The 46,084-nt window shown below is 71.4% G+C and carries 41 protein-coding genes and 2 tRNA genes (1 of these 43 cut by a window edge); 24 read left to right on the forward strand and 19 right to left on the reverse strand.

What is annotated here, in order from left to right:
* Together ABEA24_RS49780 and ABEA24_RS49785 are read left to right on the forward strand one after the other, a co-directional pair.
* Window positions 1–512: the final stretch of a UxaA family hydrolase gene (locus ABEA24_RS49780; RefSeq protein WP_345442945.1), read on the forward strand. It extends 670 nt beyond the left edge of the window; 512 of the gene's 1,182 nt are visible here — the last part of the coding sequence; the start codon falls outside the window, past its left edge; its stop codon occupies window positions 510–512.
* Window positions 509–1,870 (forward strand): mannitol dehydrogenase family protein, encoded by a 1,362-nt coding sequence (locus tag ABEA24_RS49785; RefSeq protein WP_345442947.1) that lies wholly within the window; start codon window positions 509–511, stop codon window positions 1,868–1,870. The genes ABEA24_RS49780 and ABEA24_RS49785 overlap by 4 nt, the downstream gene beginning before the upstream one ends.
* A gap of 16 nt (window positions 1,871–1,886) precedes the next feature.
* Here ABEA24_RS49785 and ABEA24_RS49790 read toward each other — a convergent pair whose 3' ends face one another.
* The 5 genes from ABEA24_RS49790 to ABEA24_RS49810 all read right to left on the reverse strand — a co-directional run bounded on the left by ABEA24_RS49790 (window position 1,887) and on the right by ABEA24_RS49810 (window position 7,143).
* The gene (locus ABEA24_RS49790) at window positions 1,887–3,092 is read right to left on the reverse strand and encodes a JmjC domain-containing protein (protein ID WP_345442949.1); all 1,206 of its coding nucleotides are present in this window, start codon (window positions 3,090–3,092) and stop codon (window positions 1,887–1,889) included.
* Window positions 3,086–4,249 carry a hypothetical protein gene (locus tag ABEA24_RS49795; RefSeq protein WP_345442951.1) on the reverse strand — a complete coding sequence of 388 codons (1,164 nt, stop codon included), beginning with the start codon at window positions 4,247–4,249 and terminating at the stop codon, window positions 3,086–3,088. Before ABEA24_RS49795 ends, ABEA24_RS49790 begins: the two co-directional genes overlap by 7 nt.
* Window positions 4,246–6,732 (reverse strand): DUF6624 domain-containing protein, encoded by a 2,487-nt coding sequence (locus ABEA24_RS49800; protein WP_345442953.1) that lies wholly within the window; start codon window positions 6,730–6,732, stop codon window positions 4,246–4,248. The genes ABEA24_RS49795 and ABEA24_RS49800 overlap by 4 nt, the downstream gene beginning before the upstream one ends.
* 121 nt (window positions 6,733–6,853) lie before the next feature.
* Window positions 6,854–6,976, reverse strand: a complete 123-nt coding sequence (locus tag ABEA24_RS49805) for a hypothetical protein (protein ID WP_345442955.1) — start codon at window positions 6,974–6,976, stop codon at window positions 6,854–6,856.
* Between the two features lie 35 nt (window positions 6,977–7,011).
* Window positions 7,012–7,143 (reverse strand): hypothetical protein, encoded by a 132-nt coding sequence (locus ABEA24_RS49810; RefSeq protein WP_345442957.1) that lies wholly within the window; start codon window positions 7,141–7,143, stop codon window positions 7,012–7,014.
* A 305-nt stretch (window positions 7,144–7,448) separates the two neighbouring features.
* On the opposite strand from ABEA24_RS49810, the gene ABEA24_RS49815 reads away from it, so the two are divergent.
* Window positions 7,449–8,129: a helix-turn-helix transcriptional regulator gene (locus tag ABEA24_RS49815; RefSeq protein ID WP_345442959.1), complete on the forward strand. Its 681-nt coding sequence runs from the start codon at window positions 7,449–7,451 to the stop codon at window positions 8,127–8,129.
* Between the two features lie 65 nt (window positions 8,130–8,194).
* On the opposite strand, the gene ABEA24_RS49820 is transcribed toward ABEA24_RS49815, so the two are convergent.
* From ABEA24_RS49820 to ABEA24_RS49830, 3 genes are all read right to left on the reverse strand, one after another.
* Window positions 8,195–8,701, reverse strand: a complete 507-nt coding sequence (locus ABEA24_RS49820; protein WP_345442961.1) for a hypothetical protein — start codon at window positions 8,699–8,701, stop codon at window positions 8,195–8,197.
* A gap of 67 nt (window positions 8,702–8,768) precedes the next feature.
* Complete coding sequence (locus ABEA24_RS49825; protein WP_345442963.1) at window positions 8,769–10,316, reverse strand: FAD-dependent monooxygenase; 1,548 nt, start codon at window positions 10,314–10,316, stop codon at window positions 8,769–8,771.
* 91 nt (window positions 10,317–10,407) lie between these two features.
* Window positions 10,408–11,049: a TetR/AcrR family transcriptional regulator gene (locus ABEA24_RS49830; RefSeq protein ID WP_345442965.1), complete on the reverse strand. Its 642-nt coding sequence runs from the start codon at window positions 11,047–11,049 to the stop codon at window positions 10,408–10,410.
* Window positions 11,050–11,163: 114 nt separating this feature from the next.
* Here ABEA24_RS49830 and ABEA24_RS49835 point away from each other — a divergent pair, with 114 nt between their 5' ends.
* The 5 genes from ABEA24_RS49835 to ABEA24_RS49855 all read left to right on the forward strand — a co-directional run bounded on the left by ABEA24_RS49835 (window position 11,164) and on the right by ABEA24_RS49855 (window position 15,292).
* Window positions 11,164–11,943 carry an SDR family oxidoreductase gene (locus ABEA24_RS49835; RefSeq protein ID WP_345442967.1) on the forward strand — a complete coding sequence of 260 codons (780 nt, stop codon included), beginning with the start codon at window positions 11,164–11,166 and terminating at the stop codon, window positions 11,941–11,943.
* A 16-nt stretch (window positions 11,944–11,959) separates the two neighbouring features.
* Window positions 11,960–13,012: an NAD(P)H-dependent amine dehydrogenase family protein gene (locus ABEA24_RS49840; RefSeq protein ID WP_345442969.1), complete on the forward strand. Its 1,053-nt coding sequence runs from the start codon at window positions 11,960–11,962 to the stop codon at window positions 13,010–13,012.
* A gap of 494 nt (window positions 13,013–13,506) precedes the next feature.
* The gene (locus tag ABEA24_RS49845) at window positions 13,507–13,830 is read left to right on the forward strand and encodes a hypothetical protein (RefSeq protein WP_345442971.1); all 324 of its coding nucleotides are present in this window, start codon (window positions 13,507–13,509) and stop codon (window positions 13,828–13,830) included.
* Window positions 13,827–14,762, forward strand: a complete 936-nt coding sequence (locus ABEA24_RS49850) for a hypothetical protein (RefSeq protein WP_345442973.1) — start codon at window positions 13,827–13,829, stop codon at window positions 14,760–14,762. The genes ABEA24_RS49845 and ABEA24_RS49850 overlap by 4 nt, the downstream gene beginning before the upstream one ends.
* Window positions 14,759–15,292, forward strand: a complete 534-nt coding sequence (locus tag ABEA24_RS49855) for a hypothetical protein (RefSeq protein ID WP_345442975.1) — start codon at window positions 14,759–14,761, stop codon at window positions 15,290–15,292. Before ABEA24_RS49850 ends, ABEA24_RS49855 begins: the two co-directional genes overlap by 4 nt.
* Here ABEA24_RS49855 and ABEA24_RS49860 read toward each other — a convergent pair.
* Window positions 15,258–15,617 (reverse strand): YbaB/EbfC family nucleoid-associated protein, encoded by a 360-nt coding sequence (locus ABEA24_RS49860; RefSeq protein WP_345442977.1) that lies wholly within the window; start codon window positions 15,615–15,617, stop codon window positions 15,258–15,260. The genes ABEA24_RS49855 and ABEA24_RS49860 overlap by 35 nt on opposite strands.
* A 174-nt stretch (window positions 15,618–15,791) precedes the next feature.
* Here ABEA24_RS49860 and ABEA24_RS49865 point away from each other — a divergent pair, with 174 nt between their 5' ends.
* Complete coding sequence (locus ABEA24_RS49865) at window positions 15,792–16,955, forward strand: FAD-dependent oxidoreductase (RefSeq protein WP_345442979.1); 1,164 nt, start codon at window positions 15,792–15,794, stop codon at window positions 16,953–16,955.
* 10 nt (window positions 16,956–16,965) lie between these two features.
* Here the strand turns inward: ABEA24_RS49865 and ABEA24_RS49870 are convergent, their stop codons facing one another.
* Complete coding sequence (locus ABEA24_RS49870; RefSeq protein WP_345442981.1) at window positions 16,966–18,483, reverse strand: P-loop ATPase, Sll1717 family; 1,518 nt, start codon at window positions 18,481–18,483, stop codon at window positions 16,966–16,968.
* A 67-nt stretch (window positions 18,484–18,550) separates the two neighbouring features.
* On the opposite strand from ABEA24_RS49870, the gene ABEA24_RS49875 reads away from it, so the two are divergent.
* Entirely contained in the window at window positions 18,551–19,180 is a 630-nt protein-coding gene (locus tag ABEA24_RS49875) for a GAP family protein (RefSeq protein WP_345442983.1), read from the forward strand.
* Here the strand turns inward: ABEA24_RS49875 and ABEA24_RS49880 are convergent.
* Both ABEA24_RS49880 and ABEA24_RS49885 read right to left on the reverse strand, forming a co-directional pair.
* Window positions 19,173–19,712: an NUDIX hydrolase gene (locus ABEA24_RS49880; RefSeq protein WP_345442985.1), complete on the reverse strand. Its 540-nt coding sequence runs from the start codon at window positions 19,710–19,712 to the stop codon at window positions 19,173–19,175. The two genes, ABEA24_RS49875 and ABEA24_RS49880, sit on opposite strands and share 8 nt — an antisense overlap.
* A 108-nt stretch (window positions 19,713–19,820) precedes the next feature.
* A complete protein-coding gene (locus ABEA24_RS49885; RefSeq protein ID WP_345442987.1) occupies window positions 19,821–21,137 on the reverse strand; it encodes a zinc-dependent metalloprotease in 1,317 nt (438 codons plus the stop codon).
* 89 nt (window positions 21,138–21,226) lie between these two features.
* Here ABEA24_RS49885 and ABEA24_RS49890 point away from each other — a divergent pair, with 89 nt between their 5' ends.
* The 4 genes from ABEA24_RS49890 to ABEA24_RS49905 all read left to right on the forward strand — a co-directional run bounded on the left by ABEA24_RS49890 (window position 21,227) and on the right by ABEA24_RS49905 (window position 24,207).
* Window positions 21,227–22,312, forward strand: a complete 1,086-nt coding sequence (locus ABEA24_RS49890; protein WP_345442989.1) for an NAD-dependent epimerase/dehydratase family protein — start codon at window positions 21,227–21,229, stop codon at window positions 22,310–22,312.
* Between the two features lie 148 nt (window positions 22,313–22,460).
* A complete protein-coding gene (locus tag ABEA24_RS49895; RefSeq protein ID WP_345442991.1) occupies window positions 22,461–22,883 on the forward strand; it encodes a molybdenum cofactor biosynthesis protein MoaE in 423 nt (140 codons plus the stop codon).
* 58 nt (window positions 22,884–22,941) lie between these two features.
* Window positions 22,942–23,133, forward strand: a complete 192-nt coding sequence (locus ABEA24_RS49900; protein ID WP_345442992.1) for a hypothetical protein — start codon at window positions 22,942–22,944, stop codon at window positions 23,131–23,133.
* A 9-nt stretch (window positions 23,134–23,142) separates the two neighbouring features.
* A complete protein-coding gene (locus ABEA24_RS49905; protein WP_345442993.1) occupies window positions 23,143–24,207 on the forward strand; it encodes a YlbL family protein in 1,065 nt (354 codons plus the stop codon).
* Window positions 24,208–24,228: 21 nt separating this feature from the next.
* On the opposite strand, the gene ABEA24_RS49910 is transcribed toward ABEA24_RS49905, so the two are convergent.
* A complete protein-coding gene (locus ABEA24_RS49910; protein ID WP_345442995.1) occupies window positions 24,229–24,729 on the reverse strand; it encodes a PPA1309 family protein in 501 nt (166 codons plus the stop codon).
* A 156-nt stretch (window positions 24,730–24,885) separates the two neighbouring features.
* Between ABEA24_RS49910 and ABEA24_RS49915 the strand changes: the two genes are divergently transcribed.
* From ABEA24_RS49915 to ABEA24_RS49925, 3 genes are all read left to right on the forward strand, one after another.
* Complete coding sequence (locus tag ABEA24_RS49915; protein WP_345442997.1) at window positions 24,886–27,759, forward strand: UPF0182 family membrane protein; 2,874 nt, start codon at window positions 24,886–24,888, stop codon at window positions 27,757–27,759.
* An 87-nt stretch (window positions 27,760–27,846) separates the two neighbouring features.
* Window positions 27,847–27,923 (forward strand) — tRNA-Met (locus ABEA24_RS49920).
* 110 nt (window positions 27,924–28,033) lie between these two features.
* Window positions 28,034–28,675, forward strand: a complete 642-nt coding sequence (locus ABEA24_RS49925) for a hypothetical protein (protein WP_345442999.1) — start codon at window positions 28,034–28,036, stop codon at window positions 28,673–28,675.
* Window positions 28,676–28,680: 5 nt separating this feature from the next.
* Here ABEA24_RS49925 and ABEA24_RS49930 read toward each other — a convergent pair whose 3' ends face one another.
* On the reverse strand, window positions 28,681–29,181 hold the full coding sequence (locus tag ABEA24_RS49930) for a hypothetical protein (RefSeq protein WP_345443001.1): 501 nt from the start codon (window positions 29,179–29,181) through the stop codon (window positions 28,681–28,683).
* Between the two features lie 335 nt (window positions 29,182–29,516).
* Here ABEA24_RS49930 and ABEA24_RS49935 point away from each other — a divergent pair.
* From ABEA24_RS49935 to ABEA24_RS49950, 4 genes are all read left to right on the forward strand, one after another.
* A tRNA-Met gene (locus ABEA24_RS49935) sits at window positions 29,517–29,593 on the forward strand.
* Window positions 29,594–29,961: 368 nt separating this feature from the next.
* The gene (locus tag ABEA24_RS49940) at window positions 29,962–30,807 is read left to right on the forward strand and encodes a class I SAM-dependent methyltransferase (protein ID WP_345443003.1); all 846 of its coding nucleotides are present in this window, start codon (window positions 29,962–29,964) and stop codon (window positions 30,805–30,807) included.
* 38 nt (window positions 30,808–30,845) lie between these two features.
* Complete coding sequence (locus tag ABEA24_RS49945) at window positions 30,846–31,202, forward strand: DUF488 domain-containing protein (RefSeq protein WP_345443005.1); 357 nt, start codon at window positions 30,846–30,848, stop codon at window positions 31,200–31,202.
* Between the two features lie 59 nt (window positions 31,203–31,261).
* Window positions 31,262–32,317, forward strand: coding sequence for a tetratricopeptide repeat protein (locus ABEA24_RS49950; RefSeq protein WP_345443007.1), 1,056 nt, complete (start codon window positions 31,262–31,264; stop codon window positions 32,315–32,317).
* A gap of 121 nt (window positions 32,318–32,438) precedes the next feature.
* On the opposite strand, the gene ABEA24_RS49955 is transcribed toward ABEA24_RS49950, so the two are convergent.
* A complete protein-coding gene (locus ABEA24_RS49955) occupies window positions 32,439–33,860 on the reverse strand; it encodes a glycoside hydrolase family 28 protein (RefSeq protein ID WP_345443009.1) in 1,422 nt (473 codons plus the stop codon).
* A gap of 19 nt (window positions 33,861–33,879) precedes the next feature.
* The gene (locus tag ABEA24_RS49960) at window positions 33,880–36,363 is read right to left on the reverse strand and encodes a glycoside hydrolase family 31 protein (RefSeq protein WP_345443011.1); all 2,484 of its coding nucleotides are present in this window, start codon (window positions 36,361–36,363) and stop codon (window positions 33,880–33,882) included.
* A 331-nt stretch (window positions 36,364–36,694) separates the two neighbouring features.
* Here ABEA24_RS49960 and ABEA24_RS49965 point away from each other — a divergent pair, with 331 nt between their 5' ends.
* Window positions 36,695–38,206, forward strand: coding sequence for an alpha-L-fucosidase (locus ABEA24_RS49965; protein ID WP_345443013.1), 1,512 nt, complete (start codon window positions 36,695–36,697; stop codon window positions 38,204–38,206).
* Window positions 38,207–38,358: 152 nt separating this feature from the next.
* Here ABEA24_RS49965 and ABEA24_RS49970 read toward each other — a convergent pair whose 3' ends face one another.
* From ABEA24_RS49970 to ABEA24_RS49980, 3 genes are read right to left on the reverse strand one after another with little or no spacing between them, the layout of a single operon-like run.
* Window positions 38,359–40,143 (reverse strand): pectinesterase family protein, encoded by a 1,785-nt coding sequence (locus ABEA24_RS49970; RefSeq protein WP_345443014.1) that lies wholly within the window; start codon window positions 40,141–40,143, stop codon window positions 38,359–38,361.
* Window positions 40,140–41,207, reverse strand: a complete 1,068-nt coding sequence (locus ABEA24_RS49975) for a GDSL-type esterase/lipase family protein (RefSeq protein WP_345443016.1) — start codon at window positions 41,205–41,207, stop codon at window positions 40,140–40,142. Before ABEA24_RS49975 ends, ABEA24_RS49970 begins: the two co-directional genes overlap by 4 nt.
* Window positions 41,208–41,215: 8 nt before the next feature.
* On the reverse strand, window positions 41,216–42,448 hold the full coding sequence (locus tag ABEA24_RS49980; RefSeq protein WP_345443018.1) for an SGNH/GDSL hydrolase family protein: 1,233 nt from the start codon (window positions 42,446–42,448) through the stop codon (window positions 41,216–41,218).
* 326 nt (window positions 42,449–42,774) lie between these two features.
* Between ABEA24_RS49980 and ABEA24_RS49985 the strand changes: the two genes are divergently transcribed.
* Together ABEA24_RS49985 and ABEA24_RS49990 are read left to right on the forward strand one after the other, a co-directional pair.
* Complete coding sequence (locus ABEA24_RS49985; RefSeq protein ID WP_345443020.1) at window positions 42,775–43,830, forward strand: LacI family DNA-binding transcriptional regulator; 1,056 nt, start codon at window positions 42,775–42,777, stop codon at window positions 43,828–43,830.
* Between the two features lie 124 nt (window positions 43,831–43,954).
* Entirely contained in the window at window positions 43,955–45,457 is a 1,503-nt protein-coding gene (locus tag ABEA24_RS49990) for a glycoside hydrolase family 28 protein (protein WP_345443022.1), read from the forward strand.
* The last annotated feature ends 627 nt before the right edge of the window (window positions 45,458–46,084 follow it).

The raw sequence follows: 46,084 nt of genomic DNA on the forward strand, positions 1-46,084 counted from the left end.
ACCTCCTGGCGTGCCGCGCCGCCGCGCCGGCGGTGGCCGAACGGCTGGCCGGCCGGATCCACTGGTGGGAGAGGCACGTCGGCCTGCCGTCGCCGGACACGCCGGAGCGGGCGGTGGCCAAGGGCGGCACGTCGCCGCTGACCGCGGTCCACGAGTACGCCGAGCCCGTGACCGAGCGCGGGCTCGTCTTCATGGACACTCCCGGGCAGGCCGCCGTGTCCGCGACCGGGCAGATCGCGGGCGGCGCGACCGTCATGTGCGTCACGACCGGCGGCGGCCCGGCGGACGGCCGCCGGCCGGTGCCCGGCCTGAACCTGGCCGCGACGCGGGAGGCCTACCGCGCGATGGCCGAGGACATGGACCTTGACGTCTCGGCCGGGGAGGCCGCGATGATGGGCGAGCGGATCTTCCGGCTGGTGCTGGAGGTCGCCTCGGGCCGCCGGACGGCGGGCGAGGAGCTCGGCCCCGGCGACGAAGAGTTCGCGCCCTGGCAGATCGGGGCGGTCATGTGAGTACCGATCAACTGGAGGACACCATGCGGCTGTCACTGACGAGCCGGCCGCGGCAAGTGCCGTCGTCGGTGGGGATCGTGCACCTGGGAATCGGCGCGTTCCACCGGGCGCACCAGGCGGTCTACACCGAGGACGCCGGCGACGGCTGGGGGATCTGCGGCATCACCCAGCGCAGCGCGGCGGTCGTCGATCAGCTCGCCCCGCAGGACGGGCTGTACAGCGTGCTCGAACGCGGCCCCGAGGGCGTGTCGGCGAGGATCATCGGTTCGGTCCGGGAGGTGCTCACCGGCGACGCGACCGCCGACCGCATCGCCGACCCGGAGGTGCGGGTCGTCTCGCTGACCGTGACGGAGAAGGGCTACCGGCATGACCCGGCGACCGGGCGGCTCCGCCTCGACGACCCGGAGATCTGCCTGGACATCACCGGCCGCGAGCCGCGCACGGTCATCGGCCGGCTCGTCCGCGGCCTGGCCCGGCGGGACGCGCCGGTGACCATCCTGTGCTGCGACAACCTCACCTCCAACGGGGCGACGCTGCGCGGACTGGTCGAGGAGTACGCCGAGCGGGCGGGCGTGAAGATCACCTGTGACACGGCGTTCCCGGCCACGATGGTGGACCGGATCGTCCCCGCGACCACGGCCGAGGACCTGGACGAGGCCGAGCGCCTCCTCGGTGTCCGCGACCAGGGCGTGGTGGTGACCGAGCCGTTCACGCAGTGGGTGATCGAGGACTCCTTCGCGGCGGGCCGCCCCGCCTGGGAGAAGGCCGGAGCGATCTTCACCGAGGACGTCGCGCCGTACGAACTGATGAAGCTGCGGCTGCTCAACGGCACGCACTCGATGCTGGCCTACCTCGGCGCGCGGTTCGAGTACGTCTCCGACGCGGTCGGCGTGCTCGGCGACGCCCTGCGCCTCTACATGGACGAGGACGCGACCCCGACGCTCACCGTCCCGACCGGCTTCGACCTGGAGGAGTACAAGGCGTCGTTGCTGACGCGCTTCGCCAACCCGGCGCTGAAGCACCGTACGGCGCAGATCGCGATGGACGGCTCGCAGAAGCTCCCGCAGCGCCTGCTCGGCGTCGTCCGCGACCGCCTCGCGGCCGGGGCGGAGCCGCGCTGGGCGGCGCTGGCCGTCGCGGCCTGGATGCGGCACGTCTGGACCGCCAAGAACCTCGACGACCCGCTCGCCGACCACCTGCGCATGGCGGTCTCCCGCGCGGTACGGCCCTCCGAGGTCGTCGACGCCCTGTTGTCCATCACGGAGGTGTTCGGGCCGGACCTGCGCGAATCCGCGGTGTTCCGCGACCTGCTGGTCGAGCACCTGGCCTGGCTGACCTCCGGAGCGTCCCCCTACTGAGGTCGCCCGGGGCCGGTCACCCGACGCGCGTGATACCGCGGAAACCCTCCAAGGCCATGAGCAGTCGTCTTGTCTCGTCGCCGCCGGGCAGGTCGGCCACGCGCACCGGGTCACCGGAGGACAGCGGTGACAGGATCGTCCGCAGCTCGCGCGGCGAGAACGGCGTGCGGACCGTGTGCCCGTTGACGGCGCACCTGCCGCTGTCGTCCCACAGCACGGGGAACCGCGCGTCCCCGCGCACGACCGTGTCGTCGTGGACCGTACGGTGCGGGGCCGGTGCCGGGACGGGCTCGAACCCGCAGGCCGTCCAGCGGCGGAGCGACACCTCACCGACCCGGTCCGGGGGAACCGCCGGGACGGCGTGCCGCAGCGCCGGAGGGAGGCCCGGCGCGAGCCGGCCGGTGTCATCCGGGCCGGGAGCGGTCAGCGCGGCGTCCACCGGCGGCAGCCGGCGGGCGGCTCGCGCGCCGTCCCGGTCGCCCATGAGCGCCGCGTCGACGTCGACGAGGACGTCCTGCAGGTCGTAGTCGGCATGGTGCTCCTCACGGGGCACCCCGACGTTCACGCTGGTGGCGGGTCCGCTCCCGGCGCTCTCCCCGACGTGGTAGTAGCGCGACGGCCAGTACAGCAGGTCCCCGGGCTCGACCTCGGCCGCGAAGGACTCCGGAACGTACGGCTGGTAGTCCAGGACCGTGGTCACCGGCTCGGTCCACGGCCGGTCCGGCCAGAAACGCATGCGCTTCCGTCCCCGGAGCCCGAACATGAAGGTCGCGAAGCGGTCCTTGTGCACGCCGACCGGGCTGTGCTCGTACGTGCCGTGGAACAACGTGGTGATCGCCCCGGTCAGCGGCAGGCCGACCTGTTCCCACAGCCCCGCGTAGAACGCGCGCTCGCGCGCCCACAGTCCGGGATCGAAGGAGTGGAAGCCGTTGATGATCAGCGCGTAGCGGCGGCCGTCCAGCCGGGAGGTCAACCGCGCGTCGTATCCGTCGAAGGAACCGTCACCGTCGACCGGCAGGAGATCGCCGGGCTCCGGCTGCTGCAACCTCTCGACGGTGAACTGCGTCGTCGTATCGGAGGGCACCGACGCGCGTACGGCGGCGCGGAACACCTCTGCCTCGACGAAGGGCGCCGACACGACGGCCTTGAAGAGGACGGGCCGCCGGTCCCAGTACCGGGCGGCGAACGTCGCCCAGTCGAAGCCGTTCTCGATCGTCAGCATGAGCCCTCCAGCACCTCGATGCCGCGCAGGGCGGACAGCCTGTGAAGAAGCGGGAGGAGACCGTCGCCGCCGGCCGTCAGCTCACCGACGGTGACCGGCGTCCTCAGCCGGTCGAGGAGGCCGTCGGCCGATGTCCCGCGCACGGTGAACACGTGACCGTTCACCGCCCAGAGCGTGGCTCCTGGTTCGTCCGGCATGCGGACGACCTCGCCGGTGAGCCGGACCAGGTGATCCGGCGTCAGCGCGGCGGGCGTGCCCGGCTCGGGGACCGGTTCGAGCCCGCAGGCGCTGACCCGCCGCGCCCACTGGATGCGCAGGATGCGGTTCAGTTCGGGGTCGCCGGCCGCGCCGCTCAGCTCCTCGCCGACGGAGACCAGCGGCGCGATCGGCGGGACCGCGCCGTCGGAGCCGCGTGGCGGTGGGAACGGCAGGTACGGGACCCGCCCGCCGTCGGCGCGCCGCGCCTGCAGAAGGTCGGCGATCAGGCCGGTCACCGCCGCGGACGGCAGCCGCGGATCCATCGGGATCCGTAGATGGAGCGCGAGACAGCCGTTCTCGTGGCTCTCCCGGGACCGGAGGCCGGCCGGCCGATAGAGCAGGTCTCCCGGCCCGGCCCGCAGCGTGTCCCCGGGCCGGTCGCGCAGGTCGCCTGTCCGTACCTCCAGGCGTCCGCGGAGCACCCAGGTCAGAACCGCGTGCGTGGACGCGCCGGCGTCGTCACGGCCGTAGTCGTCGCCGATCGTCAGCTCCGCCACGACGGGCAGGACGGGGAACCCCACCCGCTGCCACAACGGCCGGATCAGATCGCGTACCCGGGACCAGAGGACGGCGTCCAGCATCAGCGGCTGCTCGACGCCGAGCAGGCCCGGTTCGCCGTCGAGGCGCTTCAGGTAGTGGTCCACCGTCGGGTCGTCCGGGCCGGGAAGCCGGTCGCCGGGAGCGCGGATCCGGCCGGCGGCGGTGAAGAACCGCACGTCCGGCAGCGCGCGGAACCTCGTGCCGGCGCGGAAGGGCGCGGCGGCGGCGACGACCACGTCGAAGGCGCGGTCCACGGCCACCGGGGGTTCCTCCTCCCGCCCGCGCAGGACGACGGGGGTCCTGTCCCAGTGACGGTCCGCGAGGGTGTCCCAGTCCACGGCGCTGTCATCGGTGGTCACGAGGCCCTGCCTTCCTGTGCCCGGGTACCGTCGGCGTGCGGGAACCGCCGCCGCAGGCGTGCCGCGTAACGGTTCAGCGGTTCCATGCCCATGCGCCTGCGGCGCTCGTCGACCTGTTCGTGGCGTTCGATGGGAAAGGGCACGAGCCTGCCCTCGACCGCGCGGAACTTGGTGCCGAAGAGCTGCGGCCGGCCGTCACGGACGCACAGCGCGTCCGTCACGTACGCGACCTGCCGCCAGGGCACGTCGCCGGCCGTCGCGGCACGGCGGATGAGGGCGAGGCAGTGCTCCTGGAAGTCGGGTGGCCCGTCGGCGTGCTGGACGAGACGGCAGGCCGCCGCGGCCGCGGAGCGCCCCACGAGCGTCTCGCCGGGCCAGCCGTACCGCGCCACGACGTCACGCAGCCAGGTCATGGCCGCGCCGGTGAGCGCGGACAACCGTTCGTCGAGCGCGGGATCGGTGAATCCCTCGTCGGCCCACCGGCTCCGCAACGACGCGTCGACACGGTCGAGCCGCAGCAACCGGCGGCGGATCTCCTCCGCGGCGCCTGAGGGCATGGCCGGTACGGTCGCCGAGGCCTTTAGGGGATCGAGCCGCAGCCGGACCTTCGCCCGATCCCAGGTGTAGGTGACCCGGCGGCCGGCCTGCCGCCAGTCGAATCCGACCTCGCCGGCGTCCGGTCCGGACAGGCGCAGCCGGACGCCGTACCGGGAGTCGGAGACGGTGTGTTCGACGACGTCGCCGAAGACGTGCTCGACGGCGTCCCGGAGGGCGACGCCGAGGCCGATGAGGTCGAGGTTCTCGCCACGGCGTACCGCTGCCGCCGGTGGCCAGAGCTCGTCGATCGTGGACTCCACCTCGTGGAAGGAGAACGGCGGCTCCATGACGAGCAACGGCCCGCCGTCGACCGCGCGAAAGAAGTAGGGGACGTCCAGCCGGGCCAGTTGCTCCAGTTCCCGATGGCCGAAGACGGTGGCGTCGAGATGTTCGCCGGCCAGCGACCAGGAGTTCAGCGCCTCGGCGTACATAGCGGTCTGTCTGGTGAGGACCCGGACGAAGCGCCCGCCGCAGGCGTCCGCGAGGAGCCGCTGGATCCGGTCGCGGTGCACGCACATCAGGGTCCAGGCGTCGAACATGCCGCGCAGGAACGCGGGCAGGTACCGGCCGTATCCGGTGTTCCCCGCCCGGTCGGCGACGACCGAACGCACCCGTGCCCGCGCGAACGCTTCACGGGGAAGGACCAGCCGCAGGCCGCCTCCGGGCGCCGGGAGGAAGCAGGCCGGTGGGCCGTCCACGCCGCACCAGCGGGCCACGTTCTCCAGCCCCGCATGGTGGGTGCCGTCGTGGAGGGTGTCCGGCACCAGGCCGGTGTCGTGCAGCCGCTCGACGGGCGCGAAGAAGACCTCCAGATCGACCGGGTAGAGCAGCGGCTCATCGTCGGTGGCGCGTGCACCGGCCAGGATGTTGCCCTCACCGAGGTCGCCGATCCCGAAGCCGAAGCAGGCCGAGGTCAGCGAACCGGCACGATGCCAGAAACGCGGCGCTTCGGCCGGATCCAGGAGCGTCCCTTCGAGCCGGAGGTCCTCGGACCGGCGGATCGTGCCCCACTGTGCGGGCGGTTCGATCCACTCCTGCCAGCAATGAGTAGGGTCGCCGTCGCCGTCGCCGTCGCCGTCGCCGTCGCCGTCGCCGTCGCTTCGGCAGCGCAGGACCGGCAGACGGATCTCCCCGGACGCGGCCGGTAGCTCGTTCAGCAGAGCGAACACCGATGCGGGCGGGCCTTCGGGGAAGCCTCCCTCGCCGGTCCGGCTCTGGGCCAGGAACAGCGCCTCGCCGCCCGTCGGCCGCGCTTTATAAGCGACGCGCCCGCCGCCCTCCATCTGCAGGCGGAGCACGCGCGCCCCTCCGTTGTGCGTCTCCGCGTCGTGCGCCTGCAACGCGGTGACCGGCGGCGCGAACTCCGGCTCGTCAAACCATGACCGGCGCAGATCCCGCTGGAGCCGGTCGCCGAACAGGTCCAGGAACGCCGCGAACCGCGCCCACCGCGCGGGAACGACGTCGGTCGCCCGCCCGGCCGCGCAGATCACGAACGCCTCGGAGACGACAGGGCCGAACAGTTCGGCGTTGGTCACGCTCAGCACGTCCGGCGCGATGACCGCGGCGAGGCGGCCGGCCGCCGCCCGGCACCAGGCGTCGATGCGGTCGAGCAGGTCGAGCAAGGGGGCGAACCGTGCCTCGCCGAAGGCGCACATGAGGAGCCGTGCGTCGGCGTCACCGGCCAGGTACCGGTCGATCGCGATGACGCCCTCGGGGTGCCTCCGGGCCACGGGAGGGAAGATGCCGCCCGCCGTGCCGGCGCGTACGGCGGCGATGACCTGTCGTACGGCGGGGGAGAGACCGAGTGTCTCCGGGTCGACACCCGGCTCCGTGGCCTCCGCCGACGCCACGGGCGGGCCGGCCGTCTCCCACAGGACGTCGGTCATTCTCGCGCAACCCTCTGGTGACGGGATCCGGTGAATCTGGTCATGACGCGGGCGTCGCGCCGCTGTTCCGCTGCGCGGGCAGCACCACGCCCGGCGCCATCAGGACGGCTCTCGAGCCGGATCAGATGCAGTAGATGCGGTGGCAGGAGCTGACCGCGGCGGACTCGCCGGCGGGAATGTCCTTCTCGAGGTCGCCGACGACGAGGTCGAGTGCTTGGCCGCTGCCGACGGTGTCGTGCTGCATGACGAAATCCCTTCAGGGCAGGTGGTCGTGCCGGCTCAGATGCAGTAGATGGTGCGGAAGCAGCTGCTGGTCACGGCGGAGTCGCGGGCGGGGATGTCCTTCTCCAGGTCGCCGACGATGAGGTCGAGTGCCTGGTCGCTGCCGGCGAGGATTGTGTCGTGCTGCATGACGAAACCTCCCTTGGACGATTCGCGGAGGCGTCCCGGTGGGGAGCAGCCGCAGCCGCCATCAGGGGTGTCCGGTGGCGGCCCTGCCGATGCTAGGTTTCGCCGTCCGTTGTGAACATGGCCCAAAAGTGGAATCCGGTCGCCGTCAAGGCGGTCTGCCGGCGCTCGTAACGTCGCGGGCGGGGGAGCGGGGGCATGGGTAAAAGAGATCGTCAAGTTTCTCGCCATACCCGTGGATGTGGGTTACGTTGGTTCTTGATCAACTTGACCGTTGGCCTGTTCTTCGGTGCACCTTCGGTGGCGAGATGACTACACTGCTGGCTTGCGATGACGGTCTGAACCTCGGCGATTTCCGCCGGATATTGCGCGTCCTGGACAGCGTGGTCGAAGCGACCACCGGCCCGGACCTCTGCGATCGTCTCGTGGACTCCCTGGCGCACCATTTCGACTGGCCGTACGCGTTTGTCGTCGAGCGGCCGGACCGCTCCGCAGCAGGCCACGGGGTATCGGGTGGTCGGCAACGCGACCGTTTCCCGCGTGCCTTCGTCGAGGAATTCATCGCCCGATGGCACACGAAGAACGCCTTCCCTCCACCTTCCGGCGACTCCGGTGCGGGGCTGGGAGGAGGCCGTGAAATGGTGAGAGTCCTCATCCCGGCGATCCCGATCGATCACGCGACGCTGACCATTGCGTTCGCGGACGGTCGATATGCGGGACTCCGGGAAAGGCTGATCTCATACCAACTCGGGCGATTGCTCATCCCATCGCTCCGGCAATACTTCTCGAACGATTCCCGCGCCGTGGGCCTGGAGTCCCTCACCCAGCGTGAACTGCAGATCGCCGACCTCGTCGCCACCGGGTTGACCAACCAGGAGATCGCCGAGCATCTCCACGTGACGGTGGACACCGTCAAGAAACACATAAGCCGCGCGCTCAGGAAGACGAGTTGCACGAGCCGGACGCAACTCGCCGTGCTCTGGCGATGATCCCACCCCGGGCCTGCCCCCGGCGCGGAGCGGGAGCCCCCGCCCGGCGAGGGCTCCCGTACCGGTCAGTCGTTGATGATCCAGGCGTCATCGTTGTGCATGAACTGCAGGTCGTCCGGCGTGTAGTCCGGACGGCCGTTGACGTCCACCATGCCCGGGCCGTAGAAGGTGCCGTAGCCGTTGTAGACGCCGGTCTTGCGGTTCCACGGGCTGCGCACGTAGTGCCAGTCGGAGTCCTTGGACAGGTCGACGGTCGCCGACGTGACGCTGCCGTCCTCCCCGCCCGTGACGAGGGTGGTGACCTGGACGGGAGCCGGCGTGCCCTCCTCGCGGCGGAGACGGACGACTGAGGAGATCTTGTATCCCTGGTCGTCCTTCTCGATGTCGTAGCAGGCCCAGTACTCCACCTCGCCGCCCGTGACGCCACGGTAGGTGGCTCCGCTGACCCAGCAGTTCTGGATGCCGAGCGCCGGCGCGTCCGACGCGAACGCCGGGGTCGCCATGCCCGACCCGGCGAGAGCCAGCGCGCCGATCGCCACCGCCGTCACGCGCCCTGCGATTGAAAGTCCCATTACGGGCCTCCTCGAAGAAGATCATCTTCGGACGGCGCCAGAGTAAGAGGCGCTTCTCAGAGGCTTCTCAGAGTCCGAACCAACGCCGCGCGGCGGTACGCAGGTCGTCCAACTCGGTGCCGTCAGGGTGGGGAGAGGCCGTGGCCCAGGCGACGTAACCGTCCGGCCGGAGCAGCAGCGCGGTGGCCGGCGGTTCCGGATCGTGCGGGCGCCCGGCGACGAGGTCGAGCCGGTCACCCCACGTGGACAGGGCCCGTACGAGGGCCGCGTCCTCCGTCAGGTCCAGCAGGATCGGCCGCGCGGCCCGGGCCTGCTCCGCCAGGCGGACCGTCCCCGTCTCGGTGCGCAGCGCCAGATCCGGCGCCCACCGCCCGACGAGGGGATGCGCGTCCCGTATCCCCATGTCGTACCGGATGTCCGCGCCCGCCATGAGGTCGGCGATGCGCTGCACGGTGTTCCGGTCACGGAGCAGCTCGGTGAACAGCTCGCGCAGCGCGGTCACCTCGCCGCCCGGGGCGATGAGCGCGGACTGGGCCTGCGTGTGCATGACCACGCGCTCGGCCACGGGCCGCCGCTCGGTCTCGTACGTGTCGAGCAGTCCGGGCGGGGCGTGCCCGAGAATTTCGGCAGCCAGCTTCCAGCCGAGGTTGACGGTGTCCTGCAGGCCGAGGTTGAGCCCGGGCCCGCCGATCGCGGAGTGCACGTGAGCGGCGTCGCCGACCAGGAAGACCCGCCGGTCGCGGAACCGCTCGGCCAGCCGCGTGTTGCCGCCCGTCAACCGCCGCAGCAGGTGGGGCCCGTCGCCGTTCGGCGGGCTGAGCGGCATGTCGACACCGAGGACCCGGCGGATGCTCTCCCGCATCTCCTCCAGGCTCATCGGCCGGTCGCCGTCTTCCGATCCGCCCCACTCCATGGTGGTGACCAGCGGCTCCCGGCCCGGGAACGGCGCGAAGGCGAACACGCCGCACTCGGTGCGGTGGTGCATGATCGCTGGAATGACCCCATAGCCGGGGACGTCGAGCGTCCCTGTCGCGGGATCCACCCAGGCGGCCGGCGGGTAGGCGTGCACGGTACGGGAGATGGTGTCGTCCCTGGTGATGCCCGGGAAGTCGATGCCGGACCGCTTTCGCGTCACACTGTGCCCGCCGTCCGCGCCGACGAGGTGGCGAGCCCTGATCCGGTAAGAGCCGTCCGGGCCCTCGACGGTGGCGGTGACCGCCTCATCGTCCTGTTCCAGGTCGATGAGCTCGTGACCGTGCCGGATCTCCACCCCGAGCTCGACGGCGCGCTCGGCCAGGACCTGGGTGATGCGGGCCTGCGGCACCGGCAGTATGAAGACCGGGTTGTCCTCCAGCATCGCCAGGTCCAGGCGTAGCGCGCCGAAGATGTACCCGGGGATCGGCCGCGGCGGCTCCTTGCTCCCGCTGAGCCGCTCGTACAGGCCCCGGCGGTCGAGCATGCGCACGACCTGGCCGACCAGGCCGTTGGCGCGTGGCTCCGCGCTCGGCTCCGGCAGTCGCTCCAGGACGATCGGGTGTACTCCGGCGAGACTGAGCTCGCAGGCCAGCATGAGCCCGTTGGGTCCGGCGCCGGCGATGACGACATCGTTGATCATTGGGTGTTCCTCCTGGTGAGGGGCGGTAAGAAGGCATGACGGGGTGGCCCGGCGGCTTCCGGAGCGCGCGGGGCTGGTGCGAGGGCTGGGATCAGGGGACGGGCAGTCCGGCCCAGAGCCGGTCGAGCGCGTCGTTCAGGAGAACGTCGACCGGGACCGTCGGGTCGTCGGAGCGCAGCCAGTGGTCCATGGCGGCCGTGGTGGCCGCGCCGGTCGCGGCGGCGACGAGGGTGGGATAGAGGTCCCGGGTCGCGTCCGTGCCGGTGCGCTCGGCGATCGCCCCGGCCAGCTCCCGTTGGACGATCAGGTTGGCCTTGAGGAACTCGCCCTGCACGTCCGGCTCGGTGAGCATGAGGCGGATTCCCTTGACCCACTGGTCGAGGAACTCCCGGCTGCGCGGTGCCCGGTCGGCTCCCGGCGCGGGCGCGAAGCGTGCCCGCAGCGCGTGGGTGATCGCCTCGGGCAGGGGCTCGTCGGCCGGGCGGGCGCGCAGGTCGTCCGCGACGTGCAGCATGCGGTCCAGGTGCCACGCGACGAACGCCTCGGCCTTGCTGGAGAAGTAGTTGCGGAAGGTGCGGACGGACACGTTCGCCTCCGCGGCGATGTCCTCCACCGTCACGCCGTCCCAGCCACGCTCGACGCTCAGGCGGATCGTCGCCCAGCTCAGTGCCGCGCGCGTCTCCTGCTTCTTTCGCTCCCGTAGCCCGAGGGGAGCCCCGTCACCGGCGGTCATGGGATCACCGTACCCGATCTTGCCGTGCTGGAAAAGATGCCGAGTCGGCAAGTTTTCCGTTCCGGCAACATAAGAGGTATTGAAACGTGTTCTAGTTCTGCTTAGGCTCGCGTCGTGATCCTGGACCGTTTTCGCCTGACCGACCGGGCCGCGATCGTCACGGGTGCCGGGCGCGGGATCGGGGCCGCGACCGCGGTCGCCCTCGCCCAGGCCGGTGCCGACGTGCTCATCTCGGCCCGCAGCGAGGACCAGCTCCGCGAGGTCGCGCGCGAGATCGAGGACGCGGGGCGGCGGGCCGTGGTCGTCCCCGGCGACCTGACCGACCTGACGGCCGCCGCCGGGCTGGCCGCCGCGGCGGTGGACGCCTTCGGCCGGATCGACGTGGTGGTCAACAACGTCGGCGGCACGATGCCCCGCGCCTTCCTCGACACGACGGACGCGTTCCTGGCCGAGGCCTTCCACTTCAACGTCGGGATCGCGCACGCCCTGACCCGCGCGGCCGTGCCGCACATGACCGAGGGCTCGGTCGTCAACATCTCCTCCGTGATGGGCCGCATCACCGGCCGCGGCTTCCTGGCCTACGGCACGACCAAGGCGGCCCTCGCGCACTACACCCGGCTGGCGGCGCTCGACCTCGCGCCGCGTGTCCGCGTCAACGCCATCGCCGCCGGCTCGGTCGCCACCTCCGCCCTGGAGATCGTGACGAGCGACGACGGCCTGCGGACGACCATGGAGAACAACACCCCGCTGCGGCGCATCGGCGACCCGGAGGAGATCGCCGCGACCGTGCTCTATCTCGCCTCGCCCGCGGGCGCGTTCGTCACCGGGCGCGTCCTCGAGGTCGACGGCGGCACCGACCAGCCGACCCTGGATCTCGGCCTCCCCGACCTGTGACCTGAGGAGTACGTGGATGACCTGTCGCGTGGTGCTGTGGGGCACCGGGAACGTCGGCCGCAACGCCCTGATCGGCATCACCGCGCGTCCCGACCTCGAACTCGCCGGCGTGTGGGTCTCCAACCCGGCAAAGGTCGGCCGCGACGCCGGGGAGCTCGCCGGCCTCGAGCCGCTCGGTGTCACCGCCACGAACGACGCCGACGCCGTCCTCGCGCTCCGCCCCGACTGTGTCGTCTACACCTCCATGGCCGACGTACGGCTCGCCGAGGCCCTCGACGACCTGCAGCGCATGCTCCGCGCGGGCGTGAACGTCGTCTCCAGCAGCCCGGTCTTCCTGCAGTTCCCCGACGAGGCGATGGGCTCGCCGATCCGGCAGGCCGCCCTCGACGGCGGCGCGTCGATCTGGGTGAACGGCGTCGACCCCGGCTTCGCCAACGACTGGCTCCCGCTGACCGTCACGAGCATCAGCGAGCGCATCACCGAGGTCCGCTGCCTGGAGATCCTCAACTACGCGACGTACGACCAGGCCACGGTGCTGTTCGACATCATGGGCTTCGGCGGTCCGATGGACGACCCGCCGATGCTGCTCCAGCCGGGCGTGTTGTCCCTCGCCTGGGGCAGCGTCGTACGCCAGCTCGCCGCCGGGCTCGACGTCGAGCTGGACGGCCTGGAGGAGTGGCACACGCGCCTGCCCGCTCCGGAGGCGTTCGACGTCGACGCGGGCCGGATCGAGAAGGGCACCGCCGCCGCGCTGCGCTTCGAGGTCCGCGGCATGCGCGGGGGCCGTCCGGTCATCGTGCTGGAGCACGTCACCCGCCTGCGCGACGACCTCGCCCCCGACTGGCCGCAGCCGGCTGGCAAGGGCTGTTACCGCGTCGAGGTGCGCGGCGAGCCGAACTACACCGTCGACCTCCAGCTCCTCGGCACGGACGGCGACCACAACACCGCCGGTCTGAAGGCCACCGCCATGCGCCTGGTGAACGCCGTCCCCACCGTCGTCGAGGCCCGTCCGGGCCTGCTGACCGCCCTCGACCTGCCTCTCATCACCGGCAGAGGGCTGGTGGTCTGAGACACCGTATTCGTCGCTTCTGGATCGATTAACATCACGGAAACACACTTAAAACAACGACGAAACGGTCGGCTTCCGTCATCACTCTGGAAAGCCTGGATAATGGCCGGATGTCCACGTCACCGACCGAGAGTCCGGGGCCGGTTCCCACGCCCACGGAGTCCGCGACACCGACCCCGACTCCGACCGGTACGCCCTCACCCACCGGATCGCCCACGACTCCGCCCACGACTCCGCCCACGACTCCGCCCACGACTCCGCCCACGACTCCGCCCACGACTCCGCCACCGAGCACGACTCCGCCCGCGAGTCCGTCGCCGTCCCCGACCGGATCGCCCACTCCGTCACCCACCTCCACCCCGACGCCGTCACCCACGCGGCCGGCGCCGCCGACGTACGGCCCACCGGCTCCGATTCCGTCCCCGAGCGCCCCGCCGACCCGTCCGGCGCCGCCGATGTCTCCCCCGCCCGGCCCGCGGCCGTCCGGGCCGGACATGGGCATCCATTCCGCTGACCTGAAGCGGCAGGCCGGAAAGATCGCCAAGGAGGGTACCGACCTGGCGACCGACCTCCTCGGCCTCGTACGGGCCCTGGAGGGCGTGGGGAACTTCTGGGGCGACGATGACGCCGGCCGGACCTTCTACGAGGGGGCCGACGGCAAGCCGGGATACCGCGTCCGTCACGACGCCGCGCTGACCGACGCGCTCGCCGTCATGACGGCCTACGAGGAGATCGCCGGGCGTCTGACGCAGATGGCCGACAACGTCGACGCCGGTGAGTGGAACATCATCATCTCCCTCCCCAAGGTGCCGAAATGACCGTCGAAGAGATCCTGTGGTGGATCGGCGGCGTCGAAATGCCGAAAGGGGATTCCGGAAAGGCGCGGCAGGCCGCTGCCATCTGGGGGCAGATCGCCGATCGTCTCGAGGCGAGCATCAGAACCAGCGATCCGATGGCCTCGGACATCTGGTCGCACAATTCCGGACGCGGAATCGACGAGTTCACGAAATTCTGGACCAAGGAGTTCGCGCCGTATCCGCACGAGCTCGCCGCGTACTGCCGCCGCGTCCAGGCGGTGTGCAACGGCTATGCCGACGCCGTGGACAAGATGCGGCTCGTGCTCACCATCCTGGCCATCCAGACCTACATCAACATCCTGTTCACGATCGCCTACGGGTGGATCACCGGGTGGATGGGCACGCTGGCAGAGCTGGCGGTCATCCGCGACCGGGCGGCGATTCAGGCGATGGCGCAGCGGACGCTGTTCCAGAAGATCATGATCAAGCTCCTCGAGTACCTGTTCGACAGCATCGGTTACGCGGCGGGACAGCAACTGCTGCAGTTGGGTGTCTTCGGCGTGGCGGACCTTTTCACGGACTACGACGACGACGCCAAGAAGATCATCGGGTACGACCCGTACTCCCTGAAGGACAACGGCGTGCAGTTCGTGCAGGCCGTGGGTGCGAACTTCGCCTTCGACGGCGCCGCCGACCTGACCGCCGGCGCCGTCGGCAAGACCCCGCTGGGACGGTTCACGTCGAGCGGCGCGGGGCGCAGGCTGCTGGGGTTCGGCGCCCGGATGGTCGGCTCGAACGTCTACACGGTGGTCAACAACATGGAAGTGGGCAAGTCGCCGGATCAGTGGCTGCCGACGTGGCAGCAGGAGGTGGACAAGCTCATCATCCACGGCACCCGCATCGCGAAGAACCCCGCGAAGGGACCGATCGGATCCGGCGGGACCGGGCCGTGAGCCGTCCGGCGGATCGGAGCGATGGCGAGCCCGACGCGGGGCCGGACCAGGTCCGTCCCGTCCCCCGGCTGCTTGGCGGTGCCGCCCTGGCCGGCGGCATCGCCCTGCTGGCGGCGGCGGTGTGGTTCGGCGTCTGGACGGTACGCACGACGGCCGGTCCGTGGGGGAGTCCCGGCAGGGCGGGGACGCTGACCATCGCGCGGTGCGGGACCTCGCACCCGTCCGGTGGGGACCGGCCCACGATGACGTGCGCGGGGACGTTCGTCCCCGATGCCGGTGGATCTCCCGTCCCCGGCGTGTCGCTGCGGCTGGACTCGGTGCGCGGCTGGGCGGCCGGCGAACGGATCCCAGTGCGGCTGCGGCCGAACGCGCGAACGGCCTACCGCCTCGGAGGCCACGACTGGATCTCGAACGCGTTCGCCTTCCTCGTGCTGATCTTCTTCGCGGTGGTGGCGATCCACGTCGGCCGTGGATCGTTCCACCGCTCCGGAGCCGTCAGCGAGCGTCGGGAGGGGCGTTCATCCGCGTGAAGTCCGCCATGATCTCGTCCACGGGGAAGTCCGGCATCAGCGACTGAACCTGCCGGGCCTGCTCCTCCTTGAGGATGTCGGAGGCGTTGTTGACCATCTCCACGATCCGCTCGGCGAGCGTCTCAAGGTCGAGCCGTTTGGCTCGCGGATCGAACCGCAGTCCCCGTATGTGGCCGGGCGGTCCCACGGTCATGCTGATGAGTCCGTCCTCGCTCTCCACCTGAACCGAGAGGTCCTGCAGGGCCTCCTGGGTGCGGGACGCGTCACGGACACGTGACCGCAGGTCACGCATCGTTTCCTCGAACAGCTGCCGCTCGAACTCCATGTGAAGATTCTATGGATATTAGGCATCATGCCCGAAATGCGTAACCGCTAATTAACCTGCGCGGCCCGGCCGGCCGAATATCCCGATGCCGGGAGCGCCTGCGGGGGCCCTGCCCGACGCGGTTCGATGAGCGATCATGGAAGCGTACGTGTCGGGCGGGGACGGGATACGGGGATGACATCGGTTCTGGTCGTCGGCGGGGGCATCGGCGGACTGGCGACGGCACTCGCGCTCGACAAGGCCGGGTTCGAGGTCACCGTGTACGAGGCGCACCCGCACGCCGACGCGGACATCGGCGCGTTCCTCACGCTCGCGAGCAACGGCATGATCGCGCTCGCCCAGGTCGACGCGGCCCGCCCGGTGGCGGAGGCCGGGTTCTCGCTCACCACGTTGCGCCTGGTCGACGACGCGGGAGCCGAGGTCGCCGTCCGGCCGATGGGGGAGCACGACGACCCGCTGACCCGGTACCGCTGCCTGCGCCGCGCGGAGCTCTGCACGGCGCTTCGGTCGGAGACGTCGCGCAGGGGGATCGAGATCCGGCACGGGAAGCGGCTCGTCGCCGCGGCCGAGGACGCGACCGGCGTCCAGGCGCGGTTCGGCGACGGCGACACCGCCCGGTGCGACCTGCTGGTCGGCGCGGACGGGCTGAACTCCACCGTACGGAGGCTGATCGACCCCGCGGCGGATCCGCGGCGCTACGCCGGCCAGCGCGTCTTCTACGGGTACGCGGCCGCGGCGCCGCCCTCGGCCCGGCCGGAGACGTTCGAGATGGTCCGGGGCGGCGCCGCCGCGTTCGGCTACGCCGTGTCGCCGGAGGGGGAGACCTACTGGTTCGCCCGCGTCGCCGATGACGAACTGTCCGCCGAGGAGATCGAGGCGGGCACGGCCGAGCGCTGGAAGCGCGAGCTCGTTCCGCTGCTGCGGCGCGACGCCACCCCCGCCGCGGACATCGTCGCCGCGACCGGCGACCGCCTCATGGTGACCAACGCGTACGACCTCCCGGCGGTCGGGCGGTGGCACACCCGCAGGATGCTGATCATCGGGGATGCCGCGCACGCCGCGTCCCCGGCGACGGGCCAGGGCGCGTCGATGGCGCTCGAGGACGCGGTCGTACTCGCCAAGGCGCTGCGCGACGCGAACACAACGGCGCTCGAGACGTACGAACGACTGCGCCGGCCGCGGACCGACGCGAACATCGCGACCAGCGCCCGCATGACCAGCGCCCGGACGCCGCAGCGCGCCGGGGAGGACCCGCCTCAGGGGTCTCGCCCGCCCGCGGCCCGCGGCGGCGACGACCTGATGCGCCTGCTCGAGTGGAACGCCACGCTTCCCGTCTGAGCGGAACGCCCTAGTCGCCGTTCCGGCGCTGGACGCCGAGGTAGGCGCGGAACATCGGGTGCACCTGGAAGCGCTGCACTGCGGCGAGGTTGAGGTGTTGCACCTGGTGGACGCCGATGAACGCCCCCCGGCCGCCGTCCGCGGGGTCGGCGTCCCCGACGGGCTGGGCGGTGAGAAAACCCGTCTGCCAGAGGATCTCGATCAGGCCGTCCGGGTCGCAGAACGGCAGCCAGGAGGACGTGCGGCTCGTCGGGATCTCGCCGAGGACCAGCTCCAGGCACAGCAGCTGCAGCTCCTCCCGCTCGAAGGCGTGGTCCCGCCCGCGGAACACCTCGAACACACCGAGCAGGCCGGGGTACTGGAAGCGGTACTCCGCGGCGATGTCCTTCGTGCGCTCCTCGGAGTAGCCGCGCTCGGCCCACCGGATCGCCTCGTAGGGCAGCGGCAGCGTCGGCGTACGGTCCCGGGCGACTTCGAGCACCGTCGTGCAGAACTCGATGATCTCGCGCGGGCGGTAGAGGGTGCGGTCCACCACATAGCGGAACGAGCCGTCGACCGGCCCTCCAGGGACGGGCGCGAACACCGCGTTCCAGCACGTCAGGTCGTCGGCACGGTCGAGGACCTGCGCGTCGTAGCCCATCTCCCGCGCGGAGTAGCGGATGCGCTTGGCGATGAGCTCGAGGAGGGAGTCCTCGCTCCACCGGATCGTCTCGAGCAGGTCGCGGTACTTCTGCGCGTCCTCGTACAGGGCCGGGATGTCGTCGTACAGCTCCCGCCGCAGGGAGATGTACACCGACAGGTTCTTGTGCAGCGCGTTGACGGTGACGCAGGCCTGGAACAGCCCGGCCACGAACGCCTTGGCGTCCTCGGAGGAGTCCCAGCCGCGGTCCAGCTCGTCGACCACGATGGTGACGCGCTGCTTGTCGAGGACCTTCTTCAGCCCGGGCAGCAGCGAGTGGATCTCCTCGAGCTTGTAGAGCCGGTCCAGCTCCCGGGTCTTCGCTCCGGCCTCGATGGGGCCGAGCTTGATGTTCTCCAGCCGTTTCAGGTACGAGACGAGGACGGACAGCCGGCCCATCTGGACGTTGGCGTGGTTGTTGCGGATGTATCCGTTGATCTCCGCGCCCGCCCCCTTCGTCAGCCGCATGCCCTTCCGGGCGATCTCCTTCATGACCAGGACGTAGAGGAGGTACTTCCAGGCGGCGGCGTACGCGCCGTGCTTGGCCCACGACCCGGCGTTCTCGGCCGCCATCGTCGAGCCGAGCAGCTCGTACGAGTAGTCCTCCGGGGACAGCTCGATGACCCGGTTGCCGGCGGTGCGCTCGCGCTTGGCGACCACCTGGAAGATGGCGCTCTTCCCCGACCCGCGGTTGCCGAGGAGCACCGTCTTGGCGCCGGAGTGGACGCGGTGGTAAGCGGCGGATTCGACGAAGCACTTCTCCAGGCCGCGCCCGATGTCGCGCTCGGCGGAGGGCGCGCCGAAGTCGAGGCCGTCGAGGATCTTGGGGGACAGGACCAGTCGCGGCATGGCTCCACCCTCGCCCGAAAAGCCGGGTATGACCAGGGTCACAGCTCATCCGACGGCGAGGGCGGCCATGACCATTCACGTCCTGCCCCTGGCGATCACCATGATGGCGGGGCCCCAGATCATCTCGGCGATCATCTTCGTGACCGCCGAGAGGCCGATCCGGCTGTCGCTGGCGTTCCTGGCCGGGGTGCTGGCGGCGACGGTGGCCGGAGTGGTCATCACGCGAGGGATCGCCGAACTGCTGGGATCCGCGATCTCGATGGGCGACTCGCAGCACAAGGGCGCGGCCGGCCGGACCATCGAACTGGTCCTCGTCGCGCTCCTGCTCCTGCTGGCGCTGAAGAACTACCGGGGACGCGCGACCGCCGAGCCGCCGCGCTGGCTCACGACGCTGCTGACGGCGACGCCCCTGCGGGCCCTGGCGACCGGGCTGCTCGTGATCCTCGCGATGCCCTCCGACATCATCGTCCTGCTGACCGTCGGGGTCGATCTGAAGCGGAGCAACGCGGGCCTGGTCGGCGCGGCGCCGTTCGTGGCGGCCACCCTTCTGATCGCCGCGCTGCCGCTGCTGGCCTATCTCGCCTTCCGCCGCCGCGCGGAGCACGCCATGCCGAAGGTCCGCGACTGGCTGGACTCCCACAGCTGGCTGGTCAACGTGATCGCCTGCCTCGTCTTCGTCGTGCTGATCCTCAGCTGATGGCCTGCCGGCGGGCGTGGGCGACGAGGCGGCGCAGGACGTCGTCGGTCTGGTCAGGGAGGGCGTCGAGCGGGAACCAGCGCAGGTCGTCGGACTCCTCGCTGATCCGCTCCCGGGCGCCGGCCGGGGCGACGGCGACGTACTGCACGTCGAGGTGGTACGACCCGCCGTGGCACCAGACCCGGTGCCGGTCGAGGTGCACCGGGCCGGGCAGCACGCGCAGGCCGTCGATGCCCGACTCCTCGGTCGCCTCACGCAGGGCCGCGCCGGAGAGGGCGGTGTCCTGCGGTTCGCAGTGGCCGCCCAGCTGCAGCCACAAACCGGCCTTCGGGTGGAGCGTGAGCAGCACCCGCTCCCCGGGCGCGTCGAGGACGATCGTGCTGGCCGTCAGGTGGCCGGGGACGCACTCGCGCCACATGGCGTTCTCGTGCGCCGACAGGTGCGCGAGGAAGTCCGCGCGCAGCAGATCCTGCTCGGCGTCGGGCGCGTCCCAGTCCGACAGCGCGCGTACGGCGTCGGCGTGCAGTGTCATCGTCACCTCACCGGCGCGGCCGCGCGCCATTGTCGGGTACGGCCCGGGGCCGGGCCTGATCCACGGGAGGACACGCCGGAGCCGGCGCCGTCCGGTCTGCGGGCGGGGTCAGCCGCGCGGACCCGGGGAGTCGTCGCCTTCGCCGGAGTCGCCGCGCCCGGAGGCGTCGTCGTCCTGGGTGAACTGGGAGATGTCGAAGTCGGCGCTCTTGCCCTCGATGAACGCCTGGGGGTCGTCCAGGTCGTCGGCGGTGGGCATCAGGTCCGGGTGCGCCCATACGGCGTCGCGCCCGTCGTTGCCGCGCGCCTCGCCCAGGGCCCGCCACAGGGCGGCCGCCTCCCGCAGCCGCCGGGGCCGCAGCTCCAGGCCGACGAGCGTCGCGAACGTGCGCTCGGCCGGGCCACCGGTGGCGCGGCGGCGGCGCACCGCCTCGCCGAGCTTGTCGGCGGACGGCAGCCGGCCAGCCGCGGCGGCCGTGACGACGGTGTCGACCCAGCCCTCGACCAGGGCCAGCGCGGTCTCCAGGCGGGACAGCGCGGCCTTCTGCTGCGGAGTCTCCTCCGGCGTGAGCGCGAGCTCGCCGCCGAGCGCCTCCTGCAGGGCCTCGGGGTTGGTCAGGTCGGCCCCGGAGATGGCCTCCTCGATCTTGGACAGGTCCACGGTGATGCCGCGCGCGTAGTCCTCGACCGCGCCGAGCAGGTGGGCGCGCAGCCACGGGACGTGCCCGAACAGCCGCTGGTGGGCCGCCTCGCGCAACGCCAGGTAGACGCGCACCTCGTCGGCGCTCACCTCCAGGCCCTCGCCGAACGCCGCCACCCCGGCCGGCAGCAGCGCGCCGACGCCCTCGGGGGCCAGCGGCAGCCCGACGTCCGCGGAGCCGACGACCTCCAGGGCCAGCCCGCCGAGCGCCTGCCCGGCCTGGCCGCCGACCATCGCGCCGGACATCTGCCGCATCATGCCGACGAGAGGGCCGGCCACGGCCTTCATCTCCTCGGGCATCGCGTCGCCCATCGAGTCGACCATCCGCGCGGCGATCGGGTCGCAGACCTTCGACCACACCGGCAGGGTGTTCTCGATCCACTCCGACCGGCTCCACGCCTGCGGGTTGCGGATGCCCGCGGGGAGGGTGGTCGCCTCGTCCAGCCAGAGGTCGGCCAGCCGCAGCGCCTCGACGACCACGCGCCGCTCGGAGTCGACCACCGAGGGGTCGCCGCGCTCGACGACCGCGTGCCGGGCGACGTCCTTGGCCAGGTCCCAGTTCAGCGGGCCGCTGCTCGCGGACTGGCCGGACAGCATGTCGGCGAACTGGTGGAGCATGGCGGCGAAATCCTGCATGCCGCCCGCGCCGAAGGGGCCTTCGTTCTCGGGCTTGTTCTCATCGCCGGGATCTCCCGGGCGGTTGAACCCGAAGGGGATGTCGCTCACAGGCTCGACCTCAGGCAGGATGAATGGGTCACAACCTTCACGTTAGCCGGTCGATGGCCGGGGGCGTGCCTAAGGAGGACTCACTCGACTTGAGTACACGAGAGGTTCGCCCACGGCGTAGTACGGGGCCGGTCGTCGCCGTCACGGGGGCGGCCGACGGCATCGGACGTGCCCTGGTCGCCCGGCTGGCGGACTCGGGGGACATCAAGAAGGTCGTCGGGCTCGACGACCACCGGGGAGACGTGTCCGGCATCACGTGGCGCGTGGTCGACATCCGCGATCCCCAGCTCACCAACCGGATCTCCGACGTCGACGTGATCGTCCACCTCGACATGGACCTGTCCCCGGACACCGATCACCGCGAGCGCCGCGCGTACAACGTCCGCGGCGCGCAGACGGTGATCACCGCCGCGGCGGCCGTCCGGGTCCGCCGGGTGATCGTTGTGACCAGCGCCATGGTGTACGGCGCGCAGGCCGACAACGCGGTGCCGCTTCCGGAGGACTCCCCGCTCGCCGCCGAGCCCGATGACGGGATCATCGGCGACCTCCTGGAGATCGAGGAGCTCGCGGCGATGGCGCCCGTGGCGCACCCCGGCATGACCGTCACGGTCCTGCGGCCCGCCGCGCTGGTCGGTCCCGGCATCGACACCGTCGTGACCCGGCACTTCGAGGCCCCGCGCCTGCTCACCGTGAAGGGGACCGCCCAGCGCTGGCAGTTCTGCCACGTCGACGACCTGGTCAGCGCGCTCGAGCTCGCGATCACCGGGGAGATCGGCGGCCGCCTCGCGGTCGGCTCCGACGGCTGGCTCGAACAGGACGACGTCGAGCAGATCACCGGGCGGCGCCGTTTCGAGCTCCCGGCGGCGATCACCTTCGGCACCGCGCAGCGGCTGCACCGCATCGGCGTCACCCCGGCGCCGGCCACCGACCTGCACTACGTCGTCTACCCCTGGGTGGCCGACTGCACGACGCTGCGGGCGGCGGGCTGGAAACCGGCGTACGACAACGCCGAGGCGCTGACGGCGCTGCTGGAGGAGGTCGCCGGACGGCACGCGGTGGTCGGGCGCCGGCTGGCCCGGAAGGAGGCCACGATGGCCACGGCCGCGGGCGCGACGGTCGCCGTCATCGGCACCGCCGCGATCGTACGGCGCGCCCGCCGCAAGCGCCGGAGCTAGGACCCTCGCGAGATCTCTCAGCCGTCGCAGCTGCCATGGGCGGCGGCTGAAAGGCCTCGCGGATGCGGCCGCCACGGCGCATTCTGGCTCGTAGTTTCGGCCCGCCGGCCCCACGGGCGACTCCGGGCCAGCGGGTACCGTTCGTCGCGTGGACGTCATCCGGCTCGCCGAACTCCGTGATACCCCGCTGTCCGTCGACGAGGTCCTCGCCGCCGTCGCCGACCCGGGCGCGGGCGGCACGGCGCTGTTCGTCGGCACCGTGCGCGACGAGGACCATCGGCGCGCGGTGGCCGGGCTGTCGTACTCCGCGCATCCGAGCGCTGTCGAAGCGCTGGGCACGGTGCTGGAGAAGGTCGCCGCGGAGTTCCCCGTGCGCGCGATCGCCGCGGTGCACCGGATCGGCGACCTGGAGATCGGCGATCTCGCCGTCGTCGTGGCCGCCGCCTGCCCGCACCGCGCCGAGGCGTTCGCGGCCTGCCGGATGGCCATCGACGACCTCAAGGCCCAGGTTCCCGTCTGGAAGCATCAGCTCTTCACGGACGGGGGCGACGAATGGGTCGGGGTGGAATGACCTGCGACGGAGCGCGCGGGTTACCCTGGGTACAACGCTTCGTACCGAGGTGACGCGCATGTCCATTCTGGCGTGGTGGGCCATCCCGGTGGCCGTGGCCCTGCTCACGGGGGCCGTGCTGACCCTGCGGGGGCGCCGGCCGCCCGTGCGGAGGTCCTTCGAGGAGATCGAGCACTTCCAGCGGTTCCGCGACGCCATGGAGCGGCCGCGCGGCAGGACCGGGCGACGGAGGCCACGCTCGACCGCGTAGGCTTCCGGCATGTCCCGCCGTGCTGCCACTCTGGTCGTCGCGAGCCTTTTCATCCTCTTGCTGGGGCTGGCCGCGGCGTTCATGCCCGTCCCGTACGTCGCGCTCCGTCCCGGGCCGACCTCGGACACGCTGGGCAAACTCGGCAAGGCGCCGCTGATCCAGATCACGGGCGCCAAGACCTACCCGACCGAGGGGCACCTCAACTTCGTCACGGTGGCCTATCAGGGCGGTCCCGGCAACCGCATCGACCTGTTCACCGCGCTGCGCGGCTGGCTCGACCCGGACGTCGCCGTCGTCCCCGAGGAGACGATCTTCCCGAAGAACGTCTCCACCAAGAAGGTCGAGCAGGAGAACACCCAGGAGATGACGAACTCCCAGGAGTCCGCCACCGCCGCCGCGATGCACGAGCTGCACCTGCCGACGACCACCTCCGTCCTGGTCGACTCCGTGCAGAAGGGACTTCCTGCGGACGGCCGGCTCCGGCCGGGCGACCAGATCACCGCGATCGACGGCGCGAAGATCAAGGACATCGCCGGGGTCACCTCGGCCGTCGGCGCCCGCAAGCCCGGCCAGACCGTGACGTTCACCGTCAAACGGGACGGCAAGGAGTCCCAGGTGCCCGTTACGACGGTCGTCTCACCGGACAAGACCGGCGACAAGGCGGGCAAGGCCATCGTCGGGGTCATCCTGAAGGAGAAGTACCAGTTCCCCGTCACCGTGAAGATCAGCGTCGGTGACGTCGGCGGCCCCAGCGCCGGGCTGATGTTCTCGCTCGGCATCTACGACAAGCTGACGCCCGAGGACATCACCGGCGGCAAGTTCATCGCCGGCACCGGGACGATCACGCCGGAGGGCCAGGTCGGGCCGATCGGCGGGATCCAGCAGAAGATGGTCGCCGCCCGCAACGCCGGGGCCACGATCTTCCTCACGCCCACGCAGAACTGCGCGGACGCCGTCGCCGCCAAGCCCAAGGGCCTGCGTCTGGTCAAGGTCGACACCATGGACGGCGCCCTGCAGGCCCTGACCGCCCTGCGGACCGGCCAGGGGAACATCCCCGCCTGCCCGGCCAAGTAGGCGGGCGCGCCCCTCCCAGTTCTAGATCAGGGTCGAGGCCAGGGTGTCCGCCAGGCCGGGGACGAGCTCCGGACCGGTCAGCACCTCGTCGTCGCTGTCGTGCCCGCGCAGCCGCATGGCCGAGTGACGGGAGCCGTCCCGCAGCACGCCCACCACGAGCCGTACGTCCTCGCGGCCGGGATGCTGGGCGGCCCAGGTCACCGGATCGTCGTCCGGGACCTCGTCCTCGGCGCCCTCCGGCAGCAGGATGCGCTCGAGGATCAGCACACAGCCGGCGACCTGTTCCGGCCACTCGATGCCGTGGAGGACGTCCTCTATCGGCCGATCGACGGGCAGGTCGGGCTGTTCGAGGGCGGCGATGCCGTCGGGCTCGTCCGGGACGCCGAGCTGCCGGGCGAGGTCCGGCTCGGTCCGGTTCAGCTCGGGGGCCTCCACCAGGGCGTACAGCCGGGGCGGGGCGTCCCAGCCGGCGGTGGCGGCGTGCCGTTCGAGATCGCGCACGACCTCTTCCAGTCGGGTCATCCGCCCATTTTTTCACCCTCGCCGGCCTCCTTTCGGCCACAGGCGTACGGCCGGGCGCGGGAACCCGGGCGGTTCTCGGTAAGTTGCCCTCAGAGACACCCGGCGAGGGGAGTGGCCGTGACCTTCCGAAGCCCTGGCTTTGGCGGCCGGATCCGCGTGGGACGATCACGGCTGCTGCTGCGCGTGATCGTGATCCTCGCGATCCTCGTCGCGCTCTTCTTCGCGTTCACCGCGATCTGGACCGACGTGCTGTGGTATCGCTCCGTCGGCTTCTCCTCGGTGTACACCAAGCAGCTCACGACGCGCGTCACGCTGTTCCTGTGCGCCGGTGTCCTGATGATCCTCATCCTGGGCGTCAACATCGTCATCGCCTACCGGGCGCGCCCCCCGTACCGGCCCGTGTCGGTGGAGCAGCAGGGGCTCGACCGGTACCGCGCGGCGCTCGACCCCCACCGCCGGCTGATCGTCGCCGCGGTGCTGACGCTGGCCGGCCTGCTCGCCGGGTCGTCGGCGGCCGGCCAGTGGCGCACCTGGCTGGCGTTCCTGAACCGCCGGCCGTTCCACATCAAGGACCCGCAGTTCCACAAGGACATCTCGTTCTTCGTCTTCACCTATCCGCTGCTGCGGCTGGTGCTCGGCTTCCTGTTCGCCACGGTGATCCTGGCGTTCGTCGCGGCGCTGATCGTGCACTACCTGTACGGCGGGCTGCGGCTCCAAGGACCGGGGGAGCGGGTCGGCACGGCGGCGCGCGCCCACCTGTCCGTGCTGTTCGGCGTCTTCGTGCTCCTGAAGGCCGTCGCGTACTGGTTCGACCGGTGGGGCCTGGCCGACTCCCAGCGCGGGGTCGTCACCGGCCCGTCGTACACCGACGTCAACGCCGTGCTGCCCGCCAAGACGATCCTCGCGGTGATCGCGCTGATCTGCGCGCTGATGTTCTTCGCCACCCTCGTCCGCCGCGGCGCCATGCTGCCCGGCATGGCGTTCGGCCTGCTCGTGCTGTCGGCCATCCTCATCGGCGGCGTCTACCCGCTGCTGATCCAGACCTTCCAGGTCAAGCCGAACGAGGTCGACAAGGAGTCGAAGTACATCGGCCGCAACATCACCGCCACCCGCCAGGCGTACGACGTGGCGAAGACCCAGGTCACCGACTACGTGCCGAACACCAAGCTGTCGCCGGAACAGGCGAAGCAGGAGACCTCGACCCTGCCCAACGTGCGGCTCCTCGACCCCGCCGTCGTCTCGCCGACCTACCAGCAGCTGCAGCAGATCAAGGGCTTCTACAAGTTCCCCAACCCGCTCGACATCGACCGCTACCCGGCCGACGGCGGCGCCCTGCGCGACACCGTCGTCGCCGTACGGGAGATCGAGGGACCGCCGTCCGGGCAGGTCAACTGGATCAACAGCCACCTCGTCTACACGCACGGGTACGGCTTCGTCGCCGCGCCCGGCAACCAGGTCGACGTCCAGGGCGCGCCGGTCTTCACCGAGAAGGACATCCCGCCGACCGGGACGCTGAACATCACCCAGCCGCGCGTCTACTTCGGCGAGCGCTCGCCCGGCTACTCCATTGTCGGCGGCACCAGGCAGCGGGAGCTGGACTACCCCAACGACAAGAGCCCCACCGGGCAGACCAACAGCTCCTACGACGGCAAGGGCGGCGTCCCGATCGGCTCGCTGTTCAACCGGACGCTGTACGCCCTGCGGTTCAAGGAGAAGAACCTCCTGCTGTCCGGCGCGATCAACGCCGATTCGCGCATCCTGTACGACCGCACGCCCCGCGAGCGCGTGCAGAAGGCCGCGCCGTGGCTGAAGGTCGACGGCAACCCCTACCCCGCGGTCGTCGGCGGGAAGATCGTCTGGATCGTCGACGGCTACACCACCGCCTCGGAGTACCCCTACTCGGAGCGCACCAGCCTCGACGACGCGACCCGGGACACCAACACCCAGAGCCGCGTGTCCGTCGCGGCCCAGGCCGGAGACCGCATCAACTACATGCGCAACTCGGTGAAGGCCACCGTCGACGCGTACGACGGCACGGTGACGCTCTACGCCTGGGACTCGGCCGACCCGGTGCTCCAGACCTGGATGAAGGCCTTCCCCGGCACCGTACGGCCGCGGTCGGAGATCCCGGCGGACATGCTGACGCACCTGCGGTACCCGGAGGACCTGTTCAAGGTCCAGCGCCGCATCCTCGCCCGCTACCACGTCGAGAACCCGCAGGCGTTCTACGGCGGCGGCGACTTCTGGCAGATCCCTAACGACCCGACGGGCGAGGGAACCGTCGAGCCGCCGTACTACCTGAGCGTCAAGATGCCCGGGGAGAACGCCCCCGGCTTCTCGCTGACCTCGACGTTCACGCCGAAGGGCAAGGTCACCAACCTCACCGCGTTCATGGCCGTCGACAGCGTGCCGACGAGCCCGTCGTACGGGCAGATCCGCATCCTCCAGGTGCCCCGCAGCCAGGTGACCCCCGGCCCGGAGCAGGTGCAGAACACCTTCGAGAACAACCCGACCGTGTCGCAGCAGCTGACCCTGCTGCGCGGGCCCGGCTCGAAGACGGTGAGCGGCAACCTCCTGACGCTGCCGTTCGGCGGCGGCTTCCTGTACGTCGAACCCATCTACCTGCAGGCCAACGCCGGAGCCGGCGCCTACCCGCTGCTGAAACGGGTCCTCGTCTCGTACGGCAACGACATCGGCTTCGGCGCGACGCTCCAGGACGCGCTGAGCCAGGTGCTCGGCGGCGGCGCGGCGGCTCCGACCGGCGGCCCGCCGCTGCAGTCCAGCGCGGACATCCGCGCGGCGATCGAGGCGGCCAACCGGGCGTACGCCGACGCGCAGACCGCCCTGACCAAGAGCGACTGGGCGGCGTACGGCGAGGCGCAGAAACGGCTCAAGGCGGCGCTGGACGAGCTGGCCAGGCTGCAGAAGCAGAGCAGCGCCAGACCGGCGCCGACGACACCACCCGCCACGCCGAAGCCGACGGGGACGGCCACCCCGCCCGCGGCGCCCAAGCCGACCCCGACCCGGTGAGACGGACCCGGTGAACGGAGGGCGACCGACCGCGGAACGGTATCGATTTGCACGTGGCCCACAGGACCCATACAGTTAAGCCATCGCCGCGGGGTGGAGCAGCTCGGTAGCTCGCTGGGCTCATAACCCAGAGGTCGCAGGTTCAAATCCTGCCCCCGCTACCAGGTCAAGGGGCCCGGAGGATCATCCTCCGGGCCCCTTGCTCATTCGGCCACCGGCCCCCTTCTTCCTTGATCCGCTTGCGCCTTCACCGGCCGGGCCGGAGGCTGGAGGCATGCTCTCTCGCCTGCGCCCGCTCACCGACGTCTCGCCCGCCGCGTGGATCGAAGAGGGGACCGGCGACTTCGACTCCGGCGTGCACGCCCTGCTCCCCGGAGGGTTCGAGGCGTACGCGCGGCTGCCGCATCCCGTGGAGTCCGCGGACGGGCGGCCGCTGCGCTGGAGCGAGGTGGCGGAGCGGTCGGGGCGCGCCGTCGGCTCCCGGACGCGGTTCACGGACATCGCCGGCCCGGAGGACGGGGAGCCGTGGGCGGGGTCGTTCCCCGCGGAGCTGTTGCCGGTCCTCTGCGAGATCCTGGCGGCGCACACCACGACTCCGCGGCAGTGCTACTTCGGCCTGTGGGACGGCTGGGGCTGGCTCGACGCGGACGGCCCGAAGGTCCATTTGCCCGGGCGTGACTACGTGCTGTTCGAGGGCCCGCTCGACGCCGCCACGGAGATGGGCGACCGTGGCGAGGGCTACTTCTTCCCGCAGTCCCCGAACCTGTTCTGGCCGGCGGACCGGGCGTGGTGCGTGGCGACCGACGTCGATCTGGACGCCACCTATGTGGGCGGGTCCGCCCGCCTGGTCGAGGACCTGACGGGCGGCTCACGCCTCGAGGCGCTACCGGCCGAGCTGTCCGATCCGCTCGGCTGACGGCGTCACTTCTTCTTGCAGGCCGCGATGTAGACGGTCTTGCTCTGGTCGCGGACGTTCTTGGACGGCGGCGTGTAGCCGGCCGGGAAGACGACCGTCCCGGCGGCCACGCCGGTGTAGTGGTGCCTCTTCACGCAGCGGCGCGCGGCGTTCTGGCTGACGCTGCTCTTGCCGTAGGCCTTTTTCACGCCGCTCGTCTTGTACCGGGCCTTTTCCTTGAAGAGGACGACCTGGATGGCCAGCCCCGCCACCTTCTTGGTGCACTTGATGTCGGCGGTCACGTTCACCATGGAGCGGTTCTTCGCGTCCGCGTGGTGCGAGTAGTGGGGGTTGTGCGTCGTGATCTTGCAGGTGATCACGTCGGCCCGCTGCCCGGGTCCGGCCGCACGCGTGGCGGTGATGGTCACGGTGGAGTCGGTCGTCGAGGCGTCGGCGGCGGCACTCATGGTCCCGACCAACGCCGTGGCGAGACCGCCGGCGGCGAGGGCGCGCAGGGCAAGCTTCATGAACCATTCCTTTGCTTGAGGGGCGACGAAAGCGCTCATATTAGGGTTTCACTCAGCTGCTTTTCTGTGACTTTTGAGGTTCTGTTGGGAATCGGCATCAGTGGGCCGGCCGATCGGCGCTCGGCATGTGCGCGTATTCGTAGGCGGCGCCCGCGCTGTTCCGCTCGAAGGGCCCCGTCCGCCGTACGACCGGACCACCGTCACCCCGGTCGCGGGCGGCCGCCGTTCATCAGGGCGTCCGTGCAGGCCGGACCGTCAGGGACGCGGTCACGCCAGGCGGTGGCGGGCTATCGATTTGCACGCGGCCCACAGGACCCATACAGTTAAGCCATCGCCGCGGGGTGGAGCAGCTCGGTAGCTCGCTGGGCTCATAACCCAGAGGTCGCAGGTTCAAATCCTGCCCCCGCTACCAATGAGAGGCCCGGAGATTATTCTTCTCCGGGCCTCTTTTTTGTGCTGGGACCATTCCCCGCGATTAGGCCTATGGTCCCTGACCGCAGGCGGTGAATTAGGGGCCGTGGACTCTCGCGGCGCCGGTCGCGGCGTGGAAGTGTCGAAAGTGGATGCTTCCTCACCCCGCGGCGGGTGAGCGGAACGCTCATCCGCCGTCCCGACGGTGCCTGCCCCCGCGGCGCCGTCCCGTGACGCCGCCCGCCCGACCGGCGGGCCGGCCGTCACTCCGAACCCCGGCATCCGGAACCGACCGGTGCCGGGGTTCGTCGTATCCGCCGGCACCTGTGCGCCGATCTTCCCGTCTGTGACCGCGCCGAAGGAGGGCGGATGCCGGACCGTGACAAGTCGAGAGTCGACCTCGACGGCGTGCCCGAGACGCTGCTGTGGAACCTCTACCAGCGCGCGACCGAGGCCAGGCGGCCGGACGCGGTCCTCCGCGATCCCAAGGCGGTCGAGCTCGTCGACTCCCTGGACTATCCCTTCGCGGACCGCTTCGGCGCGGGGAGCTTCGGGCAGTGGCAGGCGCTGCGCGCCCTCCGCTTCGACCAGGAGGTCCGGCGCTTCCTGACCGAACACCCCGGCGGGCAGGTGGTCGCGCTCGGCGAGGGGCTGGAGACGCAGTTCTGGCGGGTCGACGACGGCCGGGTCCGCTGGCTCACCGTCGACCTTCCCGAGACCGTCGAGCTGCGCACGCGCCTGTTCCCCGACGATCCGCCCCGCCGCCGGACCCTCGCCGGCTCGGCGCTGGACGACGAGTGGACGGCGCAGGTGGAGCCCGCCGAAGGACTGCTCCTGTCCGCCCAGGGTCTCCTGATGTACTTCCAGCCCGACGAGGTCCACCGGCTCATCGCCGGATGCGCGGAGCGGTTCCCCGGCGCCACGATGGTGTTCGACGGTGTGCCGCCGTGGTTCAGCCGGCGCACGCTCAGCGGGCGGATGACGAACGCGCAGGGCTACCAGGCGCCCCCGATGCCGTGGGCCGTGGACGCGGCCGAGAAGGCCAGGCTCCGGGCCCTCCCGAACATCGCCGAGGTCCGCGACCTCCGCCCGCCGCGCGGCCGTGGACCGCTGTACGGCGCCGTGTTCCCCGTGCTGAACCGCCTCCGCCCGGTCCGTGAACTCGGCGTCACCGGCCTGCCCATCATGACCGCCCGCTTCGCCGCCTCGACGTGACGGCGCTCGAGCGTCCGGCCCGTGGGTAGGACCCGGACGTGGGCACGATAGAGATTCGCCGGGTCTACGAGGCGGAGGACGTGAAGGGGGCGGTCTTCCTGGTGGACCGGCTCTGGCCGCGCGGGGTGCGCAAGAGCGACCTCGAGCTCGACGGCTGGCTGCGCGACGTCGCGCCCTCGGACGACCTGCGCCGCTGGTTCGGGCACCGGCCCGAGCGCTTCGCGGAGTTCACCGAGCGCTACCGCCGTGAGCTCGACGAGCACCCCGACGCCGTACGCCCGCTGCTGGAGGCCGCCCGGCAGGGGCCGGTGACCCTCCTGTACGCCGCGCGCGACCCCGACCACAACCAGGCGGTCGTCCTCCGCGACCACCTTCTGGATCGGCTCAGCCGGTGACCCGGCCGATGATATTTTTCGATCATCTCCCAGCATTTCGCTGAAAGGGCGGTGAGCCGATGTCCGCGGAACCGACCGGCGAGGACCCGGACGAGGCCCTGGTGGCGGCGATCCTCGAGGCCGAACACGAGGCGCGGCTGGCCGAACTCATCCGCTCGCCGGAACAGGTCGAGGCGCTGATCGAGCAGGATGCGCTGCGGCTCGACTTCGACCTGGTGCTGGACCTCAGCGGAGGGCTCGCCGCGCTCGGCTCTCACGACACCGCGCAGCTCGTCGCCGTGAGCGCGTTCGCCGACGGCGACGTCAAGATCATGGCCGCCGGGAAGCTGGCACTCGGCTGGATCGAGCTCTCGCGGGGCAGGCACCGCAAGGCCCTGGAGGAGGTCGACGGCGCGGTCGCGCTGGCGAATCCCGATCTCGACGTGGTCGCGGAGGCCGCCTACCTGCGTGGTGTGATCCTGGAGTCCCGGGGGAAGCGCGCGCAGGCGGCCGCGGAGTACGAGAAGGCGATCGGCTGGTCGCGGCCCAGGAGCGCGGGCCAGGCGGCGCTGTCCCTGGCGGAGATGCTGGCCGAGGCCGGCGACGACGAGCAGGCGGTCGAGGTGCTGGGCATCGCGTTCGAGAGCGGGGTGGCGCACGTCGTGCCCCAGGCGGCCCTCCAGCTGGCGCTCATCCGCGACCGTCTGGGCGACGTCGAGGGCTCGATACCGCTGTACCGGGAGGCGATGGAGTCCGGCGTCCCGTCGGCGGCGCCCCGCGCCGCGTTCCACCTCGGGGAGATCCTCCTCGGCGCGGGGGACGTGGAGGGCGCCCGGGACGCCTTCGAGACGGCCTACGCCACCGGAGACCCGGAGTTCACCCCGAAGGCCGCGGTCAACCTCGGGACCATCTACATGGAGGCGGGCCGGGTGCGCGAGGCGTACGCGTGCTTCGAGACGGCCACCGGCTCGCCGGACCGGAACGTCGCGGCGCTCGGACACTGCTACGTCGGCGTGGTCCTCGCCGACACCGACGCGGCCGCCGCGGAGCGCCACCTGCGCGCGGCGATGAAGCAGGGCGACCGTCAGGTCAAGGAGATGGCGTCGAACGTGCTGCGGCAGCTGCGGCGACGCTGAGCCGCGCGACCTCAGGGCGTCCCGTGACCGCTGGGCCCTGGCCAATGTGCCGTCTCCCACGCCGACGACACGCCGGCGGGGATGCCCGGGTCTCCGGCACCCCCGCCGTACGCGCACCGGGTCAGGCGTGGGCGCCGACCGGGGAGCCGTTGACGGTGACGTCGGTGAAGACGAGCCCTTGGACGTTCTCCACGATGTCGGTGTCCGTGGCCTTGTCGAACCGGCAGTGCGCGAGCGTGACGTCCTTGATCGGGGCGTCGGGGTAGCCGCGCATGTCCAGCACGTACTTCGTGGTGCCGACGTGCAGGTTCTCGACGTGGATCTCGCTCACCGACGGGTTGTACGGGTGACCGGGCCCCTCGTCGTAGTAGAAGTCGATCTGGATCGCGGCGACGGCCAGCTGACCGACCTCGACGTCCTTCATGTGGACGTCGTGGATGTAGCCGCCGCGCATGGAGTTGGTCTTCAGACGCAGGCAGCTGTTGAGGTTGGGACTGGTCATCCGCAGGTTCCGGGCGAAGACGGAGCTGACGCCGCCGGTCATCTCGCTGCCGATGGTCACGCCGCCGTGGCCGTCCCGGAGCTCGCAGTCCTCGACGAGGATGTTCCGGCTGGGCACGTTGACGCGGCGGCCGTCGGCGTTGCGGCCCGCCTTGATGGCGATGCAGTCGTCGCCGGTGTCGAAGGTGCTGCCGGTGATGACGACGTCGGTGCAGGACTCCGGGTCGCAGCCGTCGTTGTTCGGGCCGTGGCTGTCGACCGTGACGTCGCGGACGAGGACGGTCCGCGACAGGACCGGGTGGATCTCCCACATGGGGGAGTTCACGATCGTGACGCCCTCGACGAGGACGTTGACGCAGCGGTACGGCTGGATCATGTTCGGGCGCAGGTAGTGCCCCGCGCCGAGAACGCGGTCGGCCACGGGGACGCCCTGGTCCGCCCACTGCTGCAGCAGCGTCCAGTCGGGGCCCTGCTGCGGGTCGCCGGGCTTCCAGCCGTAGTTCGCGCTGCCGGACCACGGCCACCAGGCGGTTTTGCTTGCCTGCCCGTCGAGCGTTCCCTTCCCGGTGATCGCGATGTTCCGGGCCTCGTACGCGTAGATGAACGGCGAGTAGTTGTAGCACTCGATGCCCTGCCAGCGCGTGTACACGGGCGGGTACTTCGCCGGGTCGGTGCTGAACGCGATCGTCGCGCCCTCCTCGACGTGCAGGTCGACGTGGCTGCGCAGCCGGATCGGCCCGGTCAGGTAGCGGCCGGGCGGGACGACGACGTGGCCGCCGCCGCGCCGGGCACAGGCCTTGATCGCCGCGTCGAACGCCCGCGTGCAGTCGGTGGTCCCGTCGCCCTTCGCCCCGAAGTCGGTGACCCGGAACCGGTGGTGCGGGAAGCGCGGTGCCCGTACCCGCCGCCGGATCCTGTCGGCCGTACGCCAGGGGTCCGGGTCGGCGAGGGCGGGCCCGCCGAGGGCGGAGGCCAGCAGCCCGCCGCCGACGACGGCGCCGCTCACTTCGAGGAAGCGCCGCCTGGGCCATGGTCCGGTCATTGTTCCTCCTGGAATGTGGTCATCGGATGGTCACGTCGGCGGGGCGGCCCTGCGACGTCAGCGTGAGGACGACTCCGCCGAACGGCCCGGGGGCGAAGGTCCAGCCGTCGCCCGCGGCGCGCAGCGCTGTGGTGTCCGCCGCGCGGGGCAGCGTGCGGCCGTCCACGGTGACCGAGCGCGGAGGCTGCCGCAGCGGCACGACGACCTGCGCCCGGCCGGTCGTCGCCGGTACCCGGAACCGGGCCGTACCGCCGGCGCCGGGGGCGTACAGCCATCCGGTGAGGCCGGGCTTGGACAGTTCGTCGGTCCGCCAGCCGCCGAGGACGCGGGAGTTGAAGCCGATCGTCGCGCCCGCCCGCAGGTACAGCGGGAACTCGTCCAGGCTCGTCTGCCGTGTGATCGTGCGCCCGCCGTCGACGACCTCGCCGCTGTACAGGTCGACCCAGCGCCCGGCCGGCAGGTACACCTCCACCGGCGTGGGCCGGCCCGCCGCGCCGTCCGCGTCGGCCCGGTCGGCGGTCACCGGGGCGGCCAGCAGGTCCGGGCCGACCATGAACTCCTGGTCCTGGGCCCAGGCGGCCTGGTCGCCGGGGTACTGGAAGCCGACGGCCCGCAGGATCGGCACGCCGGTGCGCGCGGCGTTCCGTGCCAGCCCGTACAGGTACGGGAAGAGCTCGTAGTGCAGCACGACCGCGTCGCGGAACCGCCGGACCGTGTCCGCGTCGTACTTCCACGGCGTCGCGTTCAGTCCCGCCCCGCCGACCTCGAACACCGGGCTGACCGCGCTGAACTGCGCCCAGCGGGTGAACAGCGACGGCGTCGGGCTGTTCGTCGCGTCCGCGGGCGACTGCGGGTCGATGCCGCCCGTGTCGGAGCCCCAGGCGAAGTGCCCGGTCAGCGACTCGCTCGTGCCGTACCGGACCGAGGTGCGCAGCCCCGCGAACGTCTCGAACACGTCGCTGCCCCACATGCCGTGCGTGTGCTGCGCGGTGCCGGGAACCCCGGCCCGTACGAGCGTCTCGAAGTCGTTGCCATGCGCTCGCCGCATCGCCTCGGTGACAGCCGACTGGTACAGGTCCGGATAGCGCAGGTACAGGCCCGCGCCCGAGCCGCCGGCGAACTGCGTCGTCTCCAGGCGATATTCCTCGGCGCGGTCCTCCTTGGCCATGTCGACGCCCATCCGGAAGATGCGGGTGAGCTGCTCGACGTAGCGTTCGCGCGCGGCCGGGTTCGTGAAGTCGATGTAGTTGGTGCCGGGCACGAGCCAGCCGTTCTTCGCCCAGATGTCGTTGAGACCGGCGCACGTGCCGCCGCCCTGGGACGAGGACGGAGCGCTGACGACGTGGGAGGTGACCCACAGCCCGAACCGCACGCCCTGCGCGTGGATCGTGTCGATCATCTTCTGCGGGTCGGGGAAGAACGTCGGGTCGAACTCCCCGGTGTTGGTGCAGGCGCTGCCGTTGATCCGGTGGGTGTTCCCGGCCGGCTGGCGCTCCCACGGGTTGTCGATCCAGATGGTGCCGAGCGGGATGTCCAGCTTCTTCATCTGCGCCACGTCGTCCAGCACCTGCGCCTGGTCGGCGTTGACGTCACGCCACTTCATCAGCGCGAACTGGCTCGCCGGTGGCATGCCCGGCAGCCCCACCGTGCGGTAGTACGCGCCCGTCACCGCGGCCGGTGATCCGGTGTAGACGTCGTAGGTCAGCTCGGCGTCCTTCACGCAGATCTGCACGCGGTCGGGCTGCGCGGTGGCCGCGACCGGGCAGGGGTACGGATCGGCCGCACCGGTCGGCGGCTTCGGCGTCTTGGCACAGGTCGGACCGTCGCTCTGCTGGGTGGCGCCGGGGAACGCGAACCGGCCCACGTGGTCCGTGGCGGCCCGCAGCCCGTACCCGCCCGAGCTGAGGTAGAAGGTGCTCGCGGCCTGCTCCTGGTTCTGGCAGTAGTCGCCGGCCTCGTTGCCCTCCTTGCCGGGGCTCCAGCCGCGGATGTGCCCGCGCAGGTCCACGTACGCGGCCGAGCTGCCGCCGAGGTAGTGCTCGTCGCCGCGCGCCGTCAGCGCCTCGAACACGGCCGTGACGTCGCTCGACGGGGCGAACGACCAGCGCACCCGCACGCCCTGCGAGGTCCGCGTGACGGTGACGGTCGCGGTCCGCCCGGGCTCGTCCGTCGCGACGGTGTACGCCGTGCCGCCGCGTACGGGGCGCCGGGCCACGAGGTCGGTGAGCCGGTGGTACGTCGCGCCCTCCTGGGAGGTGGCCGAGCCGCCGACCTGGTAGGACAGCCGCCCGCCCGGGCCTTCGGGCGTTCCGCCCGCCTCCCCGGTGACCGCTCGTCCGTGGTCGAGGAAGGTCAGCGAGAACGGCGCGGCGGTGACCCGCCAGGAGGCCGGGGATTCGGCGGCCCGCGCGCCCGGCGGGGCGAACGCGAGCGGGAGAAGGAGACCGAGAAGCGGCACGATCGCGCGGCGGCGGAGCCGGGCGGTCGTTCGGCGGTGGATCACGAGGAGCTTCCTCCTGGGGCGGCGAAGGCGGGGCCGGAGGTCTGGGTCAGCGGATGGGGCCGGCGGTCGGGGTCGGCAGGCGAGGCCGACGGTCGGCGTGAGCGGGCGGGGTCGGCGATCGGGGTCGGCGATCGGGGTGACCGGGCGAGGCCTGTGGTCGAGGCGGGCGGGCGGGGCTGGAGGCCGAGGCCGGCGGGCGGGCGGAGGCCCCCCTCGGATGGTCGGTGGTCACGCCCGCGTCTTCCCGAACGGGCGGTGTCGTCGTACTGTTCGTCCTGAGGGAAGGAAAACCTTTTCCCGCTCGTCCGTCAACCGGGAGGGGACGCGAATCGTGACCGACGCAGCAGCGAGCCGCCGAAACGGCCGGGACCGCGGCACGCCCCACGCGGGGCCGAACCGCCGGGCGTTCCTGGGCGGCGCCGCCCTGGCCGGGGCGGCCGCGCTCGCCCCTCTGCGCGGGCCGGCGGCCCTCGCCGCAACGGCCACCGGCCCGTACGATCCGACGCCCGACTCGCTCAACAAGCACCCGGTCGCGCCGTGGTACCGCGACGCCAAGTTCGGGATCTTCATCCACTGGGGCGTCTACTCGGTGCCCGCCTGGGGCGACACCGTCGACTACCACGCCGCCGAGTGGTACTTCTACGCGATGCGCATCAGCGCGGCGGGCAAGGACAGCACCTATCAGCACCACCTGAGCACGTACGGGCCGAGCGTCGCCTACGACGACTTCATCCCCCGCTTCAGCGCGAAACGCTACGACCCGCACGCGTGGATCCGGCTGTTCGAACGGGCCGGGGCGCGCTACTTCGTGCTGACGTCGAAGCACCACGACGGATTCCAGCTGTTCCCCAACGCGGTCTCGCGCCGCAACTCCGCCGTGCTCGGGCCCCGCCGCGACCTGGTCGGCGAACTGTTCGCCGCCGCCCGCCACTCGCGGCTGCGCCGGGGCCTCTACTACTCCCTCGGCGAGTTCTACAACCCGGCGCTCGGCACGCCACCCTGGGACCCGTACACCCGCGCCCCCGTCCCGTACACCGGCTACGTCCCGGTCGAGGACTACGTCGCCGACTACGAGCACGTCCACCTGCGGACCCTCATCGACCGCTACGACCCCGACCTGCTGTGGGCCGATGGCCAGAACTGGCACGAGGACCTCGGCGCGGGCTCGATCTTCTGCCCCAAGGACCTCGACTGGCGCAGCGGCGAGGTCCTCGCGTACTACTACAACCGCGCCGTCGAGCGTCGCCGCGACGTCATGGTCAACGACCGGTTCCGGGCCGGCCACGCCGACTTCGCCGTCTCCGAGGGCGACAAGTCGAGCTACAAACTGCGGTCCACGCCCTGGGAGGCGTGCCTCACCATGGGCCGCTCGTGGGGGTACGACACGCACGAGGATCCGGCCCGGATCAAGTCCGAGCCCGCCCTCGTCCAGCTGCTCGTCGACATCGTCGCCAAGAACGGCAACCTGCTGCTCAACATCGGCCCCCGCCACGACGGCACCATCGGCGACTGGCAGCGCGAACGTCTCATCGCCATCGGCGACTGGCTCCGGGTCAACGGATCGGCGATCTACGGGACGACGCCGTGGCAGCGAGCCCAGGACGGCGACGTGCGCTACACCGTCTCTCCCGGGGCGTTCAACATCATCCCGCTGCGCTGGCCCGGCGCCACCCTGACCGTGCCCGGTGACCTGCCGATCGCCGACGGCGCACGGATGCGGCTCCTCGGCCACCACGGCGGGCCGCTCGACTGGACCCGCCAGGACGGCGCGATCGTGATCACGCTGCCGTCGCGCGCTCCGGGGCGAGGCCCCGACTACCCGTGCGTGATCGCCGTCGACTGAGCCCGCGGAGACCACGCTCACCGCGGGCGGGCTCACCGGGGGTGCGCTCGGCCGGGGTGGGCTCGCTGAGGGCGCGCTCAGCCGGGATGGGCTCACCGGGGCCCTGCTCACCCGGGGCGTGCGGACCGGGTGTGGGCTCGGCGGGGGTGGGCTCACCGGGGCCGCCAGCCGCCCAGCACGTTCGCCGGGTCGCTCCACCAGGCCGCCTCGGCGTCGGTCAGCCGCCGTGAGCACGGCAGGCGGGCGCCGGTGTCGAGCGGCCTCCCGGCGAGGTCGGTGCTGCCGTACTCCCAGAAGCGCACGTCCGGTGCCTTGTCGCAACCGGCGTTGTTCAGCTGCCATCCGTCGGGCCGGACGTGCGCGTCCATCGCCGTTCGTACGAAGACCACCTGGCTGGCCGGGTACACCGTCGGGTCCACCCGCCCGAGGTACACCGACGCGTCCGGCGCCTCCGGCCCGCGCGTGAGGCGGTCGTCGACGAACACGTAGCCGGGGTGCGCGGCGTCGTTCCGTGCCTGGGTGACGTAGCCGCCGTGCAGGGATCGCAGCTCGGTGCGCCGGACGAACACCGAACCGGTGCCCCACACGAAGTCCACGTCCCCCGCGATCAGGCTGTCGGTCACGAACCCGCGCCCCTGCAGGCGGAGGGTGTCCTGGAAGCTCTCCAGGGTCACCCGCCGCAACGTGATCCGGTCCGCGTTCCCCCGGAACGCCTCCGCCTGCGATCCGCCGTACGGCGTGGTGTTGCGCAGCGTGATGTCCCGCAGCCGGAAGTCGTCCGCCTCCACGCCGAACAGCGACCGCCAGCAGTTGAACGTGTCGTGACCCGGCAGCACCTGACGCGGGCAGACGTCCGCCGGATCGGTCGACCCGGCCAGCGCGGTGTCCCCGTTGAGCCGGTTGTTGTTGTCGTACTCGATGACCGTCCGGTCCCGGCCCGCGCCGCGTACGGTCAGGTGCGGGCGGTCGGCACGGACATAGTCGATCTCCTGGTACGTGCCGGGGCGGACGTCGATCAGCACCGGCCGCGTGTTGCCCTCCGGCACGAAGTCGATCGCGCCCTGCACCGTGCAGAAGTCGCCCCTGCCGTTCGCGGCGACCGTCAGCCGCCGCGACCCGGTACGCGGTGGGGCGGCCCGGGTCCGGAACCGCCACGTCGCCGGGTCCTGGATGCCGGGGAACCCGGGGAACACCTCGGGATCGACCGTGACGTAGTACGTCCGGCCGTAGTCGAGGCGATGGTGCAGCCGGATGGTCGCGGTGTTCCCGTCCACGAGCACCGGGTGGTACGCGAAGGAGTGGAGGACGCCGGTGTCGGAGACCGCGTCGCCGATCGTGCGGTGGTACGAGCGCGGGTCGGCCAGGTCGATCGCGTCCGCGACGGTGCCGTCCGCACGGTGCACCTCGATGCGCCCGGAGGCGCCCGTCTGCAGCGGCCGGTCCGCGGTGAGCCGCAGGGGAGTGTCCACGCACAGCCCGCGGCGGCGACCATCGGGTGAGAGCCGCCCGGACGCGGCGGGAGCGGCGGGAGCGCCGGTCCGGGCGACGTATCCGGCCTCGGCGGAGGCAGAACCGATGGGAACGAAGTGCCCGACGGCACCGGGAGCACCGCCGGGGCGTCCGCCAGCGGAGGCGGCGCCGATCGGGGTGACGCGTGGCGCGAATGCGGCTGTGGGAGGAGCGCCGGCGGCAGTGGGGCTGACGCGTGAGGTGGAGCCGGCGGCCGGGGTAACGCCGACGGGGCGGAAGTGTCCGTCGGTGGAGGCGGTGCCGATCAGGGCGACGCGCGGCGTGTACTCGGCGGCGGGGGGAGCGCCGGCGGCAGTGGGGGTGACGTGTGAGGTGGAGCCGGCGGCGGTGGGGGTGCCGAGCAGCCCGGCGATGAGAAGGACGGCCAGGGCGAGCGGCCGGCGGAGGGAGGCGGCGGGTCGTCTCATCGCGTCCGCCACCCCGTGGTCGCCGCGATCAGCGGGATGAGGCGATCGGCGGCCTTCCGGTGCCCCTGGACGTTCGGATGGCCGCCGTTGTAGTCACCGTCCGCCGCCGACAGCCAGCCGGTGGTGTCGACGTAGACGACGCGCGGATCGCCCATCGAGCGGACCGCCGAGGCGATGTCGTCGGCGTGGTAGCCGCCGAACGGCCGCATCGCGAAGATCCAGGCACGCGGGTACGCGGTGCGGATCCGCCGCAGGTAGGCCAGATAGCCGGGTTCGAAGTCGGCGCTGGAGTACGGGGTGTCGTTGGTGCCCTCGTTGACGACGACCGCTCCCGGCCGGAAGCGGTCGTCGGCGGGGGAGCCGGCGAAGTTCCACCCGAACGACTCCGCGGCCGTCCCGACGTTGCCGTGGCCCGGCTGGATGATGCCCTGCTTGCCGAACCCGACCTGGTCGAAGTCGGCGTGGAACGCCCGCCCGGTCAGGTTGGCGTAGTCGACCGTGCCGTCGGCGCAGTCCACCCCGGTGTGATCGCACAGCGCCGCCACGCCCTCGGTGATCGAGTCGCCGTAGAACTCCATGCGCGGCCCGCGCGGGCGAGGAGTGGGCAGCACCCGGGCGCGCGGCCCGAGCCGGAATCCCGTGAGCACGATGCCGGACTGCAGCGGCAGGATCCACCGGTTCTCGTACTCGTCGACGTCCTTGACCGCGATCGTCACCGTGTGCCGGCGGCCCGGCAGCGCGGCCGGCGTGAAGTCGATCTCGTCGCGGTCGACCTTGTACAGCGTGCGGGGACCGCCGTCGATCGCCACGTAGATCTGCGACGGCACGGTGATCGTCGAGGCGTCGAACAGGCCGGTGAGCGTGTACCCGGTGAACCGGAAGGTCAGCTCGGACCCGGAGTTGACGGTGATCGCCGCACCGCGTACGTGACCCCAGTGCCCCATGTACCGCAGCCGCGGATCGCCGGGCCGTACGACCGAGTCCGCCGTCGCGGGGGCGGGCACGGCGGCGAGAGCAGCGGCGCCCAGGAGCGCCACCGAGACGATCTTCAGGGGTATGGGCATCGGGCCTCCTACCGGAAGAGCAGCCGTAGATCGATCGCGTCGGCCATCGCCTGGTATCCGGCGTCGCCGGGGTGCAGGTGGTCGCCGCTGTCGTACGCCGGAAGGAAGCGCGTCGGGTCCGCCGGATCCCGGGTGACGGCGTCGAAGTCGACGACGCCGTCGAACGCGCGGGACGTGCGGATCCAGGCGTTCACCGCCTGCCGCTTCTGTTCCGCCTCGGGGCTGTCGTACTTCGAGCCGCCGATCGGCGTCAGCGTGCAGCCGATGATCCGCAGGCCGTGCGCGTGGGCGCGGGCGATGAGGTTCGTCATCCCCGCGATGAGGTCGCCCGCCGTGACCGGTTCGCCGGACACCGGACCGGCGTTGTGGCCGATGTCATTGATGCCTTCGAGGAAGAGCACGTCCCGTACGCCGGTCTGGCCGAGGACGTCGCGGTCGAACCGGGCCTGCGCGCTCACCCCGGAGCCGCCCGCGTCGGTGAGGACCCGGTTGCCGGAGATGCCCTCGTTCAGCACGGACAGTCCCCGGCCCTGGAGCCGGCGCGCCAGGTCGTCGGGGTAGCGACGGTTCGCGTCGACGGTGGACCGGGCGCCGTCGGTGATCGAGTCGCCGAAGGTCACGACGGCCCGCGTGCCCGGTGCGGCGCGGACGTCGAGCCCGCCGAGCAGGTACCAGGAGGAGGCTTTCGAGGTGAACGCGCCGCCGTCCGCGTCGGCCGCGTGATCACCGGCCGCGAGGTACGACGTCGCCATGGCGAGAGGGTGCCGGGTCGCCGCGCCGGTCGATCGGGGGAGGTACAGGCTCACCGCCAGGTCCTGGCCGGCCGGCGACGCCAGCGGCACCGGGTCGCTGAGCACCTCCGAGCCCGCCGGCAGGACCACCGTCCGGGCCCCGCCGAACGTGACCGGGCGCTCGGTGTCCGCGACGAGCGTCGCGCCGGTGGCACGCACCCCGATCGTCGCCCCGCCGACGACGAGACCGTCCGCTCCGAAGGCGTTCGTAAGGCGGATCCGCACCTGGTCGCCGCCCATGGTGGTGTGGACGACCTCGCGCAGGGTCTGATCGCCGAACCCGCTCCCCGTGCCGGTGACGGGCGCCGCGCTCCACCCGCCCACCCAGGTTCGCGGGACGCCGACGGCCGGCTGCGACCGGGCCGCCAGGGCCCGCGGCGCCCCGCCGACGGCCGTTGGAGCGACCATCGTCGTGGGGACGATCACGGCCGCCGAACCGACAGCGGCCACCGCCCACCGGGTGAGCCGTCGCCGGGACACCGACCGTACGGACGACCGTCGAACCGTCGGCCGCGGGGACGACCGCCGGGTCGCCGATCGAAGGGATGTCCACCGAGCCGCCGATCGGACCATGTCCGCCTCCCGTCGCCTCGTGACCTTCTCCGGCCGCGATGGCGGGTGCGCCGACGACGACCGCCGTGCCGGCGCCGGGGGAGGCCAGCGGAAAACCTTTTCCGAAAATCACACGGCAGTCCAGGGACGTCAAGACCGTTTTCAGCGCCTTTCTCGGTGGATCCGATGCGCCGCGAGGCGCATTCGTGTGGTGCAATGCCGCCATGGGCAGGGCGCAGACCGGCACGGGGGCGCGGCCGCCCCGGGCGACGATCATCGACGTGGCACGGGAGGCCGGCGTTTCTCCCGCGACCGTCTCGCGTGTCCTCACCGGTTCCAAACCGGTGTCGGCAGGGCCGGAGCAGCGGGTCCGCGCGGCCGTCGCCCGGCTCGGCTACCGGCCGAATCCGGCCGCGCAGGGACTGCTGCGCGGCACGACCTCCGCGGTCGGCGTGGTCGTCCCCGACCTGAGTAACCCGTACTTCGCGGAGGTGCTCAAGGGGGTGACCAACGCCGCCCAGCACGCGGACTTCCGCACGCTCGTCGCCGACACCGGCGAGAAGGCCGCGACCGAACGCGACGCCGCACTCGAACTCTCCCGGTGGGCCGACGGCGTCGTCCTGTGCTCACCGCGGATGAGCCAATGGGAGCTCACCGAGCTCGCGGCGGCCGTGCCCCGGCTCGTCTGCGTCAACCGGCTCAGCCGCGGCACGTCGATTCCCGCGGTCGCGGTGGACTTCGAGGCGGGCGTCGCGTCGATCTGCCACCACCTGCGCGAGCTCGGTCATCGCCGCGTCGCGTACCTGCGCGGCCCCGCGCGCGCCTGGTCCGAGCGCGCCCGGCAGCGTGGGCTCCGAGCGGCCGCCGGGCCGGATCTGGAGATCGTGCAGATCCCCTGCGGCTCGAGCAGTGTCGACGGGCACCGCGCCGCCGACGCGGCCCTCGCGACCCGGGCCACGGCCGTCATGGCCTTCAGCGACTACGTCGCCCTCGGCGCCCTCGCTCGGTTCGACGAGCTCGGCGTCTCCGTTCCCGACGAGGTATCGCTGACCGGGTTCGACGACATCTCGCTGAGCCGCCTGGTCTCTCCCCGCCTCACCACGGTCACGGTGAACAAGCAGGATCTCGGCCGTCGGGCCTGGGAGCTGTTCGTCGAGACCGGTGCCGACGGCGAGGACGGCCCGGTGGTCATGGTCACGCCGGAGCTGGTCGTACGCGCCTCGACCGCAGCACCTGCCGACATGGCCGGCTCTCTGCCGAAGACCGCGGTCGACCGGTGACGGGTTCGGCCTGAGCGCGGCGCTCCGTACCGCCGTGAAAGACGGCGAAAGATCTCTGGCGTGAGTCGTGGCCCGGGCGTACGGTGACGCGGTCCGGAAAAGCATTTCCCGTTGAGGGAGCGTCATGCGGAGATCACTGATACCGGCCACCGGCCTGGCGGCCGCGGGCCTGGTCGTCCTCACCCTGACGCCGGCGACCGCGGCGACCTCGGCCGCGCCGTCTCGCGGTACGAGCGCGGCGGCTTTCGGGGCGGACGCGGCGGCTGTCGGAGATGTCGCCACGCGGGCGGTCGCGGTGGCGTCGGGCGACAGCCGTACCGTCAGCGAACCGGTCCGGCCGGCGACCTGCGTCGCGCTGCCCGCCGGGCTGACCGCCTCCAGCCGGAAATTCACCGGCTCCCAGGAGGCGAGTCCGCCCGACACCGACCGCGTCCAGGCCGCGCTCACCCAGTGCGCGGGCACCGGCAAGGCGGTGGAGCTGACGGCGAGCGGTACGAACACGGCGTTCCTCACCGGACCCCTCACCATCGGCGGCGGCGTGACCCTGCTCATCGACAGCGGAGTCACGCTGTACGGCTCGCTGAACCCGGCCGGATACCAGGTGTCGGGCAAGCCGACATGCGGGACCGTCGCCGACGACAGCGGTGGATGCAAGCCGCTGATCACCGTGAGCGGGGCGCACGCCGGGCTGATGGGCGTCCGCGACTCGTCCGGGCACCAGGGCACCGTCGACGCACGCGGCGACCTGCCCCTGTACGGCCAGAGCGCCAGCTGGTGGGACATCGCCCTCCAGGCCAAGAACAGCGGAAAGAAGCAGAACAACCCGCGCATGGTGCAGGCCTCCGGCGACGACTTCACGGTGTACGACGTCAACCTGATCAACTCACCGAATTTCCACATCGCCTACAAGGGCAACGGATTCACCGTCTGGGGCGTCCGCATCAAGACACCCGCCACCGCCAAGAACACCGACGGCATCGATCCGAGCGGCAGCAATGTCACGATCAACGACTCGTACATCGAGGCAGGTGACGACGGGATCGCGATCAAAGCGGGATCGTCATCGGCCACGAACATGACGATCGAGAACAGCCATTTCTACGGCACCCACGGAATATCGATCGGCAGCGAGACAAACGCGGGCGCGAGCAACATCCTCTTCCGGAACAACACGGTGAGCGGAAAGGACAGCGCCGGCAACGTCAGCACGAGCAACAACGGAATCCGCATCAAGAGCGACTCCAGCCGAGGCGGCAAGGTCAGCCGGGTGACGTATCAGAACACCTGCCTGACGGGTGTGAAGGAGCCGTTGGTGTTCGACCCGTACTACTCGAGCAGCACCGGCTCGCTGATCCCGTCCTTCACCGACGTCCTCGTCGACGGCGCCAGAGCGGTGAGCTCCCCGTCGGGGACCGTGTCGACGCTCGACGGGTACAGCGCGTCCTACCCGCTCGGCCTCACCCTGCGGAACGTCCAGTTCGACGTGACGAAGACGACCGCGCAGTACGCCGCGATCGGCGTCTACAACACCGACCTCGCCCCGTCCGGGACAGGCGTGACCGTCACCTCGGTCAGCGGCGGTGGCTCGGTGCCCACGTGCACCTTCCCGGCGTTCCCCAAGCTCTGACCGTCACGAAGTGCTCGCCGGGCGGGACGGGCGGCGATCGCGGGTCGCCCGTCCACGGCCGGAAGCACCGCCCGTCGACGCCTCGCGGCACACGTGCTCGGTGCCACGGAGCCGGGCGCCGTCGCGGCCCGGGCGCGGGAGCGCGATGGTCCCGTCGACGCGGTGGTTGAGGACGTGACCGGGGCGTTCGCCCGCTGGATGGCTTGATTTGACGGTGTTTCCAAGCGGCCGTAATGTTCTCCTCGCCCCCAGGGAAGCGGGACGCCGGAAGGCGGTCGGCCCGGGGGAACCCACACTGAGGTCGCTCGATCTGGACAGTGTCTGGATCGGGTTAACATGGTGTGGACGCCCTGAGACGGGATGCGGAACACCGCTGGAAGCGGTGGTCGGCCCGTAGGGAACTTCTGGATGTGGTCGCTGCGACCGGTTTCGGCCGGTCGAGGTGATTGCTGTCCGGAGGGGCTGGTCTGGTCTCCGGTTGTCGGTCCAAGATCTTCGGATCTGGGGGTTGACAAACAGGACCGGGCCGGTAAGATAGAAGGGTTGCCCCAGACGGGGTCCGGCGAGAGTCGGGACCCGGACGGTGTGTGTCCGTTTCTTGAGAACTCAACAGTGTGCTAAAAGCCA

The sequence above is a fragment of the Actinoallomurus vinaceus genome, from assembly GCF_039542055.1.
Lineage (GTDB): Bacteria > Actinomycetota > Actinomycetes > Streptosporangiales > Streptosporangiaceae > Actinoallomurus > Actinoallomurus vinaceus.

What these genes read in the sequence shown, in the direction of transcription:
- ABEA24_RS49790 (WP_345442949.1), bottom strand. Translation starts at nt 3,092, where the DNA reads ATGCTGACGATCGAGAACGGCTTCGACTGGGCGACGTTCGCCGCCCGG.
- ABEA24_RS49800 (WP_345442953.1), bottom strand. Translation starts at nt 6,732, where the DNA reads ATGACCGACGTCCTGTGGGAGACGGCCGGCCCGCCCGTGGCGTCGGCG.
- ABEA24_RS49805 (WP_345442955.1), bottom strand. Translation starts at nt 6,976, where the DNA reads ATGCAGCACGACACCGTCGGCAGCGGCCAAGCACTCGACCTCGTCGTC.
- ABEA24_RS49810 (WP_345442957.1), bottom strand. Translation starts at nt 7,143, where the DNA reads ATGCAGCACGACACAATCCTCGCCGGCAGCGACCAGGCACTCGACCTC.
- ABEA24_RS49815 (WP_345442959.1), top strand. Translation starts at nt 7,449, where the DNA reads ATGACTACACTGCTGGCTTGCGATGACGGTCTGAACCTCGGCGATTTC.
- ABEA24_RS49820 (WP_345442961.1), bottom strand. Translation starts at nt 8,701, where the DNA reads ATGGGACTTTCAATCGCAGGGCGCGTGACGGCGGTGGCGATCGGCGCG.
- ABEA24_RS49825 (WP_345442963.1), bottom strand. Translation starts at nt 10,316, where the DNA reads ATGATCAACGATGTCGTCATCGCCGGCGCCGGACCCAACGGGCTCATG.
- ABEA24_RS49830 (WP_345442965.1), bottom strand. Translation starts at nt 11,049, where the DNA reads ATGACCGCCGGTGACGGGGCTCCCCTCGGGCTACGGGAGCGAAAGAAG.
- ABEA24_RS49840 (WP_345442969.1), top strand. Translation starts at nt 11,960, where the DNA reads ATGACCTGTCGCGTGGTGCTGTGGGGCACCGGGAACGTCGGCCGCAAC.
- ABEA24_RS49845 (WP_345442971.1), top strand. Translation starts at nt 13,507, where the DNA reads ATGGGCATCCATTCCGCTGACCTGAAGCGGCAGGCCGGAAAGATCGCC.
- ABEA24_RS49850 (WP_345442973.1), top strand. Translation starts at nt 13,827, where the DNA reads ATGACCGTCGAAGAGATCCTGTGGTGGATCGGCGGCGTCGAAATGCCG.
- ABEA24_RS49860 (WP_345442977.1), bottom strand. Translation starts at nt 15,617, where the DNA reads ATGGAGTTCGAGCGGCAGCTGTTCGAGGAAACGATGCGTGACCTGCGG.
- ABEA24_RS49865 (WP_345442979.1), top strand. Translation starts at nt 15,792, where the DNA reads ATGACATCGGTTCTGGTCGTCGGCGGGGGCATCGGCGGACTGGCGACG.
- ABEA24_RS49870 (WP_345442981.1), bottom strand. Translation starts at nt 18,483, where the DNA reads ATGCCGCGACTGGTCCTGTCCCCCAAGATCCTCGACGGCCTCGACTTC.
- ABEA24_RS49875 (WP_345442983.1), top strand. Translation starts at nt 18,551, where the DNA reads ATGACCATTCACGTCCTGCCCCTGGCGATCACCATGATGGCGGGGCCC.
- ABEA24_RS49880 (WP_345442985.1), bottom strand. Translation starts at nt 19,712, where the DNA reads ATGACACTGCACGCCGACGCCGTACGCGCGCTGTCGGACTGGGACGCG.
- ABEA24_RS49900 (WP_345442992.1), top strand. Translation starts at nt 22,942, where the DNA reads ATGTCCATTCTGGCGTGGTGGGCCATCCCGGTGGCCGTGGCCCTGCTC.
- ABEA24_RS49905 (WP_345442993.1), top strand. Translation starts at nt 23,143, where the DNA reads ATGTCCCGCCGTGCTGCCACTCTGGTCGTCGCGAGCCTTTTCATCCTC.
- ABEA24_RS49910 (WP_345442995.1), bottom strand. Translation starts at nt 24,729, where the DNA reads ATGACCCGACTGGAAGAGGTCGTGCGCGATCTCGAACGGCACGCCGCC.
- ABEA24_RS49925 (WP_345442999.1), top strand. Translation starts at nt 28,034, where the DNA reads ATGCTCTCTCGCCTGCGCCCGCTCACCGACGTCTCGCCCGCCGCGTGG.
- ABEA24_RS49930 (WP_345443001.1), bottom strand. Translation starts at nt 29,181, where the DNA reads ATGAAGCTTGCCCTGCGCGCCCTCGCCGCCGGCGGTCTCGCCACGGCG.
- ABEA24_RS49940 (WP_345443003.1), top strand. Translation starts at nt 29,962, where the DNA reads ATGCCGGACCGTGACAAGTCGAGAGTCGACCTCGACGGCGTGCCCGAG.
- ABEA24_RS49950 (WP_345443007.1), top strand. Translation starts at nt 31,262, where the DNA reads ATGTCCGCGGAACCGACCGGCGAGGACCCGGACGAGGCCCTGGTGGCG.
- ABEA24_RS49955 (WP_345443009.1), bottom strand. Translation starts at nt 33,860, where the DNA reads ATGACCGGACCATGGCCCAGGCGGCGCTTCCTCGAAGTGAGCGGCGCC.
- ABEA24_RS49970 (WP_345443014.1), bottom strand. Translation starts at nt 40,143, where the DNA reads ATGAGACGACCCGCCGCCTCCCTCCGCCGGCCGCTCGCCCTGGCCGTC.
- ABEA24_RS49975 (WP_345443016.1), bottom strand. Translation starts at nt 41,207, where the DNA reads ATGCCCATACCCCTGAAGATCGTCTCGGTGGCGCTCCTGGGCGCCGCT.
- ABEA24_RS49985 (WP_345443020.1), top strand. Translation starts at nt 42,775, where the DNA reads ATGGGCAGGGCGCAGACCGGCACGGGGGCGCGGCCGCCCCGGGCGACG.
- ABEA24_RS49990 (WP_345443022.1), top strand. Translation starts at nt 43,955, where the DNA reads ATGCGGAGATCACTGATACCGGCCACCGGCCTGGCGGCCGCGGGCCTG.